General features: G+C 69.7%; 51 protein-coding genes (2 of these 51 only partly in view). 33 read left to right on the top strand and 18 right to left on the bottom strand.

What is annotated here, in order from left to right:
- Positions 1–299, bottom strand: partial view of a reverse transcriptase domain-containing protein gene (locus ACJ8AN_RS06165; RefSeq protein WP_407754299.1) — the 5' end (the start) only. 1357 nt of this gene lie to the left of the window's left edge; the window shows 299 of its 1656 coding nt (coding positions 1–299); the start codon lies at positions 297–299; the stop codon falls past the left edge of the window.
- A 64-nt stretch (positions 300–363) separates the two neighbouring features.
- The gene (locus tag ACJ8AN_RS06170; RefSeq protein ID WP_407754300.1) at positions 364–1509 is read right to left on the bottom strand and encodes an SIS domain-containing protein; all 1146 of its coding nucleotides are present in this window, start codon (positions 1507–1509) and stop codon (positions 364–366) included.
- A 108-nt stretch (positions 1510–1617) separates the two neighbouring features.
- Here ACJ8AN_RS06170 and fsa point away from each other — a divergent pair, with 108 nt between their 5' ends.
- A complete protein-coding gene (gene fsa, locus ACJ8AN_RS06175) occupies positions 1618–2274 on the top strand; it encodes a fructose-6-phosphate aldolase (protein WP_407754301.1) in 657 nt (218 codons plus the stop codon).
- Between the two features lie 91 nt (positions 2275–2365).
- Here the strand turns inward: fsa and ACJ8AN_RS06180 are convergent, their stop codons facing one another.
- On the bottom strand, positions 2366–4582 hold the full coding sequence (locus ACJ8AN_RS06180; RefSeq protein ID WP_407754302.1) for a hypothetical protein: 2217 nt from the start codon (positions 4580–4582) through the stop codon (positions 2366–2368).
- 171 nt (positions 4583–4753) lie between these two features.
- On the opposite strand from ACJ8AN_RS06180, the gene ACJ8AN_RS06185 reads away from it, so the two are divergent.
- The 3 genes from ACJ8AN_RS06185 (at position 4754) to ACJ8AN_RS06195 (ending at position 7853) form a co-directional block, all read left to right on the top strand.
- Positions 4754–5890, top strand: a complete 1137-nt coding sequence (locus ACJ8AN_RS06185; RefSeq protein ID WP_407754303.1) for an acyl-CoA dehydrogenase family protein — start codon at positions 4754–4756, stop codon at positions 5888–5890.
- Between the two features lie 151 nt (positions 5891–6041).
- Positions 6042–6839: an electron transfer flavoprotein subunit beta/FixA family protein gene (locus ACJ8AN_RS06190; protein WP_407754304.1), complete on the top strand. Its 798-nt coding sequence runs from the start codon at positions 6042–6044 to the stop codon at positions 6837–6839.
- Positions 6840–6884: 45 nt separating this feature from the next.
- Positions 6885–7853: an electron transfer flavoprotein subunit alpha/FixB family protein gene (locus ACJ8AN_RS06195; protein WP_407754305.1), complete on the top strand. Its 969-nt coding sequence runs from the start codon at positions 6885–6887 to the stop codon at positions 7851–7853.
- 116 nt (positions 7854–7969) lie between these two features.
- Here the strand turns inward: ACJ8AN_RS06195 and ACJ8AN_RS06200 are convergent, their stop codons facing one another.
- Positions 7970–8548 carry a cytochrome c oxidase assembly factor Coa1 family protein gene (locus tag ACJ8AN_RS06200; protein ID WP_407754306.1) on the bottom strand — a complete coding sequence of 193 codons (579 nt, stop codon included), beginning with the start codon at positions 8546–8548 and terminating at the stop codon, positions 7970–7972.
- Positions 8549–8687: 139 nt separating this feature from the next.
- On the opposite strand from ACJ8AN_RS06200, the gene ACJ8AN_RS06205 reads away from it, so the two are divergent.
- The 8 genes from ACJ8AN_RS06205 (at position 8688) to ACJ8AN_RS06240 (ending at position 19915) form a co-directional block, all read left to right on the top strand.
- On the top strand, positions 8688–8987 hold the full coding sequence (locus ACJ8AN_RS06205) for a PqqD family protein (RefSeq protein ID WP_407754307.1): 300 nt from the start codon (positions 8688–8690) through the stop codon (positions 8985–8987).
- Positions 8988–9004: 17 nt separating this feature from the next.
- The gene (locus ACJ8AN_RS06210; RefSeq protein ID WP_407754308.1) at positions 9005–14911 is read left to right on the top strand and encodes an FG-GAP-like repeat-containing protein; all 5907 of its coding nucleotides are present in this window, start codon (positions 9005–9007) and stop codon (positions 14909–14911) included.
- Positions 14912–14923: 12 nt separating this feature from the next.
- Complete coding sequence (locus ACJ8AN_RS06215; protein WP_407754309.1) at positions 14924–15073, top strand: hypothetical protein; 150 nt, start codon at positions 14924–14926, stop codon at positions 15071–15073.
- The gene (locus ACJ8AN_RS06220; protein WP_407754310.1) at positions 15073–15843 is read left to right on the top strand and encodes a potassium transporter TrkH; all 771 of its coding nucleotides are present in this window, start codon (positions 15073–15075) and stop codon (positions 15841–15843) included. Before ACJ8AN_RS06215 ends, ACJ8AN_RS06220 begins: the two co-directional genes overlap by 1 nt.
- Positions 15840–16646 carry an N-acetyltransferase gene (locus ACJ8AN_RS06225; protein WP_407754311.1) on the top strand — a complete coding sequence of 269 codons (807 nt, stop codon included), beginning with the start codon at positions 15840–15842 and terminating at the stop codon, positions 16644–16646. The genes ACJ8AN_RS06220 and ACJ8AN_RS06225 overlap by 4 nt, the downstream gene beginning before the upstream one ends.
- Before the next feature lie 42 nt (positions 16647–16688).
- Positions 16689–17846: a calcium/proton exchanger gene (gene cax, locus ACJ8AN_RS06230; RefSeq protein WP_407754312.1), complete on the top strand. Its 1158-nt coding sequence runs from the start codon at positions 16689–16691 to the stop codon at positions 17844–17846.
- Between the two features lie 7 nt (positions 17847–17853).
- Complete coding sequence (locus ACJ8AN_RS06235) at positions 17854–18825, top strand: DMT family transporter (protein WP_407754313.1); 972 nt, start codon at positions 17854–17856, stop codon at positions 18823–18825.
- A 112-nt stretch (positions 18826–18937) separates the two neighbouring features.
- Complete coding sequence (locus ACJ8AN_RS06240; protein ID WP_407754314.1) at positions 18938–19915, top strand: MBL fold metallo-hydrolase; 978 nt, start codon at positions 18938–18940, stop codon at positions 19913–19915.
- A 131-nt stretch (positions 19916–20046) separates the two neighbouring features.
- Here ACJ8AN_RS06240 and ACJ8AN_RS06245 read toward each other — a convergent pair whose 3' ends face one another.
- Entirely contained in the window at positions 20047–20985 is a 939-nt protein-coding gene (locus tag ACJ8AN_RS06245; protein WP_407754315.1) for a DUF4382 domain-containing protein, read from the bottom strand.
- A gap of 210 nt (positions 20986–21195) precedes the next feature.
- Positions 21196–22677, bottom strand: coding sequence for a pentapeptide repeat-containing protein (locus ACJ8AN_RS06250; protein WP_407754316.1), 1482 nt, complete (start codon positions 22675–22677; stop codon positions 21196–21198).
- A 43-nt stretch (positions 22678–22720) separates the two neighbouring features.
- Here ACJ8AN_RS06250 and ACJ8AN_RS06255 point away from each other — a divergent pair, with 43 nt between their 5' ends.
- Together ACJ8AN_RS06255 and ACJ8AN_RS06260 are read left to right on the top strand one after the other, a co-directional pair.
- Positions 22721–23683: an RluA family pseudouridine synthase gene (locus tag ACJ8AN_RS06255; RefSeq protein ID WP_407754317.1), complete on the top strand. Its 963-nt coding sequence runs from the start codon at positions 22721–22723 to the stop codon at positions 23681–23683.
- A complete protein-coding gene (locus ACJ8AN_RS06260) occupies positions 23680–26256 on the top strand; it encodes a penicillin-binding protein 1A (protein WP_407754318.1) in 2577 nt (858 codons plus the stop codon). The genes ACJ8AN_RS06255 and ACJ8AN_RS06260 overlap by 4 nt, the downstream gene beginning before the upstream one ends.
- 27 nt (positions 26257–26283) lie before the next feature.
- On the opposite strand, the gene ACJ8AN_RS06265 is transcribed toward ACJ8AN_RS06260, so the two are convergent.
- Complete coding sequence (locus ACJ8AN_RS06265) at positions 26284–27045, bottom strand: SDR family NAD(P)-dependent oxidoreductase (RefSeq protein ID WP_407754319.1); 762 nt, start codon at positions 27043–27045, stop codon at positions 26284–26286.
- 273 nt (positions 27046–27318) lie between these two features.
- On the opposite strand from ACJ8AN_RS06265, the gene ACJ8AN_RS06270 reads away from it, so the two are divergent.
- On the top strand, positions 27319–28203 hold the full coding sequence (locus ACJ8AN_RS06270) for a carbohydrate-binding protein (RefSeq protein WP_407754320.1): 885 nt from the start codon (positions 27319–27321) through the stop codon (positions 28201–28203).
- Between the two features lie 117 nt (positions 28204–28320).
- Here the strand turns inward: ACJ8AN_RS06270 and ACJ8AN_RS06275 are convergent, their stop codons facing one another.
- The 3 genes from ACJ8AN_RS06275 to ACJ8AN_RS06285 all read right to left on the bottom strand — a co-directional run bounded on the left by ACJ8AN_RS06275 (position 28321) and on the right by ACJ8AN_RS06285 (position 30645).
- Positions 28321–28998: a glutathione S-transferase family protein gene (locus ACJ8AN_RS06275; RefSeq protein ID WP_407754321.1), complete on the bottom strand. Its 678-nt coding sequence runs from the start codon at positions 28996–28998 to the stop codon at positions 28321–28323.
- Positions 28999–29017: 19 nt separating this feature from the next.
- The gene (locus ACJ8AN_RS06280; RefSeq protein ID WP_407754322.1) at positions 29018–29545 is read right to left on the bottom strand and encodes a hypothetical protein; all 528 of its coding nucleotides are present in this window, start codon (positions 29543–29545) and stop codon (positions 29018–29020) included.
- 68 nt (positions 29546–29613) lie between these two features.
- Entirely contained in the window at positions 29614–30645 is a 1032-nt protein-coding gene (locus ACJ8AN_RS06285) for a histone deacetylase (protein ID WP_407754323.1), read from the bottom strand.
- A 150-nt stretch (positions 30646–30795) separates the two neighbouring features.
- Between ACJ8AN_RS06285 and ACJ8AN_RS06290 the strand changes: the two genes are divergently transcribed.
- The 10 genes from ACJ8AN_RS06290 (at position 30796) to ACJ8AN_RS06335 (ending at position 43700) form a co-directional block, all read left to right on the top strand.
- Complete coding sequence (locus tag ACJ8AN_RS06290) at positions 30796–32853, top strand: methyl-accepting chemotaxis protein (protein WP_407754324.1); 2058 nt, start codon at positions 30796–30798, stop codon at positions 32851–32853.
- A gap of 30 nt (positions 32854–32883) precedes the next feature.
- Positions 32884–34158, top strand: coding sequence for an MFS transporter (locus ACJ8AN_RS06295; RefSeq protein WP_407754325.1), 1275 nt, complete (start codon positions 32884–32886; stop codon positions 34156–34158).
- Positions 34159–34244: 86 nt separating this feature from the next.
- Positions 34245–34733, top strand: coding sequence for a twin-arginine translocase TatA/TatE family subunit (locus tag ACJ8AN_RS06300; protein WP_407754326.1), 489 nt, complete (start codon positions 34245–34247; stop codon positions 34731–34733).
- A gap of 36 nt (positions 34734–34769) precedes the next feature.
- On the top strand, positions 34770–35984 hold the full coding sequence (locus tag ACJ8AN_RS06305) for a twin-arginine translocase subunit TatC (protein WP_407754356.1): 1215 nt from the start codon (positions 34770–34772) through the stop codon (positions 35982–35984).
- Positions 35985–36076: 92 nt separating this feature from the next.
- A complete protein-coding gene (locus ACJ8AN_RS06310) occupies positions 36077–36934 on the top strand; it encodes a phosphate ABC transporter substrate-binding protein (protein ID WP_407754327.1) in 858 nt (285 codons plus the stop codon).
- Positions 36935–36941: 7 nt separating this feature from the next.
- Positions 36942–38579: a methyl-accepting chemotaxis protein gene (locus ACJ8AN_RS06315; protein ID WP_407754328.1), complete on the top strand. Its 1638-nt coding sequence runs from the start codon at positions 36942–36944 to the stop codon at positions 38577–38579.
- A 288-nt stretch (positions 38580–38867) separates the two neighbouring features.
- Entirely contained in the window at positions 38868–39617 is a 750-nt protein-coding gene (locus ACJ8AN_RS06320; protein WP_407754329.1) for a hypothetical protein, read from the top strand.
- Between the two features lie 122 nt (positions 39618–39739).
- Positions 39740–40639 (top strand): WD40/YVTN/BNR-like repeat-containing protein, encoded by a 900-nt coding sequence (locus ACJ8AN_RS06325; RefSeq protein WP_407754330.1) that lies wholly within the window; start codon positions 39740–39742, stop codon positions 40637–40639.
- A 112-nt stretch (positions 40640–40751) separates the two neighbouring features.
- Positions 40752–41825, top strand: coding sequence for a potassium channel family protein (locus ACJ8AN_RS06330; protein ID WP_407754357.1), 1074 nt, complete (start codon positions 40752–40754; stop codon positions 41823–41825).
- Between the two features lie 444 nt (positions 41826–42269).
- Complete coding sequence (locus tag ACJ8AN_RS06335; protein ID WP_407754331.1) at positions 42270–43700, top strand: sugar transferase; 1431 nt, start codon at positions 42270–42272, stop codon at positions 43698–43700.
- Here ACJ8AN_RS06335 and deoD read toward each other — a convergent pair.
- From deoD to pruA, 3 genes are all read right to left on the bottom strand, one after another.
- The gene (deoD, locus tag ACJ8AN_RS06340) at positions 43694–44404 is read right to left on the bottom strand and encodes a purine-nucleoside phosphorylase (RefSeq protein ID WP_407754332.1); all 711 of its coding nucleotides are present in this window, start codon (positions 44402–44404) and stop codon (positions 43694–43696) included. The two genes, ACJ8AN_RS06335 and deoD, sit on opposite strands and share 7 nt — an antisense overlap.
- 37 nt (positions 44405–44441) lie before the next feature.
- Positions 44442–45077, bottom strand: coding sequence for a hypothetical protein (locus ACJ8AN_RS06345; protein WP_407754333.1), 636 nt, complete (start codon positions 45075–45077; stop codon positions 44442–44444).
- 274 nt (positions 45078–45351) lie between these two features.
- Complete coding sequence (gene pruA / locus ACJ8AN_RS06350) at positions 45352–46989, bottom strand: L-glutamate gamma-semialdehyde dehydrogenase (protein ID WP_407754334.1); 1638 nt, start codon at positions 46987–46989, stop codon at positions 45352–45354.
- Positions 46990–47120: 131 nt separating this feature from the next.
- Here pruA and ACJ8AN_RS06355 point away from each other — a divergent pair, with 131 nt between their 5' ends.
- Positions 47121–48053, top strand: a complete 933-nt coding sequence (locus tag ACJ8AN_RS06355; RefSeq protein WP_407754335.1) for an aldo/keto reductase — start codon at positions 47121–47123, stop codon at positions 48051–48053.
- Positions 48054–48118: 65 nt separating this feature from the next.
- Positions 48119–48622 (top strand): hypothetical protein, encoded by a 504-nt coding sequence (locus ACJ8AN_RS06360; protein ID WP_407754336.1) that lies wholly within the window; start codon positions 48119–48121, stop codon positions 48620–48622.
- 4 nt (positions 48623–48626) lie between these two features.
- Here ACJ8AN_RS06360 and ACJ8AN_RS06365 read toward each other — a convergent pair whose 3' ends face one another.
- Positions 48627–49019, bottom strand: a complete 393-nt coding sequence (locus ACJ8AN_RS06365; RefSeq protein ID WP_407754337.1) for a PleD family two-component system response regulator — start codon at positions 49017–49019, stop codon at positions 48627–48629.
- A 221-nt stretch (positions 49020–49240) separates the two neighbouring features.
- On the opposite strand from ACJ8AN_RS06365, the gene ACJ8AN_RS06370 reads away from it, so the two are divergent.
- Complete coding sequence (locus ACJ8AN_RS06370; RefSeq protein ID WP_407754338.1) at positions 49241–49639, top strand: thioredoxin family protein; 399 nt, start codon at positions 49241–49243, stop codon at positions 49637–49639.
- A gap of 26 nt (positions 49640–49665) precedes the next feature.
- Positions 49666–50493 carry a type II CAAX prenyl endopeptidase Rce1 family protein gene (locus tag ACJ8AN_RS06375; protein ID WP_407754339.1) on the top strand — a complete coding sequence of 276 codons (828 nt, stop codon included), beginning with the start codon at positions 49666–49668 and terminating at the stop codon, positions 50491–50493.
- 36 nt (positions 50494–50529) lie between these two features.
- Here ACJ8AN_RS06375 and ACJ8AN_RS06380 read toward each other — a convergent pair whose 3' ends face one another.
- The gene (locus ACJ8AN_RS06380; protein ID WP_407754340.1) at positions 50530–50931 is read right to left on the bottom strand and encodes a hypothetical protein; all 402 of its coding nucleotides are present in this window, start codon (positions 50929–50931) and stop codon (positions 50530–50532) included.
- 115 nt (positions 50932–51046) lie between these two features.
- Positions 51047–51724: a serine protease gene (locus tag ACJ8AN_RS06385; protein WP_407754341.1), complete on the bottom strand. Its 678-nt coding sequence runs from the start codon at positions 51722–51724 to the stop codon at positions 51047–51049.
- A gap of 319 nt (positions 51725–52043) precedes the next feature.
- Here ACJ8AN_RS06385 and ACJ8AN_RS06390 point away from each other — a divergent pair, with 319 nt between their 5' ends.
- Positions 52044–52322, top strand: a complete 279-nt coding sequence (locus tag ACJ8AN_RS06390; RefSeq protein WP_407754342.1) for a hypothetical protein — start codon at positions 52044–52046, stop codon at positions 52320–52322.
- A gap of 31 nt (positions 52323–52353) precedes the next feature.
- Here the strand turns inward: ACJ8AN_RS06390 and ACJ8AN_RS06395 are convergent, their stop codons facing one another.
- Positions 52354–53097 carry an Imm52 family immunity protein gene (locus ACJ8AN_RS06395; protein ID WP_407754343.1) on the bottom strand — a complete coding sequence of 248 codons (744 nt, stop codon included), beginning with the start codon at positions 53095–53097 and terminating at the stop codon, positions 52354–52356.
- Positions 53098–53108: 11 nt separating this feature from the next.
- Complete coding sequence (locus ACJ8AN_RS06400) at positions 53109–54590, bottom strand: Tox-REase-5 domain-containing protein (protein WP_407754344.1); 1482 nt, start codon at positions 54588–54590, stop codon at positions 53109–53111.
- 96 nt (positions 54591–54686) lie between these two features.
- Here ACJ8AN_RS06400 and ACJ8AN_RS06405 point away from each other — a divergent pair, with 96 nt between their 5' ends.
- From ACJ8AN_RS06405 to ACJ8AN_RS06415, 3 genes are all read left to right on the top strand, one after another.
- Positions 54687–55106: a type I restriction enzyme endonuclease domain-containing protein gene (locus tag ACJ8AN_RS06405; protein WP_407754345.1), complete on the top strand. Its 420-nt coding sequence runs from the start codon at positions 54687–54689 to the stop codon at positions 55104–55106.
- Entirely contained in the window at positions 55103–55282 is a 180-nt protein-coding gene (locus ACJ8AN_RS06410) for a hypothetical protein (protein ID WP_407754346.1), read from the top strand. The genes ACJ8AN_RS06405 and ACJ8AN_RS06410 overlap by 4 nt, the downstream gene beginning before the upstream one ends.
- 95 nt (positions 55283–55377) lie before the next feature.
- Positions 55378–55521, top strand: partial view of a hypothetical protein gene (locus ACJ8AN_RS06415; RefSeq protein ID WP_407754347.1) — the 5' portion only. The gene runs 507 nt beyond the window's last position; only the first 144 of its 651 coding nucleotides appear in the window; the start codon lies at positions 55378–55380; its stop codon lies beyond the right edge, outside the window.

The following is a 55521-nucleotide window of genomic DNA, read 5'->3' on the forward strand; positions in this document are numbered from 1 at the left end:
GTGAGTACCTCCTTGGTCCACACGAGCCCAGAGCGTTCTTGTAGACGCCTGGTTTCCTCATGCAAGCCAAACGCATATTGCTGGTGACGAGCCACTAGTTTTCGGGCTTCCGCTTGGATGGTTTTGAATATTAGATCGCTCATCGCATACCCAAAAAAAACAAGGCTGGCGATTGCTCGCCAGCCTCCAACACCCACGGCTAAAAAATACATATCACGCGATTCCTGGGGTGCTCCCAGGAGATCCAGTCCTTTTTCAGGTATGCCTACCTGGAAAAGGGATATGCCGGGCTGTTTCACCCCCTTGGGGCTTAAATCCGGAGGCTAGTCCAGCCCAGCCGAGGCTTCAACTCCGAGTATTTTTTCAGAAGTACCGGGCGGCGAGCAGGTCCTGCACGTCGAGCAGGCCCACGGCCTTGCCCTCGGCGTCGACGACGGGCAGCTGGTCCACGCGGAACTCGCGCATCAACTTGGTGGCCTCGAGCGCCAGCACCTCGGGGCCCACGCACCGCGGCCGCTTGCCCATCACGTCGCGGATGGGCCGGTCGAAGTCCGTCTCGCCGCGCTCGACGAGCCGCCGCAAGTCGCCGTCCGTGAAGATGCCCACCAGCCGCCCCTGCCGGTCGACGATGTTGGTGGCGCCGGGTCGGCCCGGGGTGTTGGTCATCACCACCACGGCCTCGGAGAGCTTCGCGCTCTCGCGCACCACGGGGTTGGCGTTGCCCGAGCGCATCAGCTCGAAGACGCGCATGACGGAGCGGCCAATCTTCCCGCCCGGGTGCAGCAGGGCGTACTCGGCCGAGCCGAAGGGCCGGGAGCGCAGCACCGCCATGGCGAGCGCGTCGCCAATCGCGTGCAGGGCCGCCGTCGACGCCGTGGGCACCATGCCCATGGGGCAGGCCTCTTCGATCCGGCCGATGTCCAGCACCACCTCGGCGCCCCGGGCCAGCGGGCTCTCGGGGTCTCCCGTAATGGCCACCACGGGAGCGCCCAGCCGCTTGAAGGAGGGCAGCAGCCGCACCAGCTCCTCGCTCGCGCCGCTGTTGGAGAGCGCCAGAATCACATCGCCCCGGCCCACGCGGCCCAGGTCTCCGTGCACGGCCTCGGCGGGGTGGAGGAAGACGGAGCGGATGCCGGTGGAGGCCAGCGTGGCCGACAGCTTCTGGCCGATCAGCCCCGCCTTGCCCATGCCCGTCACCACCGTCTGGCCCGGGCAGTCGCGTACCAGCTCCAGCGCCCGGAGGAACGAGTCCCCCAGCCGCCCCATCAGCCCCAGAATCGCCTGGGCCTCGGCCTCGAGCACGCTGCGCGCATAGGCGAGCGTGGCCTCTCGCTCGTCCTGGGACTGTTGGGACGGGGTGGAGGGCTCGGGGGTGTTTCCGGCGAGGGCGCTTCCGGGAATGGCGCGGAGGCGGGGCTTCCGGGCGGTGCTTCGGGTGGCTCGGGCCATGACGGGGCCCTTGTACCCCCTCCCTGGCGGGGCCTGCCAGCTTGACGCACCGGGGGGCATCGGCTACGCGCCTGCTCGCCCGGCGGGCAGACTGGAGCGCTTCCCCTGCGACCGCGGGTTTACCATCACAGGCTTAACGGCCTGACCTGAACCTGGAGAGGGGACGAGATGAAGTTCTTCATCGACACCGCCGACGTGGGGGAGATCCGCAAGGCCCACGAGATGGGCGTGCTGGACGGCGTCACCACCAACCCGTCGCTGCTGGCCAAGGTGGGCCGCGGCCTGGAGGAAACCATCCGCGAGATCTGCACCATCGTGGACGGCCCCGTGAGCGCCGAGTGCGTCTCGCTCGAGGCGCCCGAGCTCATCAAGGAGGGCCGGGGCCTGGCGAAAATCCACGACAACGTCGTGGTGAAGGTGCCCATGGGCGTGGAGGGCATGAAGGCCGTCAAGGCGCTCACCGCCGAGGGCATCCGCACCAACGTGACGCTGTGCTTCTCCGCCAATCAGGCGCTGCTGGCCGCCAAGGCGGGCGCCACGTACATCTCGCCCTTCGTGGGCCGCCTGGATGACATCTCCCAGGACGGCATGGAGCTCATCGCCCACATCATCGAGATCTACCAGAACTACGACTTCACCACGCAGGTGCTGGTGGCCAGCGTCCGCAACCCGGTGCACGTGCTGCAGGCCGCTCGCATGGGCGCCGACGTGGCCACGCTGCCCTACAGCGTCATCACCCAGCTGGCCAACCACCCGCTCACCGACGCTGGCATCAAGAAGTTCCTGGCCGACTGGGAGAAGGTTCCCAAGGCCGCCAAGCCGTAGCGCCCGGGGCGACTGCCCGCGAGGTGCCCGCAATGACAGAGGCCACCGCCCGTGCTGGCGCGGTGGCCTCTTTCATTTCAGCGCGGTGGCGCTACTGGATGGCGCCCGAGGTGGTCGCCGTGAGCCCCACGCCGAGCACCGTGGTGGTGAAGCTCGCGGTGTCCGGCTGGCACGCCTGCGTGTCCGACAGGGGCGCGCCGTTGACCCGGAAGTCCCCCACGTAGCCGTATTCCCACTTCTTGTAGAACAGCGTCTTCCAGACGCACACCTTCGTGCTCGGCTGGCAGGCCGAGCCATCCGCGGCGTTGAGCTTGAGGCGCTCGATGCCGAAGCCGAAGCCGTCCTGGAGCGCCGAGACCATCGACTGCGTGCCGCCCTTGGTGGCGGTGTGGCCGGTGCTGAAGCCGACGCCGGACACCTGAGGCCGGTTGAAGTAGGTGTCGCCGAAGTAGGCATTCAGGGTGACGAAGGTACCCCTGGCCACGCCCGCGCCGCATCCGCCGGAGAAGTCCGTCTGCACCGGGGGCCAGGTGTAGCCGTCCAGCATCAGCTTGGTGTTCGCCGCCACCGGCCGGCCCGTGTAGAGGATGTGGGCCTCGGTCCAGATGGAGGTGTCCTTGTCCCAGATGCCGTTGGGCCCGTTCCACTTGCCGTCGGCGGGCGCCTCGTCGATGTAGACCTCACCCTCGTCCCAGACGCCGTTGTCGTTGCTGTCGACGAAGGGCTCGCCCTGGTCGATGAACTGCTCGTCCGGGTCGCGCACGCCGTTGCTGTTGGTGTCGGAGAAGAACTCCTCTCCGCGCATGTAGGCGATGATGGTCACCAGGCTGTCGCGCGGGTTGCGGATGAGCTGCCCGTCCGCGGCGCTCGGCTCCATGTCGCGCGCGAACGGGAACTGGCCGGGCAGCGCGCCGAGCGGATCCACGTCCACCGGGGGATAACGGCCGCCGAACGTCTTGAACACGAGCGAGGCCTCGCCCTCGGCGGAGTTGGTGGGGTTGTTGGGGTCGTACTTGGTGGTGACGACCGAGTTGGTGATGCTGCCCGCCTCGGTCTTGAAGTTCACCGTCGTGCCGGTGCCCACCGGGTTGTTGAACCGGTCCACCACCTTCACCTTGCAGTTGACGTCGAACGACGCGGGAGGGCTGGCGCTCACGTGGGCGGCGATATTGACCAGGTCGCACTTGAGGGTGAAACCGTCGTTGGCGGACTTGGCGCCGCGGATGCCGATGTTGGGGCTGTCCACCTCGACCTTGCCGGCGATGGCCGTGGCGTGCACCACGAAGGCGCCGATGGTGGGGCCGGCGGAGATGGTCGCGGTGACCTGTCCCTGCGGGTTGGTGACACCCGTGGGAGTGACGGTGGTCTCCTTGGGCGCGTTGGGGATGCTGAAGGTCACCGTCACGCCCTGGGCCGGCCGGTTGGACGAGTCCTTGAGGGTGAAGGTGATTTGAGCCTGCTCGTTGAAGCCCGAGCCGCGCACGCCCATGATGGTGCAGGCCGCGCCGTTGCACAGCGTGGACGTGTGGGTGATCTGCTGCACGGTGGTGACGTTGACCTGGACGACCTTCGACTGGTTGGACGGCGCGTGCGTGGCCTGGATGGTGGCGGTGCCCGCCGAGCCCGTCTCCACGAAGCGCACCGCCGCGGTGCCGTCGGAGCCCGTGGTCGCCGACAGCGTCGTCGTGGGCGAGCCGCCTGCCTGCGGCGTCAGGCCCCCCAGGCTGGTGCTGAACGCGATCGTCTCGCCCGCCCAGGCCGTGCCGTTGCCCCGCTTGAGGCTGGCGGTCACCAGCGACGAGTCACCGACGTTGTAGAAGATGGGATCCTTGCTGGCCGCCAGGTTCATCCCGCCGTCGCCCGTGCCCGCGTCCGTGCCCGAGCCCGTGCCCCCGTCCGTGCCGCCATCGCCGTTCGTCGTGCCGCTGCCCACGGTGATGGTGGTCTTCGCGGTGACCTGGTTCCACGCCGCGTCGATGACCACCGGGCCCGCGCAGCCCGTGTCCTGGGCCTTGGGGCACTTGAAGTTCACGGTGGCCGAGCCGGCCTCGAGCGTCACCGTGGTGGTCTTCGAATCATTGCCGAGGATGCCGGCCGGCGCGGTGAGGGTGACGGAGCCCGTGCCAGAGGCCCCCGCGGCATCGGTGGCGCTGACACGCAGGGTGGTGGTCTGGCCCAGGTCGTCGATGGTGCGCGTGGAGGCGCTCACCGACAGGTAGGGCTCGCCGTCGACGGGGCCCTCCTCCTGGCAAGCGGTGAGCGACAACACCAGCGCCAGCGCGCCAGTGAGCTTGAGTAAACGATGCATGTTGATGATTCCCCCTCAGTGCTGAGGATCCGGCCCGATACTGGACGGCTGGCAGTATTCTGGCGGCCGGGGTATTCGTCAAACAACACCTGTAGGGCGCCTGCTCGTGGGAAGAAACCCTTACTCCCCGAGTATGCGCGCTCCACCCGAGCCCTCTCGAGGACACCCTCCATGGACTTCCAGCTCACCGAATCCCAGCGCGCCCTTCAGGAGACGGCCCGCAAGTTCGCCCGCGAGGTCATCCGGCCCAAGGCGGCGCATTACGACGAGACGGCACATTTCCCCCGGGAAATCATGGCCTCCGCGTGGGAGAACGGCCTGCTGAACATGGCCACCCCCGAGGCGTACGGCGGTCTGGGCCTCACGCACATGGATCAGCTCCTGGCGTACGAGGAGCTCGCCTGGGGCTGCGCCGGCATGGCCACCTCCATCACGGCCAACGACCTGGCCAACCTGCCCATCATCGTGGGGGCCAACGAGGAGCAGAAGCAGCGGCTGCTGCGGCCCTTCACCGAGAAGTTCAAGCTGGCCTCCTTCTGCCTCACCGAGCCGGAGGCGGGCTCGGACGTGGCCGGCATGAGCACCACCGCGGTGCGCGACGGCGACCACTACGTGCTCAACGGCGCCAAGTGCTTCATCACCAACGGCGGCCACGCGGACCAGTACACCGTGTTCGCCACCCTGGATAAGGCGAAGAAGCACAAGGGCATTACCTGCTTCGTGGTGGAGGGCCGTCCCAAGGGCCTCACCGTGGGCAAGCACGAGAACAAGATGGGCCAGCGCGCCAGCGACACCGTGGCGCTCACCTTCGAGGACGTGCGCGTCCCGGTGGCCAACCGCATCGGCGAGGAGGGCGAGGGCTGGCGCATCGCCATGGAGACGCTCGACAACAGCCGTCCCATCACCGCCATCCTCTCGGTGGGCATCGCCCGCGCCGCGCTCGAGCACTCGCTGGACTACTCCGCCCAGCGCAAGACGTTCGGCAAGCCCATCCGCGAGCACCAGGCCATCCAGTTCATGCTCGCCGACATGGCCATGAACATCCAGGCCGGGCGCCTGCTGTGCCACCAGAGCGCGTGGATGCTGGACGAGGGCCAGCGCGCTTCCCTCCAGTCCTCCTACGCCAAGTGCTTCTCCGCCGACATGGCCATGAAGGTCGCCACCGATGCCGTGCAGATTTACGGCGGCTACGGCTACATCAAGGAGTACCCGGTGGAGAAGCTCATGCGCGACGCCAAGCTCATCCAGATCTACGAGGGCACCAGCCAGGTGCAGCGCCTGGTGATCGCGCGCGAGCTGTTCAAGTAGGCAAGAAAAACTGTCCGCTCCTTGCTGTTCGCGGTTGCCGGAGGGGGGCGTTGATGCGTAAATCAACGCCCGCGCGTACGGCGCGATGCGTCATGGACGCTCGTGCCTCGTGCCATTTCTGGGAGTACCCGCTCTAAGGAGAAGGACGACCGTGAAGATCCTCGTCACCGCCAAGCGCGTGGAAGACCCCGAGTCCAAGATCAAGGTGAAGCCGGACGGCTCGGGAATCGTTCAGGAGGGGCTCAAGTACAAGATCAACCCCTTTGACGAAATCGGCGTCGAGGAGGGGCTGCGCCTCGTGGCCAAACATGGCGGCGAGGTGGTGGTCGTCTCCATCGGCGGCAAGGAAGTGCAGGAGCAGCTGCGGCACGCGCTGGCCATGGGTGCCACCCGCGCGGTGTGGGTGAACCACACGGGCCCGTTGGATCAGATGGGCGTGGCGGGGCTGCTGCAGAAGGTGGCCGAGAAGGAGAAGCCGGACGTCGTCATCCTGGGCAAGCAGGCCATCGACGATGACCAGAACCAGGTGGGCCAGTACCTCGCCGAGTTCCTGGGTTGGGGCCAGGCCACGTTCGCCTCCAAGGTGGAGTCGCTGGAGAGCGAGCAGGAGAAGAACAAGGTGCCGGCGCTGCAGGTGGGCGCGGATGGCAAGAGAGTGCGCGTGGTGCGCGAGGTGGACAACGGCCTGGCGACGCTCGAGTGCGCGCTGCCGGCGGTGGTCACCACGGATCTGCGCCTGAACATGCCGCGCTACGCCAGCCTCCCGGGCATCATGAAGGCCAAGAGCAAGCCCATCGAGGAGCTGACGCCCGCCAAGCTGGGCGTGGACGTCACCCCCAAGGTGCAGGTGCTGAAGATGTCCTCGCCTCCCCCGCGCAAGGCCGGCATCAAGGTGCCGGACGTGGCGGCGCTGGTGGAGAAGCTGCGCAACGAGGCGAAGGTCGTCTGACGGGAACGCGTTTCCCCACTCTTCTTCGAGAATCTGGAGCCGAACATGCCGATCGTTCTCATCGTTGCGGAGCAGCAGCCGGACGGGAACCTGCGCAAGGCCACCCTCAACGCCCTCGGCGCGGGCAAGCAGCTGGCCGAGAAGGCGGGCGCGGAGCTGCACACCGTGCTGCTCTCCAAGGATCCTTCCAAGGTCGCCGACGAGCTCAAGGGCCTGGGCGTCAAGGCGGTGCACACCGCCGCCGCCCCCGAGTTCGAGCACTACCTGGCCGAGACGTACGCCCCGGCCATCGCCGAGCTGGCGAAGTCCATTGGCGCCACCTTCGTGGGCATGGCGTCCACCGCGCAGGGCAAGGATCTGCTGCCCCGCGTGGCCGCGCGCCTGCAGGCCGCCATGGCCACCGACGTCATGGCCTTCAATGGCTCGGGCGCGGACGTCACCTTCAACCGGCCCATGTGGGCGGGCAACGTCTTCGCCGAGGTGAAGCTCACCACCCCGGTGAAGGTGTTCACCCTGCGCGCCACCGAGTTCCCCGCCGCCCAGGGTGGCCAGGGCGCCGGTGAGGTGAAGGCCTTCTCCCCCAAGGTGGAGACGGGCAAGACGAAGTTCGTGGACTTCAAGGAAGTGAAGAGCGCCCGCCCCGAGCTCACCGAGGCGCGCGTGGTCGTCTCCGGCGGCCGCGGCACCAAGGGCGACTTCAAGGAGATTGAAGCGCTGGCCGACGAGCTGGGCGCCGCGGTGGGTGCCTCGCGCGCGGTGTGCGACGCCGGCTGGGTGCCCAATGACTTGCAGGTGGGCCAGACGGGCAAGGTCGTCGCGCCGCAGCTCTACATCGCCGCGGGCATCAGCGGTGCCATCCAGCACCTCGCGGGCATGAAGAGCTCCAAGACGATCGTCGCCATCAACAAGGACGCCGAGGCCCCCATCTTCCAGGTGGCGGACTACGGCCTGGTGGACGACCTCTTCAAGGTGCTGCCCGCGCTGCGCGAGGCCATCCACAAGGCCAAGGGCTAGGCTCGCGGTGACCGCCGGGTCCGGTGCGTGCCGGGCCCGGTGACTCCAGGAGGGGCGGTGGCGGGGAGACTCCTCGCGCCGCCCCTTCGCCGTTGCGGGCCCCGGAGCCGCGGGGCTCAGAGCTGGATGTCGTTCTTCTTCTGCTCGGGCTCCTGCCGCTCGGGCTCGGCGGGCTCGCCCGTCTCCCCCGGCGCCTCGTCATCCGGCAGCGGCTCCACCTCCGGGAGCGAGTCGGGGAGGGGCACGGTGTTGCCCGGAGGCGCGGGCGAGCCGCTGCGCAGGTGGATGTCCGGATGCCCGGGCACCTCCACCGTCAACGTGGTGAACGTCCACTGGTCGCCGTTCTTGTAGGCCTCCACGTACAGGGTGCCGTCGGCCTTGGGGCCCTTGAGGGGGACGGAGAAGTTGGCCGTGCCCCGCTCGTTGCTGGAGTGGATGGAGCCCTGGATCATCATCCCCGCCTCCACGGGCTCGCCGAGCGCCTGGCGCACCTCGGGGGACTGCCTGGCCTGGGCCACCGCCTCGACGAAGACGCCCGAGCCCCGAAGCGTCTGCGTGATGAAGCCGAAGAAGAGGGCACCCAGGCAGCCGCAGGAGAGCAGCAGTCCCAGGCAGCCCGAGGGCAGCACCCACTTCCAGTTGCGGCTCCACCAGCCCGGCCGGGGGCCCATCTGTCCCTCTGTCATCGTGTTCATGGATTACCCGGTTCCTCCCGCCGCGCGTGGGCGGCGCCTCCCCCGTCATAGCGGTTCCAGCATGGTCGACAACAGGGGCAGCGGGCGGGCACGGTTCCTGGCCAGGGGGCGCGGGGTGGGGGTAGCATTCCGCGCTCCGATGGGTGACGTGACGGAGTGGGTGCCGCGCCTGCACCCGGACGTGGGGCTGCAGCGGGTGGGAGACAGGCTGCTGGCGGTGAGTGCCGATGACACCCTGCACACGTTCGAGGACGAGGGCGGCGAGGTGTCCGAGGTGGCCGAGCGTATCCTGGAGTTGGTGGACGGGCGCCGGAGCGTGGGCGACATCGTGGCGGTGCTGTGCGAGGAATTCGAGGTGGAGCCCGCGGTGTGTCGAGAGGACACGCTCTCCTTCGTGAGGCTCCTGGTGCACAAGCAGGTGCTGGTGCTCGGACCGTGAAGTCCGGGGAGGCAGTCATGCATCGAACGGGATGGCAGTGGCTTCTGGCGGTGTGTGCGCTGTGGGTGGCGGGGTGTACGTGCGGCAAGCCGCCGGTGGAGTCCGAGCTGACAGTGGGCTTCGAGCAGCCAGTGGACGGCCAGCGGCTGGCCCAGGGCGATGACTCGGACGTGACGGCCGAGGGCTTCCAGTACGACGTGGTGGCGGTGGCGGCGGACTCGGCGGGCCGGGCGCTGACGCTGGAGGCGGCGAAGCTGGAGGTGCAGCTGCCGGGCGAGGCCTCGTGGCGCGAGGGGCCGGCGGGAGTGCTCGACGGGGCGCGCGTGCGCTTCCCCGGGGTGACGCTGCCGGGGCGCACCACCGTGCTGCGGGTGACGGTGGTGGAGGCGGGCTCGAAGCGCACGGCCACGCGCAGCCAGAGCGTGACGGTGGGCGCGGAGACGTGGAGCGTGGATATCGAAGGCCCCACCGAGGGCCAGGTGCTGCGCGAGGCGGATGACGTGGACGCGGCCACGCCGGGCTACCAGGTACGTTTCAAGCTGCGCACCAGCGGGTTGGCGGGCCGTGCGGGCACGCTGTACTGCGGCAACGCGTGTGGCATCCCGACGGCGGACTTCACGGTGGCACCGGGCGGCCTCACCGAGGTGCCGGTGACGCTCACCGAGGCCGCGTGCGAGGCGCAGGTGGCCGACTGCTACGCGGTGGTGCGCTATGGCGCCCGGGACGTGGCGAGTGGCAAGCGCAGCTTCACCCTGGACTCGGTGGCGCCGCGCGTGGAGCTGTCGGAGCCCATGGCGCCCGTGGCCGCGGAGACCTTCAAGGTGGAGGCGGTGGTGGGCTGCTGCGAGGACGGCTCGCTGGCCACCCTGTCGCGCGAGGGCCAGGCGCCGCTGACGGCGACCATCTCCGGGGGTGTCGCCTCCTTCGCGGGGGTGGTGGTGCCCGCGGGCGGAGGGCGCTTCCCCTACACGCTGCGGGTGACGGACTCCGGTGGCAATCCCGTGGAGCGGCCCTTCGAGGTGGAGGTGGCGCCCACGCCCGTGGCGCTCTCGCTGTCCGCGCCGGCCAGCGTCGGCACGGACGCGGATGGCGTGACCTCCAACGGCATCCAGGTGGACGTCACGGCGACGACGAGCGCGAGCGACCCGGCGACCGTCATCGAGTTCTCCACGACCGTGACGAGCGCGCTCGCCACGCCGGTGCGGGTGGCCACCACGGCGGCCGGCGGGGGGGGACGGACGGCGACCGCCCGGGTGTCGCTCGCCGAGGGCGGCAATGCCGTGCAGGCCTGCGTGCGCAACCCCGCGCTGCCCGCCACCTGCAGGTCCGCGACGGTGACGGTGTCGACCGGGCGTCCCTCGTGCCGCATCGTCTCGCCCCTGCCGGGTGTGACGCTCGCGGGGTCCTCCCAGCTCGTGCGGGTGGAGGCTGCCTCGGGCCCGGTGTCGGTCCGCGTGCGGGATGCGTCCGGAGCGGAGTCGAGCGTGCCGGGCACCGCCGGGGCGGGCGGCGGTTTCGTGGCGGACGTGGCCCTGGGCACGGAGGGGGTGTACCAGATCGTCGCCGACTGCGGCTCGAGCGGGGTGAGCCAGGCGCTCGCCGTGACGCGCGACACCGTGCGCCCGGATGTGCTGGTGGCCGTCTCCAGCGACGACGACGCGAGCGGCGTGCTCGGGCCCCAGACGCGTGACACCTCCGCGCTGCCGGGCACCCAGGTCATCGTGACCGCCCGCACCGAGCCCTTCGCCACCGTGGTGCTCGCGGGGTGCGATCCGAGCAACAACGGCAGCACCGTGGCGGATGCCTCCGGACTGGCCGTGTTGCGCGAGGTGACGGTGCCCCGGACGGGGACGTGCACGCTGGCCCTCCTGGCCACGGATGTCGCCGGCAACAGCACCGTGAAGGAGAAGCCGCTGACGCTCGGCCTCACGGGCTCCCATCTGTCCATCGTCGCTCCGGCGGCGGGCCGCGCCCTGGGCTCGGCGGACGGGACGGTCCGCACGGGCGGCGGGCTGACGGTGGACGTGCGCGTGTCGGTGTCCGCGGGCAGTACCGGCGTGCTCAAGCTCTTCCGCGGCCTGAGCGAGGTGGGCTCGCTGCCGGTCATCGCCGTGGACTCGGCCCAGGAGAAGGTCTTCGCCGGCGTGGAGCTCAACGAGGGCGCCAACGCCCTGCGGGCCACCCTCGTCGGCACCACGGGCGTGGCGGCCTGTGCCACGGCGCTGCTCGACGTGGACACCGTGGTGCGCACCCTGGCGCTGCTCAATCCCACGGCGTCGGCCTCCTTCAACCTGGGCGCGGATCGCAACGCCGAGCAGCCCGGCATCCAGGCGCCCCTGCAGTACGCGCTCTCCGGAGCCGCGGCCGGAGGCCGTGTGGACATCTGCACGAGCATCGCCCTGGTGCCGGCGGCCGCCCCCTGCCGGGATGGCTCGGGCTTCTTCACGCTCGCCACCGACGTGCCCTCCTTCGTGGCGAACTTTACCTACCCGGACGGCCAGTACTCGCTCAAGGCGGTGCTCAATGACGCGCACTTCACGGACACCGCGCCCGTTTCGCTGCAGGTGGACTCGGTGCGTCCGCGCGTCACCCGCATCACCTTCGACGAGGACGACAACCTGGATGGGGTGATCAACCTGGCCGAGCTGTCCTCCGGCGTTCCCCCGTCCCTCACCGTCTCCGTCACGGGCGTGGAGGACGGGCGCAAGGTGCAGGTGCGCGACGCCACGGGTGTGACGCTCTTCGGGCAGGCGGACGTGGCCGGGGGCGTGGCCCATGTGGCCCTCACCGGCCTGCCCAATCCGGTGGAGGCGAGCTACTCGCTGGTGGCGGTCGTCACCGACGCCGCGGGCAACACCAACAAGATCTCCAGCCCCGCGCCGTTGGATCCGCTCAACCCCGAGGCCTTCGCGAGCTTCCGGTTGGATCGGCTCGCGCCGAAGCTCGACGTCACCGTGCCCGCGGACAAGGCGGTGTTCGGCCCCAATGATGACGCGGACTCCGCCGCCGGCTACCAGCTCCTCCTCTCCGCCGTGACGAGCGCGGACGTGGGGACGGGCGGCGTGGTGGTGGACGTCTCGCCGCTGAACGAGAGCCGGACGCGGACTCCCTCCTCGCTGAAGATCTCGGAGCTGTTCACGGTGCCTGGTCCCGGCTCGGGCTCCACGCTCTACACGTTCCGCCTCCAGGCCACGGACGGCGCGGGCAATCAGACGGTCGTCACCCGCACCGCCACGGTGGACTTCGAGCCGCCCGTGCTGGTGCCGGTGTCTCCGACTCCCTCGGCCGGTGCGGTGCTGGACTCGTCCATCGTCACGCTGCGCGCCAACGTGACCGGAGCGGAGGGCCAGACGGTCCGCATCTCCACCGTGCCCACGGATGGCCGCGCGCCCGTGCTGCTCGGCACGCCCACCGTGGGCGCCGACGGGGTTGTCTCCGTGACGGCCAACCTGCTGTCCGGCGTGCAGGACCTCCGCTTCGAGGTGAGTGACGCCGTGGGCAACGCCACCGCCGTCACCGTGGCGAACCTCAACGTCACCTTCGTGGGGTGCGACCAGCGCTTCACGCGTCCCTCGGGAAGCGGGGTGACCCTGGCCCAGAAGGATGACCTGGAGCCAGCGGTGCCGGGCCTGCAGTACCGCCTCGAGGGCGTGACGGACGTCTGCAAGGGCCGTGAGGTCCGCCTGTACCGCGATTCGGCGTCCACGCCCGAGGCCACCACCACGGCGGACGCGGCCAGCGGTGTGTTCGGCTTCGACGTCACGCTCCCGGACGCGGCGACGGCCACCCTGCGCCTGGAGATGGACGACGGGGCCACTCCCACCTCCGTCTCCACCGACGTCTCCGTCGACCTCACGGCGCCGGCCCTGTCGAACGTGGTGCCGGCCGACACGGCGCTCTTCTACGTGGCCGACTCGAACGAGGCCTTCTTCCGCACGCCCGTGCCGTCCAACTACATCGCCGACCTCACCCCGGACGGGGATGCCGAGGCGAAGGTCTCCTTCCGGGTGACCGGGGGCAACAAGGGCAAGGCGCGCGTCCTCTACAACGGCGTGGACCTGGTGAAGCCCGAGGTGGTGCTCGACGCGGACGACAAGTCGCTCGAGCTGCCCATCACCCTGCCGCACGGCACGACGGGCGCGCTGGTCATCGTGGTGAGCGATAGCGCTGGCAACGAGGCGCGCTGGAACGCCACCGCCACCGTGGACGTCCGGCCTCCGGCGGCTCCGGGGGTGTCGGCCAGCGTCGTGGCGGGGGCCGAGCGCACCGCCTCGGTGGGGCTCACCTGGGCCGCCGTGAATGACGACGGGACGGATGCGGCTTCCGGAGCGCCCGCCGGGTACGACTTGCGCTGGACGACGCTCTTCGCCCAACCGGGCGGCATCACCACCGACGCGCTCTTCTTCAACGGCGGCGCCAAGGTGAAGCAGGCCAGCGCCTCGCCCCTGCCCGGTGCCTCGACGTCGTACACGCTCTCGCCCCTGCCACCGCTGGCCTCCTACTCGCTCCAGCTCCGCGCGCGCGACGAGGTGGGCAACTACAGCCGCATCGCCGCGCCCTCCACGGTGGACAACTTCCTGCGCAACAAGGAGGTGACCAACCCCGGAGCCGGCACCCGCTTCGGCTACCTCGTGGGCTCGGGCAACCTGGATGGCTCTCCGGGGGATGACCTGGTGGTGGCCAGCTTCGATCAGGCCTCCAACCGGGGCGCGGTGTTCGTGTACTCGGGGGTGGATCTCTTCCCCGCGGGCGGCGCGGCTCCCGTGCCCACGCAGACGCTGGTGCCCCCGGACACCGTCTCGCAGTTCTTCGGCATCGACCTGGGCGTGGGCAACGTCGGGGACTCGGCTGGCGAGGGCAGGGCGGACCTGATCGTGGGCGCGTCCGGTTGGAACGGCAACCTCGGACGGGCCCTGCTCTACTTCGGCCGGGACGGCGCGAAGGGCGTGGACCCGACGCCCCTCGAGTTCCGGGGCACGGTCGCGGGCGGGCGCGTCGGAGTCACCGCGCGCATCATCGGCGACATCAACGGGGATGGGCTGGGAGAGGTGGTCCTCAGCGCCTCCTACGAGAACAGCGGCGCGGGCCGGGTGTACCTCTTCTATGGGCGCAGCCGCGCGCAGTGGGACGCCCTGCGCGTCGACGCCAGCTCGGGCACCACGGCCTGCACGGGAAGCAGCACGTCCTGCTACATCCCCGCCACCAAGGCGGATCGCATCTTCACCGGCGAGTCGCCCCCGTCGTCCACGGCCATCAACACCTTCGGCCGCGCGCGCGCGGTCACCTGGCTGGGGGATATCACCGGCGATGGGTACGGGGATTTCTCGCTGCCGGGCTCGCGCGATGTGCTCAACCGCTTCTATGTCTTCTCGGGCAAGGCGGTGAATGACGCCACCGGCCCCATCGCGGCCGGCTCGGCCCTGCAGATCCTCACGCGGACGGTGGGGACGGACTCCTCCCGGTTCGATGGGTTCGGCACCGAGGCGTGTGCCAACGTGGACCTGGTGGGAGGCCCGGGCCGCGACCTCGTCGTCAGCCACCCCTTCGCCAACCAGCTCCTGGTGTACGCGGATGGGGGGCCGGTCGGCTATCCGCCCGCTCCGGCGCTGAGCATCCTGGGGGCGAACAACTTCGGCAACGGGCTGGCCTGCGCCGACTTCAACGGGGATGGGCGCACGGACCTCATCGCCGGGTCGAACATCTTCTCGGGAGGCTCGGTCTGGGTGCTCTACAATCAGGCGACCCCGGGCTCGGAATTCGAGCCGTCACTCGGGGGGGTGAATCAGTCCCGGCTCACCTCTTCCACCGCCGGCTCGCTCGGGGTGAGCGTGACCACGGGCGACTTCAACGGGGATGGCCGACCGGACATCGCGGCCGGAGACAACCTCGACTCCCGGGGCGCCCGGGTGCAGATCTGGTATTGAAGGGTGATGGCGATGACGGACGACAGAAGGAAGCGCAAGCGGCCCTACCGGCCTCCGGCGATCCGTTCGGAGAAGATCCTCGTGGCCAATCTCTTCGCCTCCACGGGCCAGGGCTGCGAGCCCAACTGCGACGGGCCGCCCCCGCTGGATGACATGCCCTGATGGGGCTGGTGTTGACGGTGGGGGAGGGCGTCATCGAGGTGGATGACGGGCTGGTTCCCTTGCTTGAGCGGCGGTGTGTCTGGTCCCACCTTCGTGCCGCCGGGCCCGCGGGCGGGCCTCGCCTGCGGCTGTGTGGCCGTCCTGTCTCCTCCGAGACGTTCGCCCGGGGTCTTCCCCTGGATGCGCGGCGGCCCGAATGGGGTGCCCTCGAGGTGGAGGCCGAGCGGGTGGTGGCGCACATCCCCGCGGACCCGTTCGCGGCGGAGGCGGCGCTGCGGGCGGCGGTGCTGGTGAGCGTGCTGCGGCAGGGAGGCCTGTTGTTGCACGCCGCGGCGGTGTCCTTCGCGGGGAAGGCCCTGGTCATCGTGGGCCCGAGCGGTGCCGGCAAGTCCACGCTGGCGCGCGCGGCGGTGGCGGCGGGGGGCGCGCTGCTGTCGGACGAGACGGTGGGGTTGCTCCCCTCGGGGCAGGTGCAGGGCAGTCCCTTCCGCTCGGACCCGGACCTGGTGCCCACGTGCGCGACGGCCCGGCTGACGCGCCTGGTGTGGGTGGTGAAGGGCCCGGCCGAGTCGGTGAGCCCCGTGGCGGCCCCGGAGGCGGTGCGCCTGCTGCTGCAGCAGTCCTACCGGCCGCCTCCCGGCACGGTGTCGCTCCCGGAAGTGACGGCGCGCGCGGTGGCGCAGGTGGAGCGGGTGGGCCTGCACCGTTTCACCTGCCGCAAGTCCCCGGAGGCGGGCACCTTCGCGCGCGATTTCGTGGGCGCCGCGTGAGCGCCTCGGAGGCGGTGGGAGCGGTGCTGCGCCGGCTGCCCGAGGGCGCGACGCTCTGGGTACGAGGCCTGGGCCGGAGCCTGTGGCCCCTGTTGCGCAGTGGCGATTCCGTCCAGGTGCTGCGCTGTGGCGCGGAGGCCGTGGCTCCAGGGGACCTCGCCGTGCTGCTGCGCGCGGATGGCGGGCTGACCGCGCACCTCGTCACGGCGACGTCACCGGTGCGGACCGCCTCGCTCCTGGGGCGCGAGGACCCGTCCGCCGAGCTGTTGGGCCGGGTCATCCGCGTGCGGACCCGGGGGCGGGAGTGGCCGGTGCCCGAGCGAGCGCGCCCGTTGCTCCGAGCCGCGCAACGTCTGGGGACCCTGGCCTTCCGGAGCCCCGCGCTGCGAGGTGCCCGGCGTCTGGCGCTGGCCTGGGCGACGTCCTCGAGCACGAGGCGCGGGAGGGCCCGGTGGCTCGGTGCGCTGACGGTGCGCCCGCTGCGCCCGGGGGAGGAGGAGCTCCTGCTCGTCTTCGCGGGGCATCATCTGCCCGGGGCCGTGGCGGAGCTGCGGGCCGGGCTGGCGGCGGGCGCGGCGGGGCTGGTGGTAGGCGCGTTCGACGCGAGGGGGCGGCTCCGGGGCTTCGCCTTCGCCCGGGAGGAAGCGGCGGGGCGGGCGCGGGTGCGCTGGAGGGCGGTGGCCCCGGTGGCACACGGACTCGGGGTGGACGCGTCGCTCCTGCGGGTGCTGGCCCGGGAGGCCGAGGCCCGGGGATGGGCGCTCCTGGCCGCGCCGAGCCCATTGCATCGGCCCCCGGGGTAGGCCAAAAGCAGGGGGCCTTTTCCCCCTGCCGTGAGGATGTCCGTGAGCACGCCCGCACCCGCGACACCGCCCCCCGCCTCGTCCCAAACGCCCGCGTCGTCCGGCCCCGAGGGCCAGGGCTCCTTCCTGAACGCGGACCGCGTCTTCATGGCGCTGCTGGTGGTGGCGCTGCCGGCGTCGATCATCGCGCACTTCATGCACCTGGGGACGCCCACCTTCATCCTCTGCGCGCTGGCGCTCGTGCCGCTGGCGCGGCTGATGGGCGAGGCCACCGAGGTCATCGCCCACAAGCTGGGCAGCGGCCTGGGCGGGCTGATGAACGCCTCGTTCGGCAACGCCGCCGAGCTCATCATCGCCCTGGCGGCCCTGCGCTCCGGCCAGGTGGAGGTGGTGAAGGCCTCCATCACCGGCGCCATCCTCGGCAACATCCTGCTGGTGCTGGGCGCCGCCATCCTCACCGGCGGCCTGAAGTATCCCAAGCAGACGTTCAACTCGACGGCGGCGCTCTCCGGCATGGCGATGATGTTCCTGGCGCTCACCGCCATGACGATTCCGGACCTCTTCCACGCCTTCCGGGGTCCGGCGGCCGACGCCCTCATCTTCCCGATGTCGGTGGCCATCTCCATCATCCTGCTCATCATCTACGCGCTCTCGCTGCTCTTCGCGCTCAAGACGCACGCGCACCTGTACGCGGGCGATGACCAGGGCCACGAGGTGGAGGAGGAGCTGCCGCGGTGGAGCACGAAGAAGGCCACGCTCGTGCTGCTGGGCGCCACGGTGGGCGTGGTGGTGGTGGCGGAGTTCCTCGTGCACGCCATCGAGCCGACCATCGCGACGTTCGGCTTCACGCACACCTTCGTGGGCGTCATCATCATCGCCATCGTGGGCAACGCGGCCGAGCACTCCACGGCCATCTTGATGTCGCTCAAGAACAAGATGGACCTGGCCTTCAACATCGCCTTCGAGTCCTCCAAGCAGATCGCCCTCTTCGTGGCGCCGGTGTTGGTGCTCGTCTCCATCCTGCTGGGGCCGGATCACCACCTGACGCTGGAGTTCAGCCACATGGAGGTGCTGGGCATCGCCATCAGCGTGGGCGCGGCGACGCTCATCGGCCTGGACGGTGAGTCCAACTGGCTCGAGGGCGTGATGTTGCTGGGCGTCTACGCCATCCTCGGCGTGGCCTTCTTCTTCATTCCGTGAGCCGTCCGTGAGCAGCACTTCTTCCTCCCCGGCGGCTCCCACGCACCCCGAGGGCCGCACGCGCCTCAAGGCGGACGGGGCCATGGTGCTGATGACGGCCTTCTGGGGCACCACCTTCGTGGTGGTGAAGGGGGCGCTGGGGGATGGGGACCCGTACTCCTTCCTCGCGCTGCGCTTCACCCTGGGGGCGCTGGCGCTCTCGGCCGTGGCGGGGCGGCGGATGTTCGATCCCCAGACGCTGCGCCGGGGGGCGGTGCTGGGCGTCTTCCTCTTCCTGGGCTTCGTGCTGCAGACGGTGGGGCTGGTGTCCACCACGCCCTCGCGCTCGGCCTTCATCACGGGGCTGTACGTGGTGTTCGTCCCGGTGCTGGGGCTGGTGCTCTTCCGGCGCTCGGCGCGCCTCACCTCGTGGGTGGGCGTGGGGCTGGCGGCGGTGGGCCTGCGCTACCTCACCGGCGCGGAGCTGGGCTCGGGTCGGGGCGCGGCTCCGGGCCTGTTGTGGGGCCTGTCCCTGGGCGACTGGCTGACGCTGGGGTGCGCGGTGTCCTACGCCGTCCACATCCTCCTCACCGAGCGCTACGCGCCGAAGTCGAGCGTGGTGCCGCTCGTGGCGGTGCAACTGTGGGTGGTGGCCGGGCTGTCCGCGCTCTGCCTGCCCTTCACCGAGCCGCACGTGGCGTGGACGCCGGCGTTCCTCGGGGCGGTGGCCTTCTGCGGCCTCATCGCCAGCGCGCTCGCCCTGTGCGTGCAGACGTGGGCGCAGGCGCGCACCACCGCCGTGCGCGTGGCGCTCATCTGCTCCATGGAGCCCGTCTTCACCGCCGTGTACTCGGTGGGGCTCGGCTACGAGACGCTCGGCGTGCGCGAGTGGGTGGGCGGCGGCCTCATCGTCCTCGGTGTGCTGGTGGCCGAGCTCGGCGGGCTCCTCTGGGAGCGGCTGCGCGCGGGCCGGGCCACCGTTGCGGACGGGGCGGGGTAGCCGGGGCGCTCGTTCCTCCGCCCGCCCTGCATCCGGGCCGCCGCGAGGGGCAATGGGGTGGGGCGGGAAAGCGTGCAGGCCCGCCGGGAAGCGCTATACCCGGCCTTCTCCCATGAGCGTCGAGCTACGAAGGCACGGACTGCACCTGACCGGGACGCCCCTGTCCCTGGACGCCACGCGCAAGTCCCCGCTGTCCTTCGTCAGCCACGCGCACTCGGACCACATCGCCCGGCACGAGCGCACCATCGCCACCGCGGCCACGCTGCGCTTCATGGTGCACCGGCTGGGCAAGGTGAACGCCCCGCTGCCCGTGCCCTACGGCCGCCCCTTCGAGCTGGGCCCGCTCATGCTCGAGCTGCTGCCCGCGGGCCACATCCTCGGCAGCGCGCAGCTGCGCGTCATCCGCGACGACGGCAAGCGCATCGTCTACACGGGGGACATCAACTTCGCGCCCTCGCTCACGGCCGAGCCCGCCCAGGTGGCCGAGTGCGACACGCTCGTCATCGAGTCCACCTTCGGGCACCCGCGCTACGTCTTCCCGCCGCGCGAGGAGGTGCTGGGGCAGGTGGAGGCCTGGGTGCGCCGCCACCTGGAGCGCGGCGCGGTGCCGGTGCTGCTGGCCTACCCGCTGGGCAAGAGCCAGGAGGCGATGAAGCACCTCTCCAACCGGGGCTTCCCGCTGGTGGCGCACTCCTCCATCTACGAGGTGACGCAGCTCTACGGGGAACTGGGTGTCCCCATCGAGCCGCTGCGCCGCTACGAGGGCCGCGTCGAGCCGGGCGAGGTGCTCTTCTTCCCGCCGCACCTGGTGCGCGGGGGGGCCCTGGCGCCCTTGTGGCCGCGAGCCACCGCGGTGCTCACCGGCTGGGCGCTGGATGGGCCGGGAGCCTGCCGCCGCTACGGCGCGGACGTGGCCTTCCCCTTCTCCGACCATGCCGACTGCCCGTCGCTGGTGCGCTACGTGAAGGCCACGGGGGCCCGCGATGTCATCACCCTGCACGGCTTCGCCGAGGAGCTCGCCCAGGTGCTGCGCGGGGAGGGGCTGGATGCGCGGGCGCTCGGTCAGCCCAAGCAGCTCGCGCTCCTGTGAGCCCCAAAAAACCGAACGGGGATACGGTGCCGTTCCGTATCCCCGTGCGGGACTACTGAGGGGGGTACTACTTGGGGACGCCCGGTATACAACAGCAGCGTACCGGCGGCCTCATTTTCTCTCAGAAACCGTTACTTCACCGAGACGCTGGCCGAGGTCAGCAGGAAGGCCTGCGACTGGTCGGTGCCGGAGCCGATGGAGACGGCGGCGGGCACGCCGGGGTTGGTGGTGAAGCTCACGCCGGCGGGGGCGGTGAAGCCAATCTTGTAGTTGCCGGGGACGAGGAACTTGAAGCTCGCCTCGAACACGCCGTCGCCGTTGGCGTCCGTCAGGGAGATGACCTCGGGGGCGGCGTCCGCGGCGCCGTCGGTGCTGGTCTCGGCGGTGAGGGTGGCCTGGAAGCTGGCCAGCGTCAGCCGCGAGCCGTCGAGCACGGGCAGGGTGACGCCCGAGGCGGGGGTCAGCGTCACGTTCACGCTGCCGCTGAAGGTGATGTCCGCGCCCTTCACGACGGGCTTCATCACCCACTTGTCGCCCTGGCCGCGCTCCTTGCCGAAGCTCTGGGCCACGTCGAAGTCGACCAGAATCACCTTCTGCTCACCGGCGACCTCGACGTCGCCGTCGAACTTCACCTTCAGGCCGGAGGAGCTGAAGCTCGGCGTCTGGAGGGTGCCGGCGACCTGGGCGCCCGCGGGCAGGCCCGAGTAGTGGGCGTCGGTGGCGAAGATGGAGGTGGTGCCGTCCGCGTTCTCCACCTCGATGTAGGCGCCGGAGATGACGAAGCGCAGCTCGCTGTACTTGCCCTCGGGCACCACGGCGTCCTTGACGAGGTCCGCGGTGTCGTTGGCCAGCGTCACCAGGTTGGTGGTCTTGGCCTCGCTGCTCAGCACCACGCGGCCGCCCTCACCTTGGAGGTACACCTCGGAGATGGTGACGACGGCGGCCTTGAAGTCGCCGGGGGCGTCGGTGAGCTTGATGGTGACGCCGCTGTTGTTGCCACAGCCGGTGGTGGAGACGAGTCCGAGGGCGGCGGCGAACAGGCCGATCGCGAGGAACTGGAGGCGCTTCATGGATGTGCTCCGGGGTTACGGGGAAACTTGGGGTGAGCCGCTCGGGCTCACGCCACCTGCCCAAAGCACCCCGCGTGCCGCGCCCTAAGCCCCTGGAATCACAAGACTTGTCCGCCCGGGGGCCCGGCGGGTGTACCGGATGGGACAGGGGGAGTGTCCCGGAGCGTTCACTCCCCCCGTCCGCGCGGGCCGCCCGCGAGGGGCCGCCCGTCACTCCTCGCCGGGCGACTGGACGATGAGCTTCTCCTTGCCGCACACGTCGCAGCGCAGGTGGACGAAGAGGTCCTCCTCGCTGTCCTCGGGCACCTCGCCCTCGGGCACGCCCAGCTCGGCCTTGGCGAGCGCGGGCACCTTCTTGGGGAGGTCCTCGGCGCGCAGCGACTGCACGTACGTCATCTCGCGGTCGTGGCACTCGCGCGTCTCGGGGCCGGTGAGCCACGCGGGCTCCATGCCCTCGGGGAGCCGGCCCAGCAGCTCCAGGTGGCCCAGGGCCTCGGCGAGGTAGGCCAGGCGGCGCAGGCGGGCCTCCTCGGGGAGGGCGGCGAACACCTGGAAGCCCTCGAGCAGGGCCTGCCGGTCCTCGCCGGTGGCCAGCTGCGCCAGCTCCATGGCGGCGTCGGCCGACTCGAGCGCCTCCTCCCAGTTGTTCTCCGGGTTGAAGCCCGCCTCGAGCAGGGCGGAGTAGAGCTGGGTGGCGGAGAGGCGGCGGCGCACCTCGTGGGTGTGCTCCACCACCTCGTGGGGCAGCCGCAGCTCGAGCAGGGCGCCGGTGGTGCGCGGGTCCACCGAGCCGGTGAGGTCATCCACCGCGAGCTCCTCGCGCAGGGCGTCCTTGAGGGCCTTGGCCGCGGAGAAGCGGAAGGAGGGCACCACGCCCACCTCGCGCAGGTACATGGCGGCGAGGCTGGAGTCCTTGCCTCCCAGGCGCAGCGCGCGCTGGGCGCGCTCCACGGCCCCGGGGTCCGCCGCGGGCTTCTTGTTCTCCAGGCGCGTCTTCACCGCCTCGCGGTAGAGCGTCTCCAGGGACGAGCCCGGGGGCAGGCGCGAGGGCAGCAGCGGGCGCAGGCCGGACACATCCAGCACCCACAGGGGCGGGGCGCCCAGGTGCTTGAGGGCTCGGAAGAAGAGCTGGCCCGGGTTGTCCTGGGGCTTGAAGGGGGGCAGCTCGTTCTCCGCCTGCTGCAGCTCGGAGGGCATGGAAGGCTGCAGGAGGGCGCCCGGGCCCATCACCTTGTCGCGCTGCTCGCGGGTAAAGGCCGTAATCCCCTGCACCGGGGGCGGCGGAGGCGGCGGGGCCTCCTGGCCGTCCAGGCCGGTGACGCGGTCCATGTCCACCTCGTCGAAGTCGGCTTCCTCCAGGCCCTGGGCCCCGGTGAAGTCGCAGCGCAGCAGCTTGAGCTTCTCGAAGGTGGCGCCCTCCAGGTTGGCGCCCCGGAAGTCGCAGTCCTGGAGGCGGCCGCCGTGGAAGTAGGCGTTGGAGAGGTCCGTGTCGCGGAAGTTCATCTTGGACAGGTCGCAGCGCTCCCACTCGCTGCCGACGAGTTCCAGACCCGACAGGTCCGCATTGGCGGAGAAGAGCTGCGAGAACGTCGCGCCCGTGTGCTCGGTAGGGACCTTGCCTGCCTTGCGGAGGCGGTTCCACTCGGCGCTTCCATTCTGTAGGAGCTGTTCAATCGTGGGGGCTTTCGGCATGGATCCGAATTTATCGGTGTGGTGAGGTCCGAGCGCCAGTCAAATGATCGAGTTCCGAATCGAGGAAGACAGCGCGGGCATGCGGTTGGACAAGTTCCTCCGCAAGAAGCTCGCGAACGTGCCCACCTCGCACCTCTTCAAGATGATTCGCGTGAAGAAGGTGCGGGTGAACGGCAAGCGCGCCCAACCCGAGCAGCCCCTGGCTGCCGGGGACACCATTTCCATCCGGGGGACGGAGGACCAGCTCCTCGCCCCCGCCCCCGAGGAGCGTAAACCCCCACCCCCCCCGCCCGTGGACCCCAGCGAGCTGGTCATCCTCCTGGAGGACGACTGGATGATGGCCGTGGACAAGCCCAGTGGGATGGCCGTCCACACCGGCAGCGGGATTACGGGGGGCACCCTGGTGGACTACGTCCGCGCCCACCTGGGCCCCAAGGCGGTGAGAAACGACTTCGCCGCCAGCCCCGCTCACCGGCTCGACAGGGAGACGAGCGGCGTCATCCTCGTGGCCAAGCGTCGGCCGACGATGGTCCACTTCACGGAACTCTTCACCAACGGACATCCCCGCAAGAGGTATCTGACACTGGTCAAAGGGAAGATGCCGAGGGACTCGGGGGTCATTAACCTCCCGCTCGCCGAGCACCAGCAGACGGCCGAGTCCAAGGCTCGCCGTGGGGTGAACATGCAGGAGGCCGTGACGCGATGGAAGGTCATCAAGCAGTCGGGCGAGGCAGCCCTCCTCTCCTGCGTCATCGAGACCGGACGCACTCATCAGATAAGAAGGCATCTGGCCGCCCTCGGACATCCGGTGGCGGGAGACAAGAAGTACGGTGACTTCGCTTTCAATCGGGACGTGCGGGCGCGCTGGGGCCTCAAGCGGCTGTTCCTGCACGCCGAGTTCATTGAATTTCCCCACCCGGCTCACGGGGGCACGGTGGCGGTAGAGGCGAAGCTGCCCCCGGAGTTGAAGGACGTGTTGAAGCGCGCCGCGCTGGAACCCTCATGAGTCCGAATTCCAACGAGAAGACCGATCGCTCCCAGTCGAAGCTGGTGCTCGACGGCGTCCCTCCCAAGCGCCCCTGGTGGGTGCTGCTGCTGAAGCTTGGCGCGTGGGTCAGCCTCACGGGTGCTACCGCCGCGGCGTTGGTGGCCGTGGGCATCTACTACCACTTCTCCCAGGGGCTGCCGGACATCCCCAAGGTGGACCAGTACTGGCCGCCCATCGTCACCGAGGTGTACACGGACGACGCGGTGCTGGCCGGCGAGTTCTACCACCACCGCCGCAAGGTGGTGCCCTACGAGCGGATTCCCAAGCGCCTCGTCCAGGCCTTCATCGCCAGCGAGGACTCGAGCTTCTTCGACCACCACGGCGTGGACGTGCTGGGCACCGCGCGCGCGGCCTTCAAGACCATCAGCAAGAAGCTGGGCCTGGGCGGCAGCACGCAGGGTGGCTCCACCCTCACGCAGCAGACGGCGAAGGCCGTGCTCATCGCCGCCGAGGGCTACGAGAGCGCCACCGCGAAGAACCTCACGCGCAAAATCCGCGAGGCGATTCTGGCCCGCCGGCTGGAGGAGGCGCTGACGAAGGAGGAGATCCTCTACCTCTACCTCAACAACGTCTTCCTCGGGCACCACAGCTACGGCGTGCAGAGCGCGGCGGAGAACTACTACCGCAAGGACGTGAGGGATTTGACGCTGGGGGAGATGGCGCTCATCGCCGGCCTGCCCCAGGCGCCCAGCCGCTTCTCGCCCTTCCTGCGCCCGGACGCGGCGAAGAAGCGCCGCTCGTACGTGCTGCGCCGCATGCGCGACGAGGGCATGATTTCCGAGGCCGAGCGCAAGCAGGCCGACGCGGAAGAAGTGCACGTGTACCCGGTGGAGGACGTGTTCCACGAGTTCGCGCCCTTCTTCTCCGAGCAGGTGCGCCGCGACGTGGTGGAGCGCTACACCAACAAGGTGCTGCTCAACGACGGCCTGAAGATCTTCGCCACCATGGACAGCGAGCGCCAGCGCGCCGCGCAGGACTCGGTGCTCGAGGGCCTGCTGGCCATCGACAAGCGCCAGGGCTTCCGCGGGCCGGTGCTGCAGCTGGCCACGGAGCCGGAGCGCAAGGCCTTCGTGGAGAAGTCCCGCAAGGTCATGGGCGATGAGCAGCTCGCCGAGGGCAAGCTGTACGTGGGCCTGGTGACGAAGGTGGAGGCCGAGGGCGCCGAGGTGCAGGTGGGTCCGCACAAGGGCCTCTTGCCGCTGCTCGGCATGCGCTGGGCGCGCAAGGTCAACCCCGAGGGCTACTACCCGGGGCTGATGCTCACCTCCGCCAGGAAGGTGCTCAACGTGGGCGACGTGCTCGTGCTGCGCCACGTGGCGAAGAAGGACCTCACGGACGACAACGTCCAGTTCGACCGGAAGATGGACAAGGAGGTTCCCGAGAACGTGCCGCTCTTCCGGCTCGAGCAGGACCCGGAGCTCCAGAGCGCCCTGGTGTCCATTGATCCGCACCGCCAGTACCTCACGGCGATGGTGGGCGGTTACGACTTCGACGCCAACGAGTTCAACCGCGCCTTCCAGGCCTGCCGTCAGCCGGGCAGCTCCTTCAAGCCGCTGGTGTACTCGGCGGCGCTGGAGCAGCTGGGGTGGACGGGCGCCACCATCATCGTGGACTCGCCCATCGTGGAGCATGACCCCGAGAGCGGCGTGAGCTGGAAGCCGGACAACTACAGCGAGGAGTTCAAGGGTGACGTGCTGCTGCGCACGGCGCTGGTGAACTCGATGAACATCCCCGCGGTGAAGACGTTCGCGGCGGTGGGGGTGAAGAACATGTTCGAGTGGTCCAAGCGCCTGGGCCTCAACACGCCCATGAACATGGACTTCTCCGCGGCCCTGGGCTCCTCGTGCGTGTACCCGTACGACCTGGCCAACGTGTACTCCACCTTCAACCGCCTGGGCCGCAAGAAGCCCACGTACTTCGTGCGCAAGATTGAAGACCGCTTCGGCCGCACGCTGGAGGACCACACGGCGTACGACGACGCGTGGGCGCCGCTGCAGGACCGGGTGGCCGCGGGCTACGCGCGCCTCTTCGAGCCGGGCGAGCAGGTGATGAGCCCCGAGACGGGCTTCATCCTCACCTCGCTCTTGCGCGGCGTGGTGCAGGAGGGCACGGGCGCCCCGGCGCAGAAGCTGGGCAAGCCGGCGGCGGGCAAGACGGGCACCACGAACGACTCGTTCGACACGTGGTTCGCCGGCTTCACCCGTGACCTGGTGACGGTGACGTGGGTGGGCTACGACAAGAACGAGCACCCGCTGGGCCGCTACGAGACGGGTGGCCGTGCGTCGCTGCCCATCTGGCTCAACTACATGAAGCCGGCGCTGGCGGCGCGTCCCCAGTCCGAGTTCTGGCCGCCCCAGTGGCTGGCGGACAACGTGGTGCTGCGGCGCGTGGACAAGAAGACGGGGAAGATCGCCTCGTCGGGCACGAAGGACGCCGTCAACGTCTGGTTCAAGAAGGGCACGCAGCCGGATGAGGTGGCCCCGGAGAAGGGCTCCGTGGGCGCGCAGGAGTTCCTCATGGGGGCGCCGTAGCGGAGCACCCCCGGACGCCACCGTGTGTCAGCGCAGCTTGCGCGCGGTGGCGTCGAAGAGGGCGTTGGGCAGCAGCTTCACCAGGCCCATGACGCGCGCCAGTTGCCAGGGGAAGAGGTACTGGGCTTCCCCGCGCTGGATGGCCCGGCCCATCAGCTCCACCGCCTCCTCCGTCTCCAGGAGGAAGGGCATGTTGAACTTGTTCTGCGCCGTCATCTCGCTCTTCACGAAGCCGGGGTAGAGGCAGGTGACGTGCACGCCCGTGCCCCGCAGGTCCACGCGCAGGCTCTCCATGAAGGTGGAGAGGAAGGCCTTGGACGCGGAGTAGGCCGCCTGGCGCGGCAGCCCCCGGAAGGCGGCGAGGCTCGCCACGCCCACCAGGTGCCCGCGCTGGCGCTCCACCATCTTCGGTAGCACCGCGCTCAGCGTGGCGGCGGCCCCGGTGACGTTGACGTCGAGGGTCTGCTTCACCGTCTCCCAATTGAGCCGCCTGGCCGACGACTCCTTGCCGAAGCCGGCGTTGGCGATGACGAGATCCAACCCCTCGCAGGCGGCATCCAGCTCGCGGATGCGGGCGACGGTGGCGTCGGCGTCGGCGACGTCGAGCTCCACGGGCTCGATGTGGGCACCGGCCGCGCGGGCCTCGTTGGCGAGCGCCTCCAGGTTCTCCCGGCGCCGGGCCGCGGCGTACACCTTGACGCCCCTGCGGGCGAACCAGAGCGCCATGCCTCGTCCGAGGCCGCTCGAGGCTCCCGTCACCAGCGCCGTCCGATAGCTCATCTCCGCCATGTGTGCGTCCTCCAGGTGTCCGCGCCCTTCCTGCCACGGAAGCGCCGGAGAGGGGAGGGAAAGCGACGCGGTGCGGCAAGTGGCCCGGGAGTCGCGCCGCGGACAGCGCCATTCTCCTGGAGGGCAGGGTGTCCGGAGGCGGATGCGAACCGAGCTTACGGTCCCGGCCGGGTGACGCGTTCCGAGCGTTCCCCTGTCCGGGAGTCCCAGGCGGTGTTCCCGGGGAACGGGTGTTTTCCGCCGGGGCTTGGACTGGAGGAAGGGGAGGGGGACATGGTGGGGAGTCCGGGGAAGGGGCGGGTGGGGCTCGTGCTCGCGCTCGCGGTGGTGGGGGGCTCGGCGTTCGCGCGGGACGTGGACACGCGTGCATCGGCTTCGCTGGGAGTGGGCACGGACGCGTTCGGCGTGACGATGCTCTACCCGACGAAGGCGGGCGGCGAGACATGGACGCTGGCGGCGGATCCACGGGTGGACCCACGTTTCGAGCCGCAGACGACGCTCACGCGCAACGCGGATGGCTCGTGGAAGGTGCGGCAGAAGCAGGTGCGGATGCAGGTCTACACGTCGACGGGCTACAGCGCCGCGGCCATCGGCACTTACACGCAGGATGCGCTCGCGAGCAGTGGCTACATGCAGGCGCCCAACGACTGGAGGAACGTGGAGCTGACGGGGTACGTGCGGGTGAACTCGGGAGGAAAGCGGGACGAGAACCTCTCGTGGCAGGCCCGGGGCGGCGAGCACACGGACTCGCGGCCCTGCGAGGGCACCGCCTACCACGGCGCGCTCCACTACGACGGCCGGGTGCGCTGGCAGAAGGAGTCCTGGCACGTGAGCTACGTGGGCTCGCCGTATGCGCAGGCGACGTCGGCGCTGCGCGGCCGGTGGGTGGGCTTCAAGGCCATCATGCACAACGTCACCACCCCCGAGGGCGCGACGGCCGTGCATCTGGAGCTGTGGCTCGACACGCAGGCGGACGGCGTGTCGTGGGAGCGGGTCTACGAGCTGACCGATACCGGCGACTGGGGCGGGGATGCCTCCTCTTGCGGAGGCTCGGTGGACGCCATGCCCATCACCTGGGGAGGTCCCATCGCCATCTTCCGCTGGGACGGAGCCACCGACGTCGACTTCAAGTGGTTGAGCGTGCGGGAGATCGAATAGCGCCGGGAGCACCCAGGCCCGCCGCGCTCCGGCCGCACTTTTCACGGACTGGTACGACCATCGGACCAGTTGCGGGAAAACGCGCCGGGCAGGAGGCCCCTTGCCGCCGTGGGGCGCCTACCGCTGCAGCATGGTCTGCGCCGACTTGATGGCCTGGTCCTGGGCGGCGGACGAGTGGATGTTCGACGGCTGCGGCACGGTGATGCCCTTCTGTGCCGCGGGCCGCTGCTCGATGGCCGCCAGCCACCGTTGCAGGTTCGGCAGCCCGTCGATGGACACGCCCGCCCACCCGTGGATGCGCACCCACGCCCAGTTCGCGATATCCGCGATGCTGTACTCACCCGCGAGGTACTCGCTCTCGCCCAGCCGTGTGTCGAGCACCGTGTACAGCCGCCGCGTCTCGTTCTGGTAGCGGTCGATGGCGGGCTGGAGCTTCTCCGGGAAGTAGCGGAAGAAGACGTTGGCCTGCCCCTGCATGGGGCCCACGCCGGCCATCTGGAACATCAGCCACTGCGTCACCCGCGAGCGGCCCTTCCTGTCCGTGGGCAGCAGCTTCCCCGCCTTCTCCGCGAGGTAGAGCATGATGGCGCCCGACTCGAACACCGCGAAGTCTCCCTCCTCGCGGTCCACGATGGCCGGGATGCGCCCGTTGGGATTGATTTTCAGGAACCCGGGCTGCTTCTGCTCGCCCTTGCTGATGTCGATGGGATGCACCGTGTAGGGCATCCCCAGCTCCTCCAGCGTGACGGACACCTTGTAGCCGTTGGGCGTGTTCCACGTGTACAGGTCGATCATCGGCGGGTTCCTTTCGCGCTCAGGCCCCGAACAACCCCTGGAGGACCTCGCGGTAGTAGTTGGTACTGCCCACGTGCGAGGAATGCCACTTGGCCGACTGGCTCAGCCGGTTGAGCACCGCCTCGAGCTCGGCCTGGCTCACGTCCCGCAGCGACATGTACAGCCGCGCCGCGCCGCGCAGGTACGCGAAGAGCGGGTGCTTGTCCTCGCCATCCGGCCGGCGGCGCAGCTGGCGGTAGAGCCGCTCGAGCTCGTCGTCCGTCTCGGGCTTGCCGGTGGCCGCGCAGTAGTTGGCCGCCGTCGACTCCAGCAGCAGGAAGAAGGGCTGGTATTGCGGCGGGGGCGTGCGCGACAGGTCCGGCGGCACCGCCGAGCCCGTGAACAGCTGCGCGATGGGCTTGAGCTTCACCAGCACCAGCCCCTCGTTGCCCATCACCGCCACGTCGTCGCGCGGGTTCACCACCTTCTTGTTCTCGTCGCGCTGGATGGCCACCCGCAGCAGCTCGGGCTGCTCCACCTTCAGGCCCGCGCCCTTCAGTTTCTCCACGGCTTCAGAATCCACGTCTCACCCCACCACCTGTGAAAGTCGTCCGGGTCTCTCTACTCGGCTTCGCCTCACCGGCCCAGCACGCGCCAGTAGGGCTCGAGCGCCTCGCGGCTGCGCTGGAGCGCCGCCGCCGCCTCCCGTGAGACCCCCTCCGGGAAGCTGTCCTTCATGTCCTCGGCCATCACCTCCACGCAGGCGTGCACCGACTGGGAGAGCGCCTCCAGCGCGTAGCCTCCCTCGAGCATCATCACCAGCCGTCCCCCGCACACGCTCTCCGCCAGGGCCTTGAGCGCCGTGCTCATGGCCGCGAAGCCGCGCTCGGTGAGCGCCATGTCGGCGAGCGGATCCGCGCGGTGCGCGTCGAAGCCCGCGGACACCAGTACCAGGTCCGGCGCGTAGGCCTCGGCCACCGGGAGGAAGAGGTCCTGGAAGAAGGCCCCATAGTCCGCGTCCGTCCCGCCCCCGGGCATGCCGCAGTTGAGGGTGTAGCCGGCGCCCGGGCCCTCGCCCACCTCGAAGGACGCGCCCGTGTCCGGGTAATAGGGATACTGGTGCACCGACATGTACAGCACGTCGCGCCGCTGCCAGAAGGCCGCCTGCGTGCCGTTGCCGTGGTGCACGTCCCAGTCGAAAATGAGCACCCGCTCGGCGCCCTGGCGGCGCGCGGCCTCCGCGGCGATGGCCACGTTGTTGAAGAGGCAGAAGCCCATGGCCCGGTCCGGCTCGGCGTGGTGCCCCGGCGGCCTCACCAGCGCGAAGGCATTGCGTGCCCGCCCCGCCAGCACCTCCTCCACCGCCTGCACCGATGCCCCCGCCGCCAGCACCGCCGCGTCGTAGCTGTCCGGGGAGGTGAGGGTGTCCGGGTCGATGACCTCGGTGCGCCCGCGCAGCCCCCGCAGGTACTCGCGCAGCCGCGGCGTGTGCACCGCGGCGAGCTCTTCCTCGGTGGCCGGCCGGGGGGCCCGCCGCTCGGTCCCCGAGATGGGCTCGTGCTCCAGCAGCTTCAGGATGCGCGTCAACCGCTCCGGGCTCTCGGGGTGCTCGGGACCCGGGTCGTGCCGGAGGAAGAGCGGGTCGGTCAGCAGCAGCGTCGAGGTCATGGCGCGGGCTCCCACCCAACCAGTATGGCGTCAACGGAGCCAGGACGCCCGCCCTCTCTCTCTCCAGGCGGGGGACTGATGCGGTCCTCCCCGGGGCGGACCGCCGGTTTCTTGCCCTTCAAGGGTCAAACTTCCTACAGTCGGGCGGCTTTGCTCCGACGCCTGAAAAAACCCGGTCTCCGGGTGACCCTGATCCTCACGTTCACCGCGGCCCTGGCGTTCCTCCTGGGGGCCCTCCACATCTCCATCTCCTGGATGGTCTCGAGCTACCTGGAGTCGCGGCTCGTGGACCATGGGCGCGCGAAGACGCAGGAGCTCGCGAGTCTCCTCACCCGGCCGGACGCGGACACCGCGGCCATGCGCGCCATCGGTGGGCTGTCCCAGTCGGACAAGGACTTCACGTACGCCGCCATCTTCGCCAACAAGGGCAACGTGCTGCTGGAGGGCGGTGAGCAGCCCGAGCGCCTCTCCGAGTGGCTCGGCGTGCTCTTCCGGCCGGGCGCCCCGTCCAGCCTCGAGCTGCCCAACGGAGACCGGCTCCTGTCCGAGCCGGCCCCGGGGCCGCAGTGCGGCGCCGACGGGTGCCGGGTGGTGGTGGTGGTGAACTTCGCCCCGCTGCGCGACATCCTCGGCAAGCTCACCCTGCTGCTGGCCACGGCGCTCGTCGTCGGTCTGGCGCTCGTGGTGTTCGTCATCTACGTCGTCACCCACCGGCTCATCCTCCGGCCGTTGGACCGGATGATGGTGGTGGCGCGCCGGATGGCCGAGGGTGACCTCACCAGCCGCGTCTCGGTGGATGCCGGCGGGGAGCTGTCCCAGCTGGCCGAGGCGCTCGACGGCATCGGCCAGTCGCTGCGCAAGACGCTCGGCCAGGTGCGCGGCGTGTCCGAGGTGGTGTCCGGCGTCATCGAGCAGCTCTCGCGCGCGGGCACCACGGTGTCCTCGGGCGCCGCCACCACGCAGGGGCGCGTGGAGGAGACGTCCTCCTCCATGGAGCAGATGCTCGCTTCTCTGCGCGGCATCGCGGAGAACGTCGAGGTGCTCTACCAGAGTGCCGAGGAGAGCAGCTCCTCCATCATGGAGATGGCCGCCACCAACGACGAGGTGGCCGAGAACGTCCAGGCCATGGCCGCCAGCGTGGAGGAGACGACGAGCGCCATCGAGGAGATGACGTTCTCCATCAAGGAAGTGGCCAAGAACATCGACGAGCTGCGCGACTCCACCGAGGAGACGAGCAGCTCCATCAGCCAGATGGACAGCTCCATCGGGCAGGTGGAGGCCAACGCCAACGAGACGGCGCGCCTGTCCGAGCAGGTGTCCGAGGACGCCAAGACGGGCGTGGAGGCCCTGCGCAAGACGATGCAGGGCATGGACCGCATCAAGGAGTCCACCCGCGGCGCCTCCGGTGTCATCGACAGCCTGGGCCGGCGCATCTCCGAAATCGGCAACATCCTCAACGTCATCGACGACGTGGCCGAGCAGACGAACCTGCTGGCGCTCAACGCCGCCATCATCGCCGCGCAGTCGGGCGAGCACGGCAAGGGCTTCGCGGTGGTGGCGGACGAAATCAAGGACCTGGCCGACCGCACCGGCAAGTCCACCAAGGAGATCGCCGACCTCATCAGCAGCGTGCAGGAGGAGAGCCGCAACGCGGTGCAGGTGATGAACCAGGGCGTGCGCAACGTGGACGAGGGCGTGCAGCTGGGCCGCGAGGCCGAGGGCACCCTGCGCAAAATCAATGACAGCGCACAGAAGTCCACGCAGATGGTGAAGGCCATTGCCCGGGCCACGGTGGAGCAGGCGCGCAGCAGCAGGCAGGTGACTCAGGCCATCGGCCGCATCGCCGAGACGGTGCAGATGATCTCCAAGGCCTCCAACGAGCAGGCCAAGGGCGGCGAGCAGATCATGAACAGCGCCGAGCGGATGAAGGCCATCACCGCGCACGTGCAGCGCAGCAGCCAGGAGCAGGCGCACGGCAGCAAGCAGATCACCCGCTCCATCGAGAACATCAACGAGATGGTCACCCACCTCAACCGCGCCCAGAAGGAGCAGACCAAGGGCAGCGAGCAGGTGCTCAAGGCGGTGGAGGCCATCAAGGGCGTGGCGGACCACCAGACGCGCTCGGTGAAGGCGTTGGAAGAGGCCATCGACAGCCTGCAGCGCCAGTCCGAAGTGCTCCGCGCCGAGATCCGGCGTTTCAAGGTGTAGCCCGCAGGTTGCCTCAGTGGAGGGACGCCCATGTCCTCCCCGCGTGTCGTATCCGAGCGCGCCGTCGTCTTCCTGATCGGCGCGGTCCAGTTCATCAACGTCCTCGACTTCATCATGGTGACGCCGCTGGGCCCGCACTTCGCGGCGGGCCTGGGCATCGCCCCCAGTCACATGGGTGTCATCGCCTCCGGGTACACGCTGCCCGCGTGCGTGGCGGGGGTGGCGGGCAGCTACTTCCTGGACCGGTTCGACCGGCGCAAGGCCCTGGCGGTGGCCATGCTGGGACTGGTGGCGGGCACCGCGGCGGGCGGGTTCGCCACGGGCCTCACCTCGCTGTTGATGGCGCGCGCGGTGGCGGGCCTGTTCGGCGGTCCGGCCACCTCGCTGTCCATGTCCATCATCGCGGACCTCATCCCGGTGGAGCGGCGCGGGCGGGCCATGGGCGCGGTGATGGGCGCCTTCTCGGTGGCGTCGGTGCTGGGCATCCCCCTGGCGCTGATGCTGGCCCAGTGGGGCAACTGGCGCATGCCGTTCCTGGCCGTGTCCGTCCTGGGCGTCCTGGTGGTGGCCGGCGCCATCTTCTACCTGCCCCCCATCCGCGGCCACCTGGAGCGCCAGCGCGGCCCCGTCGTGAGCGCGCGGGACCTCTTCATCCGCGGAGACGTGCTGCTCTCCTACACGATGACGTTCCTGACCAACATGGCGGGCTTCGTCATCATCGTGAACCTCCCCGTCTACGTGCAGCACAACCTCGGCTACCCGCCCCAGACGCTCAACCACATCTACCTCGTGGGCGGCGTGGTGAGCTTCGTGACGCTGCGCATGGCGGGCAGGGCGGTGGACCGGCTGGGCTCGTTTCGGGTGGGCTCGGTGGGCGTGGCGTTCTTCATCGCCACGCTCTACGTGACCTTCATCCAGCTGCCGGCAGGTGTGCCCCTGGTGGCCATCTTCGCGTTCTTCTTCATGTCCAACGGCGTGCGCAACGTGGCCTACAGCACGCTCACCTCCCGGGTGCCGGAGCCGGCCATCCGCGCGCGCTTCCAGTCCTTCCAGTCCGCCGTGCAACACCTGGGGGCCTCGGCCGGCTCGCTGCTGTCCTCGGCGCTGCTGACGAGCCTGCCGGGCGGGTTGCTCGGCGGCATTCCCCACGTGGTGGGCGTGTCCGTGCTGGCCTCGCTCACACTGCCGGTGATGTTCTTCCTCGTCGAGCGCCGCCTCCAGGCACGCGACCAGGCGCTCGTGGTGCCCATGGCCGCGGTGCCCGCCGTCGCCGTGAGTCCCGGGGGCGGCGCGCCCCGTTCCTGAGCGCACCGGGGCGGGCGTGGGGCCATTTGCCCCGCCAGGGTGGGCAGGCGAACGAGGGGCGGACCAATCGGGTTGCACCCCGCCGCATGGGGCGCGATAACCCCCAGGCGTTCTTCTGGAGCAATCCGCTCATGTTCAACATCGGCGCAGGCGAACTGGTCTTCATCCTGATAGCGGCGCTGCTCGTGCTCGGGCCCAAGCGGCTGCCCGAGTTCGCGCGGACCATCGGGAAGTTCGTGCGGGATTTCCGCCGGCAGACGGACGAGGTCCGCACGGTGGTGGAGCGGGAGTTCTACAAGATGGACCAGGACATCCTGGACGAGCCGCGTCCCAAGGTGCCCGGCCCGATTCCCGCCGCGCTCCCGTCCCCGGTGCCCGCGGCCCCGCCCGTGACGCCGGCCGCCCCCGCCGAGGCCCAGGCCGTGCCCGCCGCCGTGCCGGGGGCCGAGGTGGCCGCGCCTTCTGCTTCCGAGCCGTCCCCAGCCCTGGCCGCGGAGGCCGAGGCGCTCCCCCGCCTGGAGCCCATTCCGGGCACGGTGGCTCGCAACGCTCCCACCCCCAAGAGTGGCGCCTAGCCCTCGAGATTCCCCACAGTGGAAAACGATTTCCGGATGAGTCTGGCGGAGCACCTGACGGAGCTCCGCTCCCGCCTGATCAAGTGCGTGGCCGCGGTGTTCGTGCTGGGCGCCGTGTCGCTGGTGTTCGCCCGGCCCATCTTCGGCCTCCTGATGAAGCCGGTGCTGGACGCGCTGCCCGCCGACGGACGCGCGCTCGTCTACACCTCGGGCATCGAGGAGATCAACGTCCTGATGAAGGTGGGCGTCTACTGCGGCATCTTCCTGACGACGCCCGTCATCCTCTGGCAGATCTGGGGCTTCGTGTCGCCGGGGCTCTACCCGGAGGAGCGCCGCTACGCCTCGCCCTTCGTGGTGATGGGCTCGCTGGCGTTCATCCTCGGCGCGCTCTTCTGCTACCTCGCGGTGCTGCCTTCCATGTTCAAGTTCCTCCTCAACGAGGAGGAGAGCCTGGCCATCTCGCAGCGGCTGGACGTGGGGCGGCTGCGGGCCGACGAGGCGCTGCGCTTCCTGAGCATCGGAGAGGCGGAGCGCGCGGGGAAGCTGGCGCAGGAGGCGAGCGCGGGGCTGAAGGCCGAGGGCGAGGGGCAGATGCCGGAGGCCACGCGTCCGCCGTCCGAGAGCCTGGAGCTGGAGGCCCGGCTGGCTGGGCTGGGGCGCCTGGTGGACGCGGCGGGGGAGGGTTTCGGTACGCCGGCGCGCACCGTGCTGCGGCAGTCGTTGGAGAAGCGGCTGGAGGCGCTGGAGGCGTACGCGAAGGAAGACTTCGTGGGCTCGGCCAAGGCCATGGACGAGTCGGCGAGCCTGCTGGCCGGCGTGGCCCCCACGCATGCCGAGGAGCTGGCGGGGTTGTGGCGGCTGCAGAAGGAGCTGGCGCTGGGCAAGGCGCGCTACGCGGCCCATGCGTGGACGAAGCCCATGCTGACGATGGACGAGCAGCTCTCGCTCGTGCTGCTGCTCATCCTGTCGTTCGGCATCATCTTCGAGCTGCCGCTGGTGATGGCGCTGCTGGGCATCGTCGGCGTGGTGAAGGCGAGCTGGCTGATGAAGTACCAGCGGCACGCGTTCGTGGTGTGCCTGATTCTCGCGGCCGTCATCACGCCCACGGGTGACGTGGTGAACCTGTCGCTCATGGCCGGCCCCATGCTGCTCTGCTACGAGATGGGCGTGCTCGCGGTGTGGATGATCGAGCGCCGGCGGGCGAAGCAGGAAGCCCAGCAGACGGGCATCACCCCGACGACGGGCGCCTGAGCGGACCCTCCTCCCCTCGGGCAGGAGGCCTTCCGCCCCCACTCCCGGTGCGCACCCGGTGCGGTGCGCATCCGGTACACTCCTCCGCCGTCTTGTCCGTCTCCTCTGCCCAGACTCCGTGGGCCCGCAGTGGCGTGAGTGGCCGCGCGTGGGTGCTCGCGATGGTGCTGCTGCTCGGGGTCGGGCCCGGTTGCCAGAAGCCCGCCAACGAGGCGCCCCTGGCCTACGCGGGCTCCGGCAGCATCAGCGACACCGTCCTGCCGCCGCTCAGCGAGGGCTTCGTGCGTCGAGGCGGGCCGCCCGTCGAGGTGAAGCACTACGTCGGCTCTTCGGAGGGCTTCAAGCTCCTCATGGCGGGGCGTGCCGAGCTGGGCGGCCTGGCGCGCTCGCTCAAGAGCGCGGAGAAGGCCCAGCACCCCTATTACGTCATCATCGGGTATGCCGCGATCGCGGTGTACGTCCACCCGGACAATCCCGTCCCGGCCCTCAGCCGGGCCCAGCTCAAGGCGCTCTTCACCGGCCAGGTGAAGAACTGGAAGGACGTGGGAGGAGCGGATGCGCCCGTGGAGCCCGTGACGGTGAACCTGTCCACCAGCTCGGGCACGACGGACTTCTTCCGGGACGCGGTGATGGAGGGCGCCCCCTTCGCGCCCACGCATGCCTTCACACACCCGCGCGAGTGCCTGGCCTACGTGGCCTCGCATCCCAATGCGGTGTCGTGGGCGACGCTGGCGTTCACCGCCGACGGCGTGCGCATGGTTCCGCTGGATGGCGTGGCGCCCGGTCCCGAGGCGGTCCGCACCGCGGACTACCCGCTGTCCCGGCCGCTGGTGCTGGCGACCCGGGGCGTGCCCGAGGGGCCGCTGAAAGACTTCTTCGACTACGTGATGTCGCCCGAGGGCCAGGCGCTCGTCGCGCGCTCCTTCATCCCCGTTCGCGAGGCCCACTGAGCGTTCCATGTCCTTCCTGCGCCGCCTGAGGGTCCGCGACAAGCTCTCGCTCCTCATCGCCGTCAGCCTCGTCCTGTTCGTGGCGAGCCATGCGGTGCAGGTGTACACGCTGGACCACTTCCAGGTCGGCGGCTCCGTGCACCGGCTGCTCAAGCAGCAGGCGGAGACGTATGACACCGTCCAGGGGCTGCTGGGGGAGCTGCATGCCGCTCGCGCGGTGCTGCACCTGATGCTCGCACCCACCAGCGAGGACGGGGCGCGGCAGTTGCGCGCGCATTGGGAGGAGATCGCCGCGGGCGTGGACGCGCGCTTCGCTCGGGCGCTGGCGGTGACGGATGCTCCGGACGCCCGGCTGTACGTGGAGGACGCGCGCGCGGCCTGGAGTGGCTATGCCCGGGCGGTGCGTGAGCGCGTCTTCGCGGCCCCCGCGGCCGAGCGGCCCCGGGCCCTCGCGGACTTCCTGGAGGGCGCGCATACGCGCCGCTATGAGCGGCTGGCCGAGCTGCTCGAAGCGGCGGCCAACGGCCTGCGCCTGCGCTCCAGCGAGCTGGAGTCCGAGGTGGCGCGCACGCTGTGGCGCACCCGGTGGGGCCTGGTGGCGGGGGGAGTGGGGGTCGGGTTCTTCCTGCTCGTGTTGCTCGTCGCGGTGGGACGCTCCATCACCCGGCCCCTGCGGGCCTTGATGGTGGCGGCCCGGCGGGTGGAGCAGGGGGACCTGTCCCTCCAGCTCGCCACTCCCGGCGAGGACGAAATCAGCCAGCTGTCACGGATCCTGGGGCAGATGGTGTCGCAGCTGCGCGAGCTGATGCTGGCGGCACGCCAGGCGGGCCAGGAGATGGCCGAGGCGGTGGAGCGGCTGGCCACGGCGGCGGACGAGCAGGGGCGCACCATCGAGCGGCAGGCGACGGCGGTGATGCAGACGAACGGGGTGGCCCAGGAGCTCAGCCAGACGTCGGAGCTGGCGGCGACGCAGGCGGCGGGTGTGCTGCGCGCGGCCGAGCGTGCCGACGAGGTGGGGCGCTCGGGCATGGAGGTGCTGGCCGAGAGCCTCCGGGGCATCCAGGACATCCACGGCCGGTTCGATGCCATTGCCCAGCACGTGGTGACGCTGGCCGAGTACAACGTGAAGGTGTCGACCATCACGGACACGGTGCGCGACCTGGCCGAGCAGAGTCACGTGCTCGCGCTCACGGCGGGCATCGAGGCGGCGCGGGCGGGGGAGGAGGGGAGGGGCTTCCAGGTGGTGGCGTTGGAGATCCGCTCGCTGGCGGACCGCTCGGTGAAGGCGACGTTCGCGGTGCGCGAGCAGATGCGCAGCGTCGGAGGCGCCATGCGCGACACGGTGAGCATCACCGCGCAGGGTCGCGCCCGCATGCAGTCGGAGCTCGAGCAGGTGCGCACGGGCGGCGAGCGCCTGGCGGAGCTGACCCGGCTGCTGCAGGAGTCGAGCATCACGTTGAGGAGCATCGCCTCGGCGGTGAAGCAGCAGCACCAGGGCGTGGGGCAGATCTTCTCCGCGGTGAACGAGCTGTCGCGCACGACGGACAAGGCGGTGGCCTCGGTGGACGCCATGCGCGAGTCCGCCGAGCAGCTGCGCAGTACGACAGCACGGCTCACCCAGGCCCTCTCCGGCTTCCGGCTGTAGGTCCGGCGTTCTTCACAGCCAACGCCGAGGAGGATTCATCCTCCCATCCGTGGGCGTCGTTCGCGGCCCACTGGCTGGGAGTGCAGTAGCCGAATCGGAAGAGATACCGGGTCATGGACGCACTCCCAACGTGAGGAGAGCACTGGGAGCGATCGCCGTCCATCCACGTGGAGGGGCCGTCCGCGGCTGTGGATGCGTCGGAGGGGCGAGGGAGGGGCGTGACAGAGGGGAGCGCCGTTGGCAGGCGCCTTGCTCCGGGCTGGGCGAACCCCAACCAGGAGCTGACGTATGACGACCCCCGTGTCCGGCACTCGTGCCGGTGGAGCAACCTCTTCGCTGGACGAGCTCGCCAGTGCCCAGGGCGCTGCCCCGACTTCCCGAGCCACGCAGACGACCCGGACGGCCACCACGCAGGAGAGCAACACCGTCACCCGGGCTCCCGCCTCTCCCCCGGGCGCCGACGCGCCGCGCGGGTTCCCCACCGAGACGATGGACTACTACCGCAAGCGGCACCTCGACTTCGTCGCGCGCAATCCCGGCATGCCGCCGCCGCCGTACTACCTCCAGTACGGAGACAAATACATCCAACGCTTCAAGGCGCTGGGCCCCGAGCAACTGTCTCCCGAGGGGCTCGCGTGGCGCGACCGGGCCCTCAAGGGGTTGCAGGACGCGATGGAGACGCTGCGCGGAAAGAAGGGTGGTGCTGATTTGGCCACCCTCGAGCGTAAGCCGGGCGAGTTCCAGGAGTTCGCCTACGGCACGCATGTCGATGCCTACCTGGAGGCGGGCCTCCTCGCCCTTCCCGTGCAGGACCTGAAGACCATCCTCCTCACGCCAGATCTCCAGGACCTCCTGACTCCGGAGGGACTGAAGCAGATCCTCGAAGCAGGCTCGAGGGTTCGTCCCAAGGACATGGGCGCCATCGCCGCCGCCACCGGTTCGGAAGTCATGCGTCGCGACGTCCAGCCCACGGTCGAGCAGATCGAGCGCGAGATGAAGGCGCGCATGGCACAGGGCTGGCTGCAGAGCGGCTACTGATAGCGGAGAACTCCATGCGCAAGTTCCTCCTCATTCTCCTCTTCAGCCCCTGTCTCCTGTGCCTCGGTGGTGGGACGTACCTCTGGGCCTACAATGCCCTGAGAGATCATTTCGGCATCGGGATGGGCAACAGCGCGTGGAAACCGCTGGGACCGCGGCTCGAGCCCGGTGGCATTCCGGGTGAGCTCTTCGTCGGGGAGCATTCGGCGTTCTTCACGAAGAGCCATTTCTCCGAAGATGGCACCACGCTCTGGCGCGTCAGCTCCACAGGGGCGCGTCGCTGGTCCTCCCCCAAAGGGTGGCTCTATTCCCTGGTGGATGCCGATAGCGTGTGGTTCGGCATCCTGTCTCAGCCAGACCCGGAGCGGAGAGGCGCGCGGATTTCCAAGCTCGTCCGCTCGCGCGACGAAGGACGAACCTGGGAGGAGCGCGGTGTAGGCCCCGATCTGTCGAAGTTGTTCGCGGTGTCGGAGCAGGAGATCTGGGGCCTCGGGAGCGAGCTCCATGTCAGCACGGATGGTGGCCAGACGTTCACACGTGTCCCTCTCCCTGGAGAGCGGGATCGCATCAGTGAGCAGCTTGCTCGTGGCCCGGACGGGACAGTCTGGCTGCTCGGGCCCGCTGGGCTCTTCCGCATCTCGGAGCAGGGCAAGCACTGGACGCACGAGTCCATGGAGGGCGTCGAGTTGAAGGCCGGCGGTGGTGGCATTCTCGTCGGGCGCGTAGGTGAGGCCCTGGCCGTTCGTCGCGATGAGCCAGGAGCGGAGTGGATTTTCCTCACCCACAGGCGCCACCTGGTGGATGCCTTCTCCGTTTCGGGCGACACCGTTCGTGTCGTCACCAGCTCCGTCGACCCGTTCAAGTATGGGAAGGACCTCTGGTACCACCACAGCGAGGACGGTGGCCGCACGTGGAAGCACGTGGATACCGATCTGTTCAAGTTCGCCATCTCCGGGCGGGAGTGGGGCTTCGGCATGGACTTCGTGGGTCAGCTCTACGGCCACGTGCCGGAGGGTCGGTAGCCGGGAGCGGGCAGGCTGGCGGGCACGGGCGTTGACGAGGCACGGGACCTGACCTCGCGCCTCGCGGCCCGTGTGTGGCCGAGGTGTCCTGACCATGGTACGCAGGAAGGCGATGGAGAATCCCCGCCACCGTCTGGCGATGAACCTGCGCTACCTCGGTGCGCTGCTGCGTCGCTTCCGCACGACGGTGCTCATGGCGGTGCTGCTCTTCGGCTGCATGCCGCTGCTCTACCACTGGCGCCATGTCATGCCGGACGGGCACCCGGTGAGCCTGGGCAAGGCGCTGCGCCACGTCTACTTCCTGCTCTATGGGCAGCCGTCGCTCGACGTGGATGACAGCTTTCTGATGTTCCTGGACATGGTCATCCCGCCGGTGGGCATCGCGGTGCTCGTCGACGGCGTCGTGCGCTTCGCGTACCTCTTCTTCGCGAGGCACCGGCAGGACAAGGAGTGGTTCGAGGTGATCGCCGAGACGATGAAGGGCCACGTGGTGGTGTGCGGTGCGGGCCGCGTGGGCTACCGCGTGGTGACGCAGCTGCGCGCGCTGGGCAAGGACGTGGTGGTGGTGGAGAAGCGCGAGGAGGCCGCCTTCGTGTCGGTGCTGCGCGACGAGCAGGTGCCGCTGCTCATCGACGACATCCGCAGCCCCCAGTGTCTGCCTCGCACCAACGTGAAGAAGGCCGCCGCCATCGTCTGCTCCACCGATGATGACCTGGCCAACCTCAACATCGCGCTGGATGCCCGGAAGATGAACCCGGACATCCGCGTGGTCATCCGCCTCTTCGACGACGACCTCGTCGCCAAGGTGCGCGACACCTTCAAGGCCGAGGCCTTGAGCAGCTCGTCGCTCGCCGCCCCCGCCATGGCGCTCGCCGCGTTGGACCCGCGCATCGTCCACTCGTTCCGCATCGGCGTGCACCTCATGGTGGTGTCCGTCTTCGAGGCCCGCGAGGGGCTGCCGGGAATGACGGTCTCGGAGGTGCGGGACCGTTTCGGAGGCCTCACGCTGTCCATGCGCAAGGCCGGGAGCCGCGAGGAGTGGCTGCACCCCGCCGGCAATACGCGCATCGAGGTCGGTGACGCGCTCACCCTCCAGGCCGAGTACAAGGACTACCGCAACCTCCGCGCCTATACGATGGAGGCCGAGGCCCCCGTCTTCTCCCCGCGCCTCGATGTCGCGTCCTGAGGGGCGCGGCTTCGCGTCTCATTGCCGCTCAGTCCCTCCGGGCAGCGGCGCCGCTGGCGGACGCGCGAGTCACCTCCAGCGCCGGCGCGCGCGTCGGGCAACCTGATGGGGCAACCGGGCACGGAAGACCCGATGGGTTCTCTTCATGCGGAGCGGGGAAGGGCCGCGCGCCGTGAATGACCTCGGACGGAATATGCCGTCGGACGTGTAGCGGCCAGGCGAGCACGAGGGCGCTCCAACCGTGCAGGTCGGGTCTTTATTCCGCGTCAGCAATGGACGCGCGTTGAACCCGGATGTCAGAATATCCGGGTGAGTCCCCCTGCCTCGCCTGTCCCTCCCCCCGGGACAACCCCCGCGTCGGGACGTTTCCTCGCGGTCAACAAGCCCCTCTGGTTGGTACCTCCCCGGGTCGTCCTTCAGCGCCGTGCCCCTCGCACGCTGCTCATGCATGCCCTGAGGGCCGCCGCGCGCGTGGTGTTGCTGCTCGTCGCGGACATGTCGGCGTTCCTCCTGGCCCGCCAGGCGCTCAACCTCGTGCAGAGCAGCCAATCGTTCGAGCCGCTGGATGTGGCCACCCGCTGGGCCGTGCCTCCGCTGGGCTCGGCCGGTGGCTGGCAGATGGGGGGCGCCCTGGTGGTGGGCCTGATCATCGCGGGCGCCTACCACTCGGGAGACGACTGGCGCTCGCTGCGGCGCATCTTCAGCGGCGTGTTGCTCGCCGTGGGCTTCGTGCTCTGGCGCGATCTGTGGCTGCGCGGCATCGCCCCCGTGCTGGTGCACTACTTCACGGCGGTGGTGGGCCTGGGCATCTGCGTCATGGTGACGCGCTACGGGCTCGACCGGCTCGTCGCCCGGCTCATCCGCATCCCCGCCTTCCACTCGCCCACGGACCGGGTGTTGCTCATCGGAGACCCGGACGACCCGGCCAACCACAAGGTGAAGGGGCGCCTGGCGCACTTCGGCTTGCTGGAGGTGGTGGGGTGGCTGTCTCCTCGCGTGCCCGAGCTTCCGGCGCAGGCCGCGGGCACCGAGGTGCTCGGCTCGGTGGACGACCTGTGGAACGTGCTGCAGCACAACGCCGTGGACACCGTGGTGCTGTGCGGCTTCGTGGACGACGTGCAGATGAAGCTGCTGATGGAGGCCGTGGTGTCCGCTGGCGCCCGGCTGCTGGCCGTATCGCGCTATGACCGGCTCGGCTGGGTGCGGCCCTCGCCCATCTCCTACCGCTCCATGTCCTTCATGGAGCTGACGGTGCCCTCGCTGCGCGCGCAGCAGCTGTGGATCAAACGCATGGTGGACATGCTGGGCGCGGGGTTGGGGCTGCTGGCGATCTCCCCGCTGCTCACGCTCATCGCCATCGCCATCAAGCTCGACTCGCGCGGGCCCGTCTTCTTCGCGCAGGAGCGCGTGGGGCAGGGCGGCCGCACCTTCCGCATGATGAAGTTCCGCACCATGCGGGTGGGCGCCGACGCGGAGAAGGCCAGGCTGGCCCACCTCAACACCAGCGGCGATGCGCGCCTGTTCAAGATTCCGAATGATCCACGCGTCACCCGGGTGGGCACCGTGCTGCGCAAGTGGAGCCTGGACGAGCTGCCCCAGCTCTTCAACGTGCTGCGCGGGGAGATGTCGCTGGTGGGGCCCAGGCCCTTCTTCGAGTCGGACCTGGCCAACTACCGCGAGCACCACTTCGGCCGGCTGGGCGCCCTGCCGGGCATCACCGGCCTGTGGCAGGTCAGTGGCCGCAGCTCCATCACCGACTTCGAGGAGGTGGTCCGGCTCGACTGCGAGTACATCCACCGCTGGTCGCTCTGGCTGGACCTGGAAATCCTCCTCAAGACGCTGCCGGCCGTGCTGCGGCGCACCGGGGCCTACTGAGCGGCGGCGACGTCCAGGGCCACCTCGATCATCTCGTCGAAGGTGGTCTGCCGCTCCTCGGTGCTGAGCCGCTCGTGGGTGCGCAGGTGGTCCGACACGGTGAGCAGGGCGAGCGCGCGGGCGCCGAGCTCGGCCGCCACGCCGTAGAGGCCCGCCACCTCCATCTCCACCGCGAGCATGCCCATGCGCTCGTGCGTCTCGTACGTCTCGCCGGCCGGGGCGTAGAAGAGGTCCGAGGTGAAGACGGGGCCCACGCGCATGGGCTTGCCGCGCTTCTCGGCGGCCTCGGCGGCCTGGCGCACGAGGGTGAAGTCCGCCACGGCGGGGAAGTCCTGGCCCTTGAAGCGCATGCGGTTGACGTTGGAGTCGGTGCCGGCGGCGAGCGCGATGATGACCTCGCGCAGCTTCACCTCCTGGCGCAGGGCGCCGCAGCTGCCCACGCGGATGAGGACGCGGGCACCGTAGTGCTGGATGAGCTCGGTGGCGTAGATGGAGATGGAGGGAACCCCCATTCCATGGCCCATGACGGACACCTTGCGGCCGCGGCTGGTACCCGTGAAGCCGTACATGTTGCGCACGGACGTCACTTCGCGCGCGTCCTGGAGGAAGCGCTGGGCGATGTAGCGGGCACGCAGCGGGTCGCCGGGCATGAGCACCACGTCGGCGAAGTCTCCCGGCGCGGCGGAGATGTGGGGAGTAGGCATGGGCGCGGAGCATAGCCGCTCCGGCCCGCCGTGAGGGTCAGACCTTCTGCGCGCGCCCGCTGTCCAGCTCCAGCGCCAGCCCGGCCAGGGCGTGCCGCTCCTCGCGGCGCAGCCACCCCCAGAGCGCCCCCAGGCCTCCGGAGGCCTCCGCCACCTGCCGGCCCAGCTCCAGGAGGCACCACTTGAAGCGCTCGGCCTCCTTCCGTCCCAGCTTGCGCGCCAGCAGCCGGTACACCTCGGGAAGCAGCCCGGCCTCGAGCATCGGCTCGCAGACGAGCTCCGCCATCAGCGTGCTCCGCTTGCGCAGCAACTGGCCGCACACCACGCGGAACACCTCGCTCCGGGCGCGCTGGCCCTGCTCGAGCGCTCGCACCAGCGCCCGCTTCTCCCCGGGGTACACCCGGCCATCCGCGGAGGCCACCCACAGGAAGCTCATCAGGGGGGCCTGGCACACGCGCTGCCACTCCTCGTGCGACAGGTCGAAGAGACTCGCCACCCCCGCCCGCGGATCCGTCCTCTCCTCGTCCTCGGCGACGAGCTCCGGGGGGAACAGCTCGCGCGCGTTTCCCACCACGTCCCGGGTGAGCACCTCCGCCCGGGAGCGCTCCTCCCGCGGCGCCTCGGGAAGCGGCTGCTCCCACAACTCACTGTCGGATTGAACGGCGTGGTGCATGAGCCTGCCCCCTTGTGCGTTTGGCTGGGACGGACGCGGTGTTTCGGCTACCCCGGGCTCGTTTGCTCCAGCCCGGCTGTAGCCCTACAGGATAGAAACACACCCACACTCCCTGTGTAAAGTTATCGTCCTCAAAACCTGACAATTCGGGGTCCGTCTTTCTTTGAAAGTCATTGCAGGCTGACAAATCCCGCCATCCCAGAACAAACAAAGGGCCCGGAACCTCGCGGTTCCGAGCCCTGGGTTCACCCCCGGAGCGTCCCGGGTCCGGGGCCTACTGGCCCATGGACGGGTAGGGGACGCGGGTGGGCGGGGCGAAGTTCTCCTTGATGGTGCGCGGAGAGGTCCAGCGCACCAGGTTCAGCATGGAGCCCGCCTTGTCGTTGGTGCCCGAGGCGCGTGAGCCACCGAAGGGCTGCTGGCCCACCACGGCGCCCGTGGGCTTGTCGTTGATGTAGAAGTTGCCCGCCGCGTGCCGCAGCGAGCTCATCATCGTGCTGATGGCCTTGCGATCCCTCGCGAACACCGCGCCCGTCAGCGCGTACGTGGCGCTCGTGTCGCACTCGCGCAGCGTCTCCTCGAACTTCGCGTCCGGGTAGACGTGCAGGCCCACCACCGGCGCGAAAATCTCCTCCGTCATGATGCGGTGGCGCGGGTTGGTGAGCTGCACCAGCGTGGGCTTGATGAACCAGCCCTCGCTGCGGTCCGCCTCTCCGCCAGCGAGGATGGTGGCCTCCGAGCCGCTGTTCTTCGCCAGCTCCAGGTACGAGCTGGTGCGCTTGAAGGAGCGCTCGTCGATGACGGCGCCCATGAAGTTGCGGAAGTCGGTGACGTCGCCCATGCGCAGCTCGGAAATCATCTCCTGCAGGCGCGGCTTGAGCTTGGGCCACAGGGACTCGGGGACGTAGATGCGCGAGGCGGCCGAGCACTTCTGGCCCTGGTACTCGTAGCCGCCGCGGACGATGGCCGTGGCGAGCGCCTCCAGGTCATCCGCCGCCGAGGGGTGCGCGAAGATGAAGTCCTTGCCGCCCGTCTCGCCCACCAGCCGGGGGTACTGCTTGTAGCGGGAGATGTTCTCGCCCACCGTGCGCCACATGCCCTGGAACGTGGGCGTGGAGCCGGTGAAGTGGATGCCGCCCAGGTGCGGGCTGGCCAGCACCGGGTTGCCCACCGTGGGGCCGTCGCCCGGCAGCAGGTTGATGACGCCGTCGGGCAGGCCCGCCTCGCGCAGCAGCTCCATCACGTACCAGTTGCTGAGCGCCGCCGTGTTCGAGGGCTTGAAGAGCACCACGTTGCCCATCAGCGCCGGCGTCACCGCCAGGTTCATCGCGATGGAGGTGAAGTTGAAGGGCGCCACCGCGAACACGAAGCCGTCCAGCGGACGGTAGTCCATCATGTTCCACGTCTGCGCCGGGCTCACCGGCTGCTCGCTCAAGAGCTGCTGCGCGAAGTAGACGTTGTAGCGCAGGAAGTCGATCGCCTCGCACGCCGCGTCGATCTCCGCCTGGTGCGCCGTCTTCGACTGGCCCAGCATGGTGGAGGCGTTGAGGATGGGGCGGTAGCGCGTGGCCAGCAGCTCCGCGGCGCGCAGGAAGATGGCGGCGCGATCATGGAAGGCCATCCGCGCCCACTCGTCCTTCACGGACAGGGCCGCCTGGATGGCCTGCTCCACGTGGCTGGCGTCCGCCTCGTGCAGCGTGGCCAGCACGTGCGAGTGCCTGTGCGGCATGCGCACCGTGTCCGTCTTGCCCGAGCGCACCCGCTTGCCGCCGATGACGAGGGGAATCTCGAGCTGCTCGGAGGCCATGCGCTTGAGGGTGGCCTGGAGCTCGGCGCGCTCGGGGCTGCCGGGGGCGTGCGAGAGGATGGGCTCGTTCTGCGGCGGGGGGACGCGGACGTTGGCGTTGATCACGCGAAGAACCTCGGGAAAGAAGTCGGGAAGGGCGGCGGAGCATAGCCCCTCGCCTCGAAGGTGGAATCCTTGGGGTATGTAAAACCCACTCCTGCGAACATCACATCCATCACCCAGACTGGAGGTCCCACATGGCAGCAGAGCGCTCCCTTCCCCGCTTCCAGCCTCAACGGCCGCTCGGGCGCACGGGTTTCACCGCCACCGCGGTGGGGATTGGCGACCTGGCGGACCGCTCGGTGCCGCTGGAGACGTGCGTGGCCACGCTGCACCGCGCCATGGACGCCGGGCTCAACGTGCTCGACACCGCTCCCGGCTACGAGGACGGCTACAGCGAGCGGATTGTCGGCGAGGCGCTGCGCGGCCGGCGCGAGGGCATGTTCGTCATCGACAAGGTGGACCACCTGGACCAGCCGGTGGCCCCGCAGGTGGAGGAGAGCCTGCGCCGGTTGCGGCTGGAGGCGGTGGACCTTTTCGTCTTCCACAACCTCTCGAAGCTGGAGACGTGGGAGCGGCTGGCCGCGCCGGGGGGGGGCCTGGAGGAGCTGGAGCGGTGCGTGCGCGAGGGCAAGGCGCGCTTCCGAGGCATCTCCAGCCACCACCCGGACGTGCTGCGCGCGGCGCTCGAGTCCGGCCGCTGCGACGTGGTGATGTTCCCCGTGGGCCCCTTCGTCCACCCGCGCTACGTGGAGGAGACCTTGCCGCTGGCCAGGGCGAAGGGCGTGGGCACGGTGTGCTTCAAGACCTTCGGGGCGGGCAAGCTGCTCGGGGACACCGAGGGGTATGGGCGGCCGCTCGCGTCACGGCCGCGGGGCAAGGTGAGCTCGGGCGGGGCCGAGGCGAGTGCGCCCTCGTTGCCGTCCCTGGGGGTGGAGGAGTGCGTGCACTACACGCTCACGCTCGGGCCGGACGTGGCGCTGCTGGGGATGAGCTTTCCCAACGAGCAGGACGCCGCGCTCCAGGCGGCCGCTTCCTTCCAGCCCCTGACGACGGCGCGGATGGTGGACGTGCGCCGGCGCGCGGTGCGGGCCATGGAAGGCAAGGGCGCCGTGTGGTGGAACCCCTGAGGCCAGAGGGGGGCCCTGCGTCACGTCAGCCAAGCGCGCTATGCTCGTCCACAGCCCCGAGAACCATGAGTCCCTTGTTCGTCAGCCGTCTGCTGTTCGTCTGTTTCCTGCTCAATGAAGCCATCGTCCTGGGGCGCACGCCGCTGGAGGAGCGCAAGCGCATCATCCTGCCGCGTGCGATGCCGCTGCCGGTGCTCCTCCTCTTCATCCCCTTCTTCTTCGCGCTGGAGCTGCCCGGCGTGTGGGGCTGGTGGACGGTGATGGCCCAGGCCGTGGGCTTGGGGACGGCGCTCGCGGCGCAGCTCCAACTCGCGCTCGCCCAGTCGTTCTCGGTCTCGGCCACCCTGCCCGCGCAGCCCCAGACGACGGGCGTGTACCGGGCCCTGGAGAATCCCATCTACGTGGGGATTCTGCTGCAGATGGCGGCCTGGTCGTTCTGGATGCCGGTGACATTCCTCGCGTTCGCGCTGCAGCTCGAGTCCTGCCGGCGCATGGTGCGCGAGGAGCGCAAGTACCTGTCGCAGCTGGGCGTGGCGCACCGGGGCGCGGACAGCTTCTTGTGGAACTGAGCCGCTAGCTCTGGCCCTGGGCTGCGGCGAACGCCGGCCGGGGCTGGAGCATCTCCTGCAGCCGCGCGAGGAGGACGGTGGGCTGCACGGGCTTGAGGAGGTAGGCGTCGGCGGCCGCGGGAATGCCCGGGCGGGGGGCGTGGCCGCTGATGAAGAGGAAGGGCACCTTCTCGAGCGGGGGCTCGGCGCGCACGAGGCGGCACAGCTCGTACCCGTCCATGCCCTCCATGCTCACGTCGGACACGATGATGTCGGGCGGGCTCTTGCGCGCCTGATCGAGCGCGGAGGCCCCGTCCTCGGCGATGGCGCACTCGAAGTCCGGAGACAGCAGCAGCCGCAGCGTCTGGCGCATGGACCACGAGTCATCCACGATCAGGACTCTGGGTTTCACAGCCATCTCCACTTCCACGGGCGGGCGGACGGTTGCGGTTTTCACCGGGGGTATCCGCCGGCCCGTACACTCGCGGCGGACGTGTTCAGTTTCGCTCGCTTCACGAGGATAAGGAAGGGGGGTTGTCCGCCTTTTCCTCCCGCGGCCGGGAGAATCTTCCCAGGGGTCTCCTGGCTCCTAACCTTATGCGAGGACGCGGCGAGGACCGGTCCTTCGGGAGGAGTCCCATGGCGGTGGTGTCCCTGGACAGCAAGAGCTTCAGCCCCGCGTTGGCGAGACCCGGCATCCTGCTCATCGACTGGAGCGCGAAGTGGTGCGCGCCCAGCCGCCTCTTCGCGCCCGTCTTCGAGCAGGTGGCCCGGCGCCACCCGGACCTCACCTTCGCGAAGGTGGACGTGGACGCGCAGCCGGAGCTGGTGGAGGTGCTCGGAGTGCAGGCGCTGCCCGGGCTGATGGTGTTCCGCGATGGCTTCCTGCTGCTCAACCACGTGGGAGCGCTGCTGGAGCCGATGCTGGAGGACGTGGTGCGGCAGGCGCGCGCGCTGGACATGGACGACGTGCGGCGCAAGGTGGCGGGGTACCGGGCCAGCAAGCCGCGGGTGCGCGTGGGTCTGCATCCCGGCTGAGCCTTCGTCTAGAGTGCGCGCCCCTCATGCGTCCCGCGCACTCCGCCGCACTCCCCTCCGCCGCTCCCGTTCCCGCGATGCGCCTGCTGCTGCTCGGGGTGGGCTTCGCCGTGCTGGACGTGTACCTGAACGTCCCGGCCTTCGTGCGGCTCTCGCCCGTGGCGTGGCTCGGGCTCTACGCGGGCTTCTTCCCGCTCGCCCATGTCGTGGGGCGGCTGAGTGGAGCGGGTGGGTTGGGGAAGCTGGGGCTCGCGCTTCACCGGGGCTGGGGCCGCAACCTGCTGCTGGGCTTCGTCTTCTGCGCGTTCTTCTGGGCGCTCAAGTACGTGCTGCTCTGGGCCCTGGGGGCCTTCCGCGTCGAGGGCTTGCGTCCCGCCGGGGACATCGCACTGCTGGCGGTGCAGGCCGCGCTGGCGATGTTCCTCTCGTCCGCCACGGATGACGTGCTGCTGCGCGGCTACCTCTTCCGCCATCTCTCGGGTGCGTTGTCCACCGGGGCGCTCGTCGTGCTCACCACGGTGGTCTACGTCGTCAACCACGTCTGGTACGTGCACCTGGATGTGCAGTCGTGCCTCTTCCTGGGACTGATGGGGCTGATGTTCGCGCTGGCGCTGGCGAGGACCGGCTCGCTCTGGCTGAGCATCGGCCTGCACTGGGGCGGCAACGTCGTCTACCGCTTCTACGACGGCTTCGACGCGCAGGGCGGGGTGCTGCGGCGGGTGCCGATGCCCGAGGCCGCGTGGCAGGCGGGCGTGAAGTTCGCGGTGACGTTGCTGGCGCTCGTCGCGATGGCGCTCCTCTTCCGGTTCACGGTGAGGTCCGATCGCGAGGGCCCGCTGTCCGCGCGCGGCTGACTCCAGGGCGGGAGCCGGCCGCGCGGGTGGGGTGGCTCAGCGCCTGCCGGGCTTGCCCGAGGGCTCCTCGCGCGGCTCGTTCGAGGGGGCCTCGCGCTTGTAGACGTCCTCGTTGATGTCGTGGTTGCGCACCGGGTCCTTGTCCCGCTGCTCCTCGAACTCCTCGCCCGCCTCGACCCGGGCCTCCCAGTCCGTGTCCTGCCGCGAGCCGGGATTGTCCGCGGGACTCGTGCGCGCGTTGATGTCCTGGGCGACTCGCGCCGCCGCCCGGTCGATGGAGTCCTCCAGCGCGCCCGCGTTGCGCGGCTGGAAGTTCTGCCCACGCTGGTCCGGCACGTACTGGTCGTCCCCGACGTTTGTCATCTCGACGTCGCCCTCATCTCGCTTGTCGGTCGGCTCCTTCGTCCTGCCGGTGGGAATCTTGGGGGTGTCGGCCATGGCTGTCTCCATCGTCTGTGCGGCGGGTGCTGCTCGACTCAACTTCGGCACGGTGGCGCACCGGACAACCTCTCCGGCGCGCCAGGGCCCGGCTGCCCGCCCGGGCGAGGGGGGACTACTGGCCGGCGCCGCCGCTGCCGCCGACTCCCTGCTCGGCGTTGGGGTGGGCCGCCTCGGCGACGAGCATGTCCAGCATGGGGACGAAGCCCGCCGTGGGCGCCGCGATGCTGCACGCCGCGCCTCCATGCACCAGGCCCACCACCTGGAGGTGCCGGTCCACCACCGGCGCGCCCGAGTCCCCCTTCTCCCCATGCAGGCTGGTGAAGAGCGCCTGGGGCACGCCCGGCAGTGAAGGGCAGCGCCCGAGCTTGCGCAGCTCCACCTGCTGCGGCTCGCCCGGCCGGTCATTGCGTCCGGCGAAGAGGAGCTCCTCTCCGGGCACGGGCATCGCGGTGGCCACGGTCAGCGGGTGCACCGGGGCGCGCTCGTCGAAGCGGATGACGGCGAGGTCCCGGATGGGGTCGACAATCTTCACCACACCGCTGAGCATGTGCCCATCGCGCAGCACCACGGGCTGGCGCTCGCCGGGGCTGACGTCGATGCAGTGCGCGGCGGTGAGGGCATGGAGCCCATCCGCGACGACCACGCCGGCGCAGTGCCCGGGGAAGAGCGTCACCGTGGCCTCCTGGAGGGCGCGGACCTCCGAGGCGGTGGTGTCCTCCTGCTTCTTCGAGGAACCGCAGGCCGCCAGCGCCGTCAGGGCCAGGATTCCAGCCAGTTTCGAGAGCCTCATCGCACGCATCACCGACCTCCCGGGGGCGGGTTCCCCTGCCCCGCTGCGAAAGACGATGTGCATGGCCTGACAGATGGTATTCCCGCAGGTCCGCTCAGCAGGCGTGCGACCGGGTCCTCCGGGGGTTGCATGCGAAGGAGGTGGGCACATGGAGATGCGAGGCAAGGTGGCGCTCGTCGGGACGCCGCCTCGGGCACGCACGTCGTGGTGCACTGCGCGGCCACCGGCTCCACGGACCTGGCCGAGGCCGGGCACATCAACGTCACCAGCACCGAGGTGTTGCTGGCGGCCTCGGGGGCCGCGCAACCTCGCCGAGGCGGTGCTGCTCTGCCTGGAGACGGAGGCCGCCGTGGGGCAGGTGTTCAACGTCGTGGATGGGCAGAGCACCTGGCGCGACTACGCCGGGCACTTCCACCCCGGTCCGCTGCCCTCGATGCCGGAGTCCCAGGCCCCGGCGCACCTGCGCTTCCGCGGGCGCTTCCTCGGCGACAAGGCCCGGCGGGTGCTCGGCTACGCACCCCGGCACTCCTCCTACGAGGAGGTGTTGCGCGAGACGCAGCGGGCGCTCACGGGCGAGGGAGCACGAGAGTCGAGCTGAACGGAGTGCGCTCTCCGAGCAGCTGTTCGCGTCACTCGCCGGTTGGCGCGGGCTCGGGGCGTTCGATGAGGCCCGCGCGGTCGAGCAGCTCGCGCACGCGCGCGGTGAACGCCACGTGCTCGGGGTTGCTCGCCGTCATGGGCTCGGGGGAGAGGACGAGGAGCCAGCCCAGTGTGCCCACGGGCTCGATGAGCACGGGGGCGGGCAGTGGCGGCACCTTGCCCAACCGCCGCGACAGATACGTCATCCAGCCCACCCGCACCTCCCGCTTGTGCTTCTGGATGAGGTCTCCCATCGCGATCGATGTGGCCATGGCGAAGTCGGGGTCCCACGCCTTGGCCATGCTCGTGATGATTTCGGTCAGCGCTGGCGCACGAAGCAGCCGCTCCCGCACCGGGCCCTCTTTGGGAGGGTCCATCCAGCAGTTATTGCCCGCGCCCCATGGTGAGTACTCACCGCAATGCAGGTGGAAGTAGGTGGCTGCTTTCTTCGCATTCCACACGTGCTCGCTGAAGCCCAGGTGTTCGATGACCTTCTTGCCGATGTCCGTGCGGTTCCTCCCGCGAAGGAACAACTGCTCCCACTCCTGCACCTCTGGGCGGACTGGGTGGCCTGGCAGCTCGCGAGGAAATCCGCGTCCTCCCCGGTACCACTGGGTGAACGTCGGATCACAACGCGCCAGCATGTGGAAGAAGAGCTCCGCGCGCTGGGCACACTTCAGCGCCGTCTCCTTTCGGGGCCCCCAGTAGGCTCCTACGTAGTAGTCCTCTCTCATGGCGGTACTCCTCATCGCGCTGGCGGTGTCAGGACGACTTCGATGTTGTCCCATCCTTCCTTCTTGAAGAGGGCGCGGAGAAAGTCCGCGAATTCCGCCTCGGCCACGTGCCAGGTCAACGGCTGCTTCAGGAGTCTGGCCAGATCGGACTGTCTCCTGGCTTGTTCCCGCAGTCCCTTGAACCCCTTTGAATTCAGGAACCAGGGCTGGGCTGTTCCGTCCTTTTGCAGGAAATTCTTGTAGCCGGGGCCTTTGGCTTCCAGCAGCTCCCTGCCGGTGAAGCTGTCGAACTCCACGTCCTCAATCAGGTACACCCGCCAGGAGGGCTGACCCGTGACCTGCTCCTGATAGTCGAGGGCCTCCTCGGACCCGGTGGTGGGCGTCTTGTAAATCCACTTGCCGGGCCCCCGTTGCGCGGCCGTCTGGCTCGCCTTGCCCGCCTGGGTTCCTCCGCCCCCAGTCTTTCCCTGGCCGCTGCTCGCCATGTGGAGGATGGAGAGGGCACCCAGCTCCACGCCAAGCGTGGTCGTCACCGTGCCCCCAGACACCACCACCCTGCTCAGCGCGAGCTCGCCCTTGGCTGTGAGCGACACCACCGGCAGCTCCGCCCCCAATCCCCCCATGCGGCCCACCGTGGCCTCCGCGCCCCCGAGCAGCATGAGCACGTGTGTGGACAGGCGCGCCGCTTCGCGGATCTGGTCCTCGTGGGACATGGCCCCGTAGCGCGCGAAGTATTCGGGCGAGGAGGCGATGAGCAGCGCCACCGTGGTGGGCAGTTGCCCGAGGTCCTCCACGGTGCGGATGGGGTGGAGGACGGTCCGGGCCAGCGCCACCGCCATCTCTCCCATCGCGTCCTGGCCTCCATCCAGCGCGGCGTTGAGCCAGTCGCGCCCCAGTCCCAGCTCGGCCCAGGGCGGGGTGTTGGCGCGCCGGAGGACATCGTTCACCGGGTAGAGGACGCCACCGCGCGAGAAGTAGAGCTCACCCACAACGAGGCGGCCCACCTTCCACTGGCCCTCCTCGAGCGTCACCGGCTCCATGCGTTGCAGGGGCGCTCCGGTGAGGGCTGCCACCAGGTAGCCGTCGGGACGCACGAGCACCAGGGACTCGAAGCGTCTGGCTCGCCGCCGCAGCTCCGCGTACTCCACGCGCTCGCCGCCCTCGAGCACCTCACCCAACAGCCAGAAGAGCACCCGGCGCGGGGCGAAGCTCCTCGTGGTGACGCGCGTCCGCGCCACTCGGCCCAGGAGCTCACGCGCTTGCCCCAGGTAGAGCGCGGCGCCCACCGGATGCCGGTCTTCTTCTCCGAGGCCACTGGCCTCCTGCACCACCTGGAATGCATCCTGCGTCTGCTCGGGGAAGCCGCCCGCGCTTCCCATCTCATCCGAGGAGCGTGAGTGGAGGTCGAAACCGCTCGTCGAACTCCCGAGCGGACGGCCTGTGGCGCACCCTCCCAGCAGCATCAGCACCACTACAACTCGCAGCAGTCCCACCCCGGAGCTCAGCCGCTCGCCTGCCGGGCGTGAGCCAACGAGAACGCCGTAGATGCGCTCTACACCTCCGACGAGGCGCGGAGGCGATTCGAGATCATGGCCCGGCAGGTCTTCATCCGGTTCAAGGCTCTGCTGATGGAGCCGAGCGTCTACGCTTTCGCTGGCAAGCACGCGGCCTTGCAGGACATTCGCGATATCGTCGAGAGGAAGCTCCAGCAGATGCTCGCCCGCAATCCGATGCGGATGGACTACTACAGGAAGTACCAGGAGATCGTCGCGAACTACAACCGGGAGAAGGATCGAGTGACGGTGGAGGAGACGTTCGCCCAATTGGTTGAGCTGGCGAACAGCCTGGACGCCGAGCAGCGGCGGGCGGCCGAAGAGGGGCTGAGCGAGGATGAGTTCGCGCTCTTCCAGATGCTCTTCAAGGACAGCATCAGCAAGGTTGATCGGAGAAGCTCAAGCAGGCCAGCAAGTCGCTCCTCTCCTCGCTGCGGGAGTTGCTCGCGCCGATGACCGACTGGACGGGGAACACGAGCACGCAGGCGGAGGTGAAGGTGTTCATCCTCGACAACCTCTGGCGGAGCCTGCCGCGTCCGCCGTTCTCCGAGGACGAAACCCAGGTGTTGGCAGAGCGAATCTACGATTACGTCTGGCAGCGGACCTTGAGCGGTCCTGCGTTGGCCGCGTAGGGGTTCACCCGCCGAGCCCCGTACATAGGAGCGCCTCTCCCCGCGCACGGACTTTCCCGTTAGGGTGCGCGCCCCATGACCATGGGAGCCCCGACATGAGTCCCCTCGCCGAGCTGCTCCTCACGCTCGCCGTGCTGGGGATGGCGGTGAAATTGCTGCTTCTCAATTTCTGGCGCGCCTTCCTCTTCCTCTTCCCCACCAGCGTCCGCCTCCTGCCCGAGGCCCCCGCCGAGGCGATG

It is taken from the genome of Archangium sp. (genome assembly GCF_045802675.1).
Taxonomy (GTDB): Bacteria; Myxococcota; Myxococcia; order Myxococcales; family Myxococcaceae; genus Archangium.

What these genes read in the sequence shown, in the direction of transcription:
- ACJ8AN_RS06170 (WP_407754300.1), bottom strand. Translation starts at nt 1,509, where the DNA reads ATGCCCCCCGGTGCGTCAAGCTGGCAGGCCCCGCCAGGGAGGGGGTAC.
- fsa (WP_407754301.1), top strand. Translation starts at nt 1,618, where the DNA reads ATGAAGTTCTTCATCGACACCGCCGACGTGGGGGAGATCCGCAAGGCC.
- ACJ8AN_RS06180 (WP_407754302.1), bottom strand. Translation starts at nt 4,582, where the DNA reads ATGCATCGTTTACTCAAGCTCACTGGCGCGCTGGCGCTGGTGTTGTCG.
- ACJ8AN_RS06185 (WP_407754303.1), top strand. Translation starts at nt 4,754, where the DNA reads ATGGACTTCCAGCTCACCGAATCCCAGCGCGCCCTTCAGGAGACGGCC.
- ACJ8AN_RS06195 (WP_407754305.1), top strand. Translation starts at nt 6,885, where the DNA reads ATGCCGATCGTTCTCATCGTTGCGGAGCAGCAGCCGGACGGGAACCTG.
- ACJ8AN_RS06200 (WP_407754306.1), bottom strand. Translation starts at nt 8,548, where the DNA reads ATGAACACGATGACAGAGGGACAGATGGGCCCCCGGCCGGGCTGGTGG.
- ACJ8AN_RS06205 (WP_407754307.1), top strand. Translation starts at nt 8,688, where the DNA reads ATGGGTGACGTGACGGAGTGGGTGCCGCGCCTGCACCCGGACGTGGGG.
- ACJ8AN_RS06210 (WP_407754308.1), top strand. Translation starts at nt 9,005, where the DNA reads ATGCATCGAACGGGATGGCAGTGGCTTCTGGCGGTGTGTGCGCTGTGG.
- ACJ8AN_RS06215 (WP_407754309.1), top strand. Translation starts at nt 14,924, where the DNA reads ATGACGGACGACAGAAGGAAGCGCAAGCGGCCCTACCGGCCTCCGGCG.
- ACJ8AN_RS06220 (WP_407754310.1), top strand. Translation starts at nt 15,073, where the DNA reads ATGGGGCTGGTGTTGACGGTGGGGGAGGGCGTCATCGAGGTGGATGAC.
- ACJ8AN_RS06240 (WP_407754314.1), top strand. Translation starts at nt 18,938, where the DNA reads ATGAGCGTCGAGCTACGAAGGCACGGACTGCACCTGACCGGGACGCCC.
- ACJ8AN_RS06245 (WP_407754315.1), bottom strand. Translation starts at nt 20,985, where the DNA reads ATGAAGCGCCTCCAGTTCCTCGCGATCGGCCTGTTCGCCGCCGCCCTC.
- ACJ8AN_RS06250 (WP_407754316.1), bottom strand. Translation starts at nt 22,677, where the DNA reads ATGCCGAAAGCCCCCACGATTGAACAGCTCCTACAGAATGGAAGCGCC.
- ACJ8AN_RS06255 (WP_407754317.1), top strand. Translation starts at nt 22,721, where the DNA reads ATGATCGAGTTCCGAATCGAGGAAGACAGCGCGGGCATGCGGTTGGAC.
- ACJ8AN_RS06260 (WP_407754318.1), top strand. Translation starts at nt 23,680, where the DNA reads ATGAGTCCGAATTCCAACGAGAAGACCGATCGCTCCCAGTCGAAGCTG.
- ACJ8AN_RS06265 (WP_407754319.1), bottom strand. Translation starts at nt 27,045, where the DNA reads ATGGCGGAGATGAGCTATCGGACGGCGCTGGTGACGGGAGCCTCGAGC.
- ACJ8AN_RS06270 (WP_407754320.1), top strand. Translation starts at nt 27,319, where the DNA reads ATGGTGGGGAGTCCGGGGAAGGGGCGGGTGGGGCTCGTGCTCGCGCTC.
- ACJ8AN_RS06275 (WP_407754321.1), bottom strand. Translation starts at nt 28,998, where the DNA reads ATGATCGACCTGTACACGTGGAACACGCCCAACGGCTACAAGGTGTCC.
- ACJ8AN_RS06285 (WP_407754323.1), bottom strand. Translation starts at nt 30,645, where the DNA reads ATGACCTCGACGCTGCTGCTGACCGACCCGCTCTTCCTCCGGCACGAC.
- ACJ8AN_RS06295 (WP_407754325.1), top strand. Translation starts at nt 32,884, where the DNA reads ATGTCCTCCCCGCGTGTCGTATCCGAGCGCGCCGTCGTCTTCCTGATC.
- ACJ8AN_RS06300 (WP_407754326.1), top strand. Translation starts at nt 34,245, where the DNA reads ATGGGGCGCGATAACCCCCAGGCGTTCTTCTGGAGCAATCCGCTCATG.
- ACJ8AN_RS06305 (WP_407754356.1), top strand. Translation starts at nt 34,770, where the DNA reads ATGAGTCTGGCGGAGCACCTGACGGAGCTCCGCTCCCGCCTGATCAAG.
- ACJ8AN_RS06315 (WP_407754328.1), top strand. Translation starts at nt 36,942, where the DNA reads ATGTCCTTCCTGCGCCGCCTGAGGGTCCGCGACAAGCTCTCGCTCCTC.
- ACJ8AN_RS06320 (WP_407754329.1), top strand. Translation starts at nt 38,868, where the DNA reads ATGACGACCCCCGTGTCCGGCACTCGTGCCGGTGGAGCAACCTCTTCG.
- ACJ8AN_RS06325 (WP_407754330.1), top strand. Translation starts at nt 39,740, where the DNA reads ATGGGCAACAGCGCGTGGAAACCGCTGGGACCGCGGCTCGAGCCCGGT.
- ACJ8AN_RS06330 (WP_407754357.1), top strand. Translation starts at nt 40,752, where the DNA reads ATGGAGAATCCCCGCCACCGTCTGGCGATGAACCTGCGCTACCTCGGT.
- ACJ8AN_RS06335 (WP_407754331.1), top strand. Translation starts at nt 42,270, where the DNA reads ATGCATGCCCTGAGGGCCGCCGCGCGCGTGGTGTTGCTGCTCGTCGCG.
- deoD (WP_407754332.1), bottom strand. Translation starts at nt 44,404, where the DNA reads ATGCCTACTCCCCACATCTCCGCCGCGCCGGGAGACTTCGCCGACGTG.
- ACJ8AN_RS06345 (WP_407754333.1), bottom strand. Translation starts at nt 45,077, where the DNA reads ATGCACCACGCCGTTCAATCCGACAGTGAGTTGTGGGAGCAGCCGCTT.
- ACJ8AN_RS06355 (WP_407754335.1), top strand. Translation starts at nt 47,121, where the DNA reads ATGGCAGCAGAGCGCTCCCTTCCCCGCTTCCAGCCTCAACGGCCGCTC.
- ACJ8AN_RS06360 (WP_407754336.1), top strand. Translation starts at nt 48,119, where the DNA reads ATGAGTCCCTTGTTCGTCAGCCGTCTGCTGTTCGTCTGTTTCCTGCTC.
- ACJ8AN_RS06365 (WP_407754337.1), bottom strand. Translation starts at nt 49,019, where the DNA reads ATGGCTGTGAAACCCAGAGTCCTGATCGTGGATGACTCGTGGTCCATG.
- ACJ8AN_RS06370 (WP_407754338.1), top strand. Translation starts at nt 49,241, where the DNA reads ATGGCGGTGGTGTCCCTGGACAGCAAGAGCTTCAGCCCCGCGTTGGCG.
- ACJ8AN_RS06375 (WP_407754339.1), top strand. Translation starts at nt 49,666, where the DNA reads ATGCGTCCCGCGCACTCCGCCGCACTCCCCTCCGCCGCTCCCGTTCCC.
- ACJ8AN_RS06380 (WP_407754340.1), bottom strand. Translation starts at nt 50,931, where the DNA reads ATGGCCGACACCCCCAAGATTCCCACCGGCAGGACGAAGGAGCCGACC.
- ACJ8AN_RS06385 (WP_407754341.1), bottom strand. Translation starts at nt 51,724, where the DNA reads ATGAGGCTCTCGAAACTGGCTGGAATCCTGGCCCTGACGGCGCTGGCG.
- ACJ8AN_RS06395 (WP_407754343.1), bottom strand. Translation starts at nt 53,097, where the DNA reads ATGAGAGAGGACTACTACGTAGGAGCCTACTGGGGGCCCCGAAAGGAG.
- ACJ8AN_RS06405 (WP_407754345.1), top strand. Translation starts at nt 54,687, where the DNA reads ATGGCCCGGCAGGTCTTCATCCGGTTCAAGGCTCTGCTGATGGAGCCG.
- ACJ8AN_RS06410 (WP_407754346.1), top strand. Translation starts at nt 55,103, where the DNA reads ATGACCGACTGGACGGGGAACACGAGCACGCAGGCGGAGGTGAAGGTG.